This is a genomic window from Gordonibacter sp. Marseille-P4307, from assembly GCF_900604965.1.
GTDB lineage: Bacteria > Actinomycetota > Coriobacteriia > Coriobacteriales > Eggerthellaceae > Berryella.
In genome coordinates, this window is the sequence record NZ_UWPD01000001.1 from 1,672,192 (window position 1) to 1,727,668 (window position 55,477).

A 55,477-nucleotide genomic window follows, 5' to 3' on the forward strand; every position below is an offset into this window, starting at 1 on the left:
GGTGACCGACATCAGCACCCGCTTCACTTGAGGATCGCTCACTGTTCCCTCTTTCCCCTCTGTCAACCTGCTCAACCGATACAACGTGCGCCCGCATCCGCGGGCGAAAACCAATGCTTAGGGCAAACCTCTGCCTAGAGACGTCCCAGGCTGCGCTCGTGCTTGGCGCGCGCCTCTTCGCTGTAGCGCTGCCGATACCGAACGTCGATCAGCTCGGCGACGATGGCGATGGCCAGCTCGGCGGGCGTCTTGGCACCGAAACTCAACCCGATGGGGCGCTTGACCGATTCCCATTGCTCCTCGGTCACCCCGTTTGCGGTTACAAGGTCGAAAACGGCCTCGTTCTTCCCTTTGCAGCCCATCATGCCCACGTAGTGCACACCGTGGCGAAGCGCCCACACGCAGCTTTCGGGGTCGTGCATATGCCCGCGCGTCAGCACGCACACGTAGTCGGCGGCATCGGCTTTGAGGACTTCGATCTGCGAGAAGCCTTCCCCGTCCAGCACGATGCGGCGGGCATCGGGAAAGCGCTGGGCCGAGACGAACGCCGGATCGTAATCGACCACCGTCACGTCGAAACCCACCTGGCCCGCATAGCGCGCCACGTAGCTGGCAACATCGGAGGCTCCCAGCAGCCACACGCGCACGGCATCGAACAGGGGGGCACTTGCCCAGGTGAGACCATCGAACTGTTCGGTATGCATCGAAGGACCCCGGGTGACGTCCTTCATCTGAAACAAATCGCGCGGCGAGTACGCGCGCGAACAGACAACCTCTTTCGCGTCGTTGCAGAAAAACACGAGGGGCCGCCCGTCGGCCGATCCCTGCTCTCCGTATTTCCGGGTGACTTCGTTATCGACGTTCGTCACCGCCGCGTCCTCGTCGAACACCAGCTTGAACCCGAGCCAGGCAATATCGCCCTCGTCGATGGCTCGAAGGGCGCGGCGCAGCGTGGGCAGGTCGTCTTCGGTCAGCGAAGCCAGCAGTTCTTCGAGCGCCGCAGCGTCGATATGGGGACGACCTTTCGAGAACGCCGGGACGTCCTCAAGCGCCAACACGGGCGCCTCGCCCCGCTCGATCGCTTCGATGGCGGATTCGAGCGCTTCCCTACGCATCGATGCTCACCTTTCCTTCCGAGGTAACGTGCACGCGGCCCTGCGCGATCATTCCCAGCACCTCGGGATACAGCAGGTGCTCCATATCGTGGATGCGCGCGGCGAGATCGCTTACCGTATCGTCTTCGCGCACGGCAACGGGCCGCTGCGCGATGATGGGTCCGCGATCGTAATCCTCGTTGGCGAAATGCACGGTCACGCCCGTCACCTTGACGCCGGCATCGAAGGCATCCTGAATCGCATGCGCGCCCTTGAACGACGGCAGCAACGCGGGATGGAGGTTCACCACGCGATTGGGAAACGCTTCCAGCAACACGGGCGTGACCTTGCGCATGTACCCCGCCATGACCACGTACTGCGCCCCGGCAGCGACGAGCTCTCGTGCGATGAAGCGGTCGGCGGCGGCAGGATCGGCGTAGGCCTCGCGGTTCAGCCACACTACCGGAATACCCGCCGCCCGCGCGCGCTCGATGCCGTAGGCGTCAGGGCGCGACGACACCACCTTAACCACCTCGACGGGAAGACCGTCGTTCGATTCGTCCAGAATAGCCTGCAAGTTGGTTCCACTTCCCGAAACCAAAACGCCCACCTTCAGCTTCTCAGACACTGCGACTCCTTTCCGCCTCGCCGGACACCTCGGTGCGCATGCGACGCGCCCTCTTACGAGAACAGCGCCCCGCGACTTTCGTAGCGCACCTCGCCGGCGCCTTCGACAACCGATCCGACCTCGAAGCTCTCCTCGCCCGCACGCTTAAGGGCAGCCCGCACGTCGGAAACGCGCGCGGGATCGATAATGAGGATCATGCCCAGACCCATGTTGAAGGTCTTCAGGGCCTCATCCTCGCTCAGACCGGCCTGTTCGCACACATAGCGTATAACGGCAGGAACCTCCCAGGAACCCAGAGCCACCGATGCATCGGTGCGCTGGTTCAACGCGCGGTTGAGGTTCTCGGTGATGCCGCCGCCCGTAATGTGGGCCAACGCTCGAACGGCGCCCGGACACGCATCCAAAACGGCCTTCACGGCCTTCACGTATATGCGCGTGGGGGTCAACAGGGCCTCGAGTACGCTCGCGCCTCCCAGACGCTCCAGCGGAACGTTCAGCTCTGCGTCGCTTTTCCCCTCGATGCACACCTTGCGCGCAAGCGAGTACCCGTTGGAGTGGATGCCCGTCGAAGGGATGCCCACCAAAGCGTCGCCCGCCGCAACCGATTCGGGATCGAGCATCGAGGGCCGATCGACGACGCCGACGCAGAACCCCGACAGATCGTAGTCGTCCGGATCCATCACGCCGGGATGCTCGGCCATCTCGCCGCCGATAAGCGCGCAGCCCGCCTGCTTGCATCCTTCCGCGATTCCCGAGACGATCTGCGCCATCTCATTCGAATCGAGCTTGCCCACCGCGACGTAGTCCAAGAAGAACAGCGGTTCGGCTCCGGTTGCCAGGATATCGTTGGCGCACATGGCGACCAGATCGATGCCCACCGTGTCGTGTCTTCCCAGACGCTGGGCAACCTTCAGCTTGGTTCCCACGCCGTCGGTGCCTGAAACCAGCACCGGATCGATCATATCCTTGGCAGCGGCTATAGAGAACAGGCCGCCGAACCCGCCCAAATCGCCTATCACCTCGGGTCGATAGGTGTCGCGCACGCATCCTTTGATGGCGTCGACCGCGCGGGCCCCCTCTTCGATATCGACGCCGGCATCGGCGTACGTGGTCGAAGACGCTGTGGGATTCGTTTCGGTCATATGATCTCCTCGTCGCTGTAATGGACTGTTGCCTGTGGCTTTCCGCAAGGTGCGCCCGATCGCCTGATCGCAAAAAGCGGGTGGGCCGCGCTACGCAAGCGCGATCGAGCTGTCGGCGCTCTCCTTCTCGAAATCCCGTGCGAAGTCGGCCTTGGTCTTGAACGAATCGCGCACGGTGGAAGCCGGAATCTCAACGGGGTAGTTCCCGGTAAAGCACGCCTCGCAGAAGCCGGGCGTCTTGACATCGGGAATGGAGGCCCGAAGGCCTTCTACAGAGATGAACGCCACAGAGTCGCATCCGATGAACGAACGCATCTCCTCGTGGGACATATTCGCCGCGATAAGCTGCTCGCGCGTATCGGTATCGATGCCGTAGAAGCAGGGCCACAAAACCTCGGGGGAGACGATTCGCAGGTGCACCTCGGCGGCGCCAGCATCGCGCAGCATCGCCACCAGTTTCTTCGACGTGTTGCCCCTCACGATGCTGTCATCGATAACCACCAGGCGCTTACCGGCGATAACCGAGGGCAGCGGATTGAGCTTCAGTCGGATACCCAGTTGACGGAGTTCTTGGGTGGGCGCGATGAAGGTTCGGCCCACGTAGCGGTTCTTGATGATGCCGTCGGCGTACTCGATGCCGCTTTCGGCTGCATAACCCATAGCCGAAGGCGTGCCCGAGTCGGGTACCCCCAAAACGAGATCCGCCTCGACGGGCGCCTCTCGCGCCAAGATGCGGCCCATATTGCGTCGAGCCTGGTAGACGCTCTGCCCGTCCAAAACCGAGTCGGGGCGGGCGAAGTACACGTATTCGAAGATGCAGGCGGCGTATGCGCGCGGCTCGACGCCGCGCTCGCTGAAGACGCCCTGGTCGTTAATGCGCACGATCTCGCCGGGTTCGATATCGCGCACGTAACGAGCGCCCACGATGTCCAGACCGCAGGTCTCGCTTGCAACCACCCAGCCGCGCCCGTTCGGCAGCTCGCCCAGGCACAAGGGGCGGATTCCGCTGGGATCGCGCCATGCGTACAGGGTGTCGGGGCTGGCAAGCACCATAGCGTAGGCGCCTTCGATCATTTCCATCGTCTTGCGGATGCCCTCGCGCAGGTGGTGGGTTTCCTGCGTGAACTTGCCGATGAGCTTGGCGGCGGCCTCGCTGTCGGTACCCGCTCTGAGCTGTATTCCCGCATCCACGATCTGAGCGCGCAAACGCTTGGTGTTCACCAGCGTGCCGTTGTGTGCCATCGCGATGAGGACGTCGTCGATAGCCGAAATGTGGGGCTGCGCCGCCTCCCAGTTCGTTCCGCCGCTGGTGGAGTAACGCACATGGCCCACTGCGACCTTGCCCTGAAGGGCCGCGAGGCTCGACTCGCTGAACACCTGGGTCACCAGGCCCAGATCCTTTTCGACCGTGATGGTCTCGCCGTCGCCCACAGCGATGCCGGCGCTTTCCTGCCCGCGATGCTGCAGGGCCTGAAGGCCGAAGCACGTCATGCGCGCCACGTCGTCGCGAGGAGCGTACACGCCGAAAACCGCGCACTCTTCCTCAAGACGATCGGGGCGCTCCCCGGGAAACATCGCTGTGCCCATGTTGCCGTTCCTCTCCCCTCGATCCCACATCGCCTACGCGGCGTCGGCTTGCCGATCGACCGCCGTCGAAGCTGCGGCGGCGGCCTCGTCGAACGCCTCTTCCCTCACGTCGCCGTCTCCGACGCTCACGCCGGCCACCGTCGACTTCTCAACGTAGGCGTACAGGACGTAGCGCCCGTTTTGCGGAAGGTTGTCGCACGTCGAGAACGCGAACACTTTGCGCATATCGCCGGGAGCCGCAACGTCGTGCAGCGAGAACAGCGAACGGTTCATCTTGTCCTGAATATAATCGGCGAAAAACTGCGGCGATTCGAAGGTCGTCTGCACGAGCGGATCGTCGGCATCCACATGCAGAAGGGCGAATGTGCGCAGAAGGTAGTTGCCCTGCGGGGTGAGGATGTAGACGGTGCGCGAGGCATCGAACTTCTCCCGGTCCTTCATCGCATCGATCGCCGAGAACATCGACCCGTCGTTAAGGTGGTGCCCGAACATGAAATTGGCGTCGTCGGTGAAGTTCTTCGCGTTGCGGTACTCCTGGAAAATAGTACCGAACTGGGCAAGCCACCCGTTCTTTCCCTCGAAGTCGTGATGCAGCCAGAAATCGTTGTCCTTGCCTTGGACCACCGGGTAGTTCACATTGGTTCCCGGGATGTAGATCCAGGCGACGGTGTCGGGGTTGATGGCCCGCAGCCGATCCCAGTCGATCGCGATCCTGTCGATCTCGGTATGCTCGGTTATGTCGCCGACCGCAAGGCCCGAAGTTTCGGCGACGCCGCGATAGAGCTGCTGGCCCTGCCAGTAGCTGAACACGAGCGCCCCCAGCGCGATAGCGGAGATAAGGAACACCGCCAAAGCGATATAGAACACGACGTTCCATACGTTGCGCTTCTTCTTGACGACGATCCTCGCATGGGAGGGCGCACCGGAAGACGGGCGTGCGGCCGAATACGCGCGGTTCACGCGCGGATCGGGGATTCCGCGGAATCGATCTTCGGGATTCGGTCCATTGAAAGGCATGCTACCTCGTTCGACATCGGTTGGCGGACCGTGCGTCCGCCTTGAAACATTACCTGGATTTTACCCGCCGCACGCAACTTGAACGAAGTGAAACGCCTTCTCCATCAGAAGCGAACGCCCCCAGAATCGAGGGCGTTCGGCGCACATGCGATAGTCAGGGGACGGACGGGCTAGCGCTTCATCTCCTCGATGAACCCCTTGATGATGAAGAGAACGATCAGCAGCACGACCGCGAACGAGATCACCCAGAGCACCGTCATCGGAACCTCGAACCAAAAGATCGTTACCACCGCTCCTCCTTTCCCTTCGAAACGCTCCTTTCCAGACTACCGCGTCTACAGCTCGCGTTCAACCACCGCAGCGATGCGGCGGGCCGCTTCATCGGCGACCTGGGCGTCTGAGGCCTCGACCATCACGCGCACCAAAGGTTCGGTGCCGCTCGTGCGAACCAGCACCCGACCGGTATTGCCCAGCTCGGTTTCGACTGCGGCGATCTCACTGCGCACCGCTTCGTTTCCCGCAAGCGCATGCTTATCGCGCACGCGCACGTTCACCAAAGCCTGGGGGTAGCGCTCCATAACCTTAACCGCTTCGGACACCGACGCTCCCGACCTGATAACCGCGGCTATGAACTGGCATGCCGTCATCAGACCGTCGCCGGTGGTGTTATGGTCGAGCAGGATCATATGACCTGACTGCTCCCCACCGATGCTGTAACCCTGCGCGCGCATCTCCTCAAGCACGTAACGGTCTCCCACCGCGGTTTGAACCACGTCGATGCCGTTGGCCTCCATGGCACGGACGAACCCGAGGTTGCACATCACCGTGGACACCACAGTGTCGCGGCGCAGGACCCCCCGGTTGCGCATGTCGAGCGCGCATACCGCTTCGACGAAGTCTCCATCGATCTCGAAACCGTCGGGAGTCATGAGCATGACGCGGTCGGCGTCCCCGTCGTGGGCCACGCCGATATCGGCGCCCGATTCCTCGAGAAGAGCGCGCAGGGGCTCGAGATGGGTCGAACCGCATCCCACGTTTATATCGACGCCGTTGAAATCGTCGTTGATCACCGACACGCGCGCACCCAAACGCTGGAAAGCAGCAGCGCTTGTCAAGGCCGAGGCCCCGTGACCCGCATCGAGTGCGATGTGCATCCCGGAAAAATCGATCCCCTGGCTGCGCACGCTATCGACCGCGTGGTTCACGTAGATCTCGATCGCCTCGTCCACGCTCACCGCAACGCCCACGTGGTCTCCCGCGGGAAGCGCGATGTCGTCGGACGAGGTTTCGGACGCGATCCCCCCGGCGGCAACGAAGGCCTCGATACGGTCCTCCACCTCGTCGGGAAGCTTGTACCCCTGCGCGTCGAAAAGCTTGATACCGTTGTACTCGGGCGGATTGTGCGACGCCGATATCACGATGCCGCCGTCGGCATGCAGTTCGCGCACGAGCAGCGCCACTCCCGGCGTGGGAATGACGCCGGCAAGCAGGGCCGTGCCCCCCGCGCTCATGATTCCGGCGGCGGCGGAGGCCTCCAGCATGTCGCCCGACAGCCGGGTGTCCTTGCCGATCACGATGCTGCCGCCCAGAAAAACCGCGGCCGCCTGACCCAGCTTGAAGGCCAGATCGCAGGTAAGCTCGGTGTTAGCGACGCCGCGCACGCCGTCGGTTCCAAACAAACGCGCCATTACTTCCCCCTTTTAACATGGTCGGGCACGATCAGGGCAGCGCCGCGCGGACGCTCCGATTCGGTCATGCGACTGTTCAGCTCGGCCGCGAACTCGTCCAGATCGATGCCGAAACGCTCGAGCACGACCAAAAGATGATACACGACGTCGGCCGCCTCGTAGCGCAGGTGATCGCAGGCGGCGTCCGAAGCGTCGGCAAGAGCGGCCTTCGCGGCGTCCGACATCGACGATGCGCCCTCGTGCGCACGCACGGCCGCAGCAGAGGCCTCGGCGTCTTTGGCCGCAAGCGCAACCTCGCCCGCTTCCTCCATCACCTTCTTCAGTACCCCGTCGATCCGTCCCGTCAGCAATCGGTAGGTGTAGCTTCGCTCGTCGCCGTCCCGATGGCGGGCGGCTATGACCGACCAGAGCGCTTCGAGCGTCGCTCCTATCTGAAGCGGTGCCGGTTGCCCTCCTTGGGGAACGTAGGTTTTCGCAGACATCGTCGCTCCTCGCTTTCCTCGGTGCCCGCATCCCGTAAAACAGCGGGGGCGCCCTTGCGGACACCCCCGTACGCTATACCGTCAAGCGCCTTAGTCTTCGTCAGAAGGGGCAGCCTGCGACTGCTCGGCGTTCGACGCCTCCTCTTCCTCGCGGCTAGTAACGCCGAAACCGTAGGAATCCATCGAACCCAGAAGCGCATCGAGCTCTTCGAGGTTGCGCGTGTAGGAGCGCGGCGGCAGCGCCTCGCCAAGCATGTCCTCGCCTTCGGTCGAGAACGTCGCGGGCGAATCCCCGCCGATAAGGATGTTGTCGTCGGGCGAGAACACCATGTCGAGCAACTGGCTCATGTCGTCGCTCGTGGCGGCAAGCTCTTCTTCGATCACGCTGGAAAGGTCGTGCTGGGCAAGGCCCTCCTTCAGCTCCTCGATCGCCTTGGCACCGATGCCCTCGATGCGCAGCAGATCGTCTTCGGTACGGCCCACCAGGTCGGCCACGGTCTCGATGCCCGCCTCGGAGAACTTGTTCGCCCAACGCTGGGACACGCCCAGATCGTCGTAGATGTACAGGCGCGCTTCCTCGTCGGTGAGCTGGACCCCGCGATGGCCGTTGAGGCCGCCGTAGTAACCGCCGTAGCCGCCTCCCATAAGATAACCCTCGCTGTCAAGCGACCAGTCCTGAGGCTGGGGCAGCATCTCCTCGATATCGCGCAGGGCGTCGGGAGCGTACTCGGGCAGCGCATCGCCCGAAGGCGCGCCCACGGGACGGCCCTTGTACGTGAGCGAAGAGTTGCGGTAGCGCTTCAGGCCGGTGCCCGCGGGGATGGGCTTTCCGATAATGACGTTTTCCTTCAAGCCGCGCAGGTTGTCCACCTTGCCCTCGATGGCGGCGTCGGTGAGCACCTTGGTGGTCTCCTGGAACGACGCGGCCGACATCCACGAGTCGGTGGCCAGCGATGCCTTGGTGATACCCAGCAGCAGAGGTTGTCCCACCGGGGGCTCTTTGCCCTCGGCGATAAGGTGGTTGGCCGCATCCTGGAACTCGTAGCGGTTCACCTGGCGCCCGGGCAGGTAGTCGGAATCACCCGAGTCGAGCACCGTGAGCTTGCGCAGCATCTGGCGCGCGATGACTTCGATGTGCTTGTCGTTGATATCGACGCCCTGGGACACGTAGACGCCCTGGACCTGGCTGACGATGTAGCGCAGCGTGGTGTTCGGATCGGTGAGGCGCAACAGGTCGTGCGGGTTCACCGAACCGCGCGTGAGCTGCTGGCCCACCTTGACCTCGCACCCATCGACCACTCCGGGCTGCATCTGAGCGCGGGCGGAAACCTCGTACTCGCGGAAATTGCCCTCCTGGTCGTGGATGGTGAGGATCTTCTGGTTCTTGTCGCCCGAGATCTGCAGCGTACCGGCGATCTCGGCGAGAACCGCAAGACCCTTGGGCTTGCGCGCCTCGAACAGCTCCTGGACGCGGGGCAGGCCGTGGGTGATGTCGTCGCCCGCGACGCCGCCGGTGTGGAAGGTGCGCATCGTGAGCTGCGTTCCGGGTTCGCCGATGGATTGAGCGGCGATGATGCCGACCGCCGTGCCAATGTTGACCGGACGGGCCGTGGCCAGATCCCAGCCGTAGCACTTCTGGCAGACGCCGTCGTGCGCATGGCAGGTCATGACCGTGCGAATGACGACCTCGTCGAGACCCGCGTCAGCCAGGCGCTTGAGCTCCTTTATGGAGGAGATGTAGGCGCCCGCTTCCAGCAGGACCTCGCCTTCGGGAGACACGGCGGCCTCCAGCAGGCAGCGCCCGATGAGGTTTTCGTCAAGCGAGCCCTTCTCGGTGACGATCCGGTAGGGCACGCCGTCCACGGTACCGCAGTCGATCTCGCGGATGATGACGTCTTGCGCAACATCGACCAGGCGGCGGGTAAGGTAGCCCGAGTCGGCGGTGCGCAGCGCGGTGTCGGCCAGGCCCTTGCGTGCGCCGTGGGTGGAGATGAAGTATTCGAGAACCGTCAGGCCTTCACGGAAGTTCGCCTTGATAGGACGGTCGATGATCTCGCCTTTCGGGTCGGACATAAGGCCGCGCATACCGGCCAGCTGGCGGATCTGCTTGATGTTTCCTCGCGCACCGGAGAACGCCATCATGTAGATGGGGTTGAACTTGTCGAAGTTCTCGGCCATCGCATCGCCGACCTCTTCGTTCGCCTCGTTCCAGATGTCGACGATCTGACGATGACGCTCGTCATGGGACATGAGGCCCATCTCGTACTCGTCGTCGATCACGGCGACCTTCTCGTCGGCAGCGGCCAGGATGTCGGCCTTCGACGGCGGGATAGTGGCGTCGTATACCGACACGGTCACGCCCGCGCGGGTCGCGTAATGGAAGCCGGCGCTTTTCAGGCCGTCGAGAATCGGCGGGACCTGAGAGTCGGGATAAGCGTTGCACACGTCTTCGACCAGGCGGCTGATCTCGCCCTTGTTCATCTCGTAGTTGAGGAACGGATAGTCGGCGGGCAGTACGTCGTTGAACGTCACGCGACCGATGGTGGTCTCGATGCGCTCGCCGGCACGGCACAGCTTAACGTCGTTGAACGCAGTGGCCACGCGGGTGTCCTCGGCCAGGCGGACGAACACCTTGGCCTGCAAATCGACATCGGCGCGGGCGTCGTAGGCGGCGCGGGCGTCGGCGAAGTCGATGAAGGCGCGACCCTCTCCCGGGAACCCGTCGCGGGCGGCCGTGAGGTAGTACAGGCCGATGATCATGTCCTGCGTGGGAACGGTCAGCGGGCGGCCGTGGGCGGGCGACTTGATGTTGTTGGTGGACAGCATGAGGATGCGGGCCTCGGCCTGGGCGGCGGCGGACAGCGGCACGTGAACGGCCATCTGGTCGCCGTCGAAGTCGGCGTTGAAGGCGGTGCAGACCAGCGGATGCAGCTTGATGGCCTTGCCCTCGACCAGGATGGGCTCGAAGGCCTGGATGCCCAGACGATGCAGGGTGGGTGCACGGTTCAGCAGCACGGGGTGTTCGCGGATAACCTCTTCGAGAACGTCCCACACGTAGCTCGCGCCGCGATCGACCGCGCGCTTGGCAGCCTTGATGTTGTTGGAGTACTCGAGCTCGACCAGGCGCTTCATCACGAAGGGCTTGAACAGCTCGAGCGCCATCTTGGAAGGCAGGCCGCACTGGTGCATCTGCAGCTCGGGGCCGACGACGATGACCGAACGACCGGAGTAGTCGACGCGCTTGCCCAGAAGGTTCTGACGGAAGCGGCCCTGCTTGCCCTTCAGCATGTCGGACAGCGACTTCAGGGGGCGGTTGCCCGGTCCGGTGACGGGACGCCCGCGACGGCCGTTGTCGAACAGCGAATCGACGGCCTCCTGAAGCATGCGCTTCTCGTTGTTGATGATGATCTCGGGAGCGCCGAGGTCGAGCAGGCGCTTGAGGCGGTTGTTGCGGTTGATGACGCGACGGTACAGATCGTTCAGGTCCGACGTCGCGAAGCGGCCGCCGTCCAGCTGCACCATGGGGCGCAGATCGGGCGGAATGACCGGGATCACGTCGAGGATCATGTCGGAGGGCTTGTTGGCCGACTTCATGAAGGCGTCAACGACCTTGAGGCGCTTGATGGCCTTGGCGCGCTTCTGCCCCTTGCCGTTGGCGATGATGTCGGCAAGCTCGACCGAGGTTTCATCGAGGTCGATGGCGTCCAAAAGGTCGCGCACGGCCTCGGCTCCCATGCCGCCGTTGAAATAATCGCGGTAGTTGGCGCGCATTTCACGGTAGAGCGCCTCGTCGCTGAGAAGCTGCTTGGGTTCGATCTTCTGGAAGACCTCGAAGGCCTCCTGGCGCAGGGCCTTGCGATCGTTGAACTCCTCGTAGATGTCGGCGATCTCTTCCTCGACCTCTTCGGGGGTCATGCGCTCGTCGTCGTCGATGTCGTCGACGAACTCGTCTTCCTCGGGCACGTAGGCCGTGGAGAGACGGCGCGTGGACGCGATCAGGCGATCGCGCTCGGCGTCGAGCTCTTCGAGATCGGCGGCCAGCTCGTCGCGCAGCTCGTCGAGGTCCTCCTCGCGAGCTTCCTTATCCACCGACGTGATGATGGAGCTTGCGAAGTACAGCACCTTCTCGAGGTCTTTGGGAGAGATGTCCAAAAGATAGCCCAGACGGCTGGGAGAGCCCTTGAAGTACCAGATATGGCTTACGGGAGCCGCAAGCTCGATGTGGCCCATGCGCTCGCGGCGGACCTTCGAGCGCGTGACCTCGACGCCGCAGCGCTCGCAGACGATGCCCTTGAAGCGAACGCGCTTGTACTTACCGCAGGCGCACTCCCAATCCTTGGTGGGACCGAAGATCTTCTCGCAGTACAAACCGTCCTTCTCGGGCTTAAGGGTACGGTAGTTGATGGTCTCGGGCTTCTTCACCTCGCCGCGCGACCACGCACGGATATCCTCGGCGCTGGCGAGCGAAATGCGGATTGCGTCGAAATTAGTGACGTCGAATTCGGTGGCCATTTATCGCTCCTCCCCTTCACCGAGAAGTTCGTTGGTTTCAGTGGAACCAAGGTCGTTCATCAAATCATCCATTCCTGCGGCGATACTGTCGAGCGCGCTGGCCTCGTCTGCCTCGGTTTGGGCAGCCGCCTGGGTCAGCTGGTCGAACATCGCCTGGTCTTCGTCTTCCTGCGCGGGCGCGCCGGCAACCTCGTTGCCTTCAAGCTCGACGTTGAGGCACAAAGAGCGCATCTCTTTGACCAGAACCTTGAAGGACTCGGGAACCTCGGCCGCCGGGATGTTCTCGCCCTTGACGATGGCCTCGTAGGACTGAACGCGTCCCGCCGTATCGTCGGACTTGACGGTAAGGATCTCTTGGAGCACGTTCGAGGCGCCGTAGGCGTAGAGCGCCCACACCTCCATCTCGCCGAAGCGCTGGCCGCCGAATTGCGCCTTGCCGCCCAAAGGCTGCTGGGTGATCAGGCTGTAAGGGCCGGTCGAGCGGGCGTGGATCTTGTCGTCGACCATATGTCCCAGCTTGAGGATGTAGGTCTGACCGCAGGTGACGGGTTCGCGGAACTTCTCGCCCGTGCGCCCGTCGTACAGCCAGGTCTTGCCCGTGCGGGACAGCTGGGGCACGAACTCGTCGCGCGCCAGGTCGCCGTAGAGGGCGTGGTTGCGGTTGATGAGGTTGCGGTTGGCGCGCTCGATCGCATCGGAGATCTCGTCTTCGTGGGCGCCGTCGAACACCGGGGTGGAGACGAACATGGGGCCCTCGACGACCTCGTCGGTTTCCGCAGCGTCGGACCAACCCCATTTCGCCGCCCAGCCGAGGTGGTTCTCCAGCAGCTGGCCGACGTTCATGCGGGAGGGAACGCCCAGCGGGTTGAGGATGACGTCGATCGGCGTGCCGTCGGTCATGTAGGGCATGTCCTCGACCGGAAGAACGCGAGAGATGACGCCCTTGTTTCCGTGACGGCCCGAAAGCTTGTCGCCCTGCTGGACCTTGCGCTTCTGGGCGATGTAGATGCGCACCAGCTCGTTCACGCCGGGAGCAAGCTCGTCGCCGCTTTCGCGGGTGAAGCGGCTGACGCCGATCACGCGACCGCCGGAACCGTGGGGCACCTTCAGCGACGTGTCGCGCACCTCGCGGGCCTTCTCGCCGAAGATGGCGCGTAGCAGGCGCTCCTCAGCCGTGAGCTCGGTTTCGCCCTTAGGCGTGACCTTGCCCACCAGCACGTCGCCCGGCACGACCTCGGCGCCGATGCGAATGATACCGTCGGCATCCAGATCGGCGGTCAGATCGTCGGAGATGTTGGGGATCTCGCGGGTGATCTCCTCGGGGCCGAGCTTGGTGTCGCGCGCATCCACCTCGTATTCGGAGATATGGATGGACGTGAGCAGGTCTTCGGACACGACACGCTCGGACACGATGATGGCGTCCTCGTAGTTGTAGCCCTCCCAGGGCATGTAGGCCACCATGAGGTTCTGGCCCAAAGCCAGCTCGCCACAGTCGCATGACGGGCCGTCGGCCAGAACGTCGCCCGCGCACACCTCGTCGCCCTTGCGGACGAGCGGCCGATGGTTGATGCAGCCGCTCTGGTTGGAGCGCTGGAACTTCGGAACCAGGTACTCGTCGTACTCGCCGTCGTTATTCAGGATGATGATGGTCTGGCCGTCCACGTAATCGACCACACCCGAGTTCTGGGCAACGAGGATTTCGCCGGAATCGACCGCGATGCGGTGCTCGATGCCGGTTCCGACCAAAGGAGCGGTGGGACGCAGCAGGGGCACGGCCTGACGCTGCATGTTCGATCCCATGAGCGCGCGGTTCGCGTCATCGTGCTCGAGGAACGGAATGAGCGAGGTTGCAACCGAGGTCATCTGGCGGGGCGAGACGTCCATGTAGTTCACGTTCTCGGGAAGCACTTCGCCCGGCTCGCCGAAGGTTCCGGCGGCATCCTTCATACGGCACAGCACGCGCTTTGCGGCAACAAAGTTGCCCTGGGCGTCGGTGCGGCCGAACACGCGGGTCTCGGCGTTGAACGACTCGTTGGCCTGGGCGATGACGTAGTTCTCCTCCTCGTCGGCCGTGAGGTAGTCGATCTCGTCGGTCACCTTGCCGTCGACGACGCGACGGTATGGGGTCTCGATGAATCCGTAGGGGTTGACGCGGGCATACGTGGCCAGCGAGCCGATAAGGCCGATGTTGGGGCCTTCGGGCGTCTCGATGGGGCACATGCGCCCGTAATGAGAGTTGTGAACGTCTCGAACCTCGAAGCCCGCGCGCTCGCGCGACAGGCCGCCGGGGCCCAGAGCCGACAGACGGCGCTTGTGCGTGATACCGGCTGCGGGGTTGGTCTGGTCCATGAACTGGGACAGCTGCGAGGATCCGAAGAACTCCTTGATGGAGGCCACGATCGGGCGGATGTTCACCAGCGACTGCGGCGTGATGTCGTCGGGCTCCTGCATGCCCATGCGCTCGCGCACGACGCGCTCCATGCGCGAAAGGCCGATGCGGAACTGGTTTTGGATAAGCTCGCCCACCGTGCGGATGCGGCGGTTGCCGAAGTGGTCGATATCGTCGACGCCGAAGCCCTCCTGCTCGTTGTTGAGCGCGAGGATGTACTGCATCGTGCGCGTGATGTCCTCTTCAGTAAGCGTAGGGGAATCCTCGGACGCATCGATGCCGAGCTTCTTGTTGATCTTGTAGCGGCCAACCGCTGCCAGATCGTAGCGCTGCGGATTGAAGAACAGGCCGTCGAGCAGCGTGCGGGCGGAATCGAGCGTGGGCGGCTCGCCGGGACGGAAGCGCTTGTACAGCTCGATAAGCGACTCTTCACGGGTGGTGGCGGGGTCGCGGTCGAGCGTGCGCAGAACCATCTCGGAAGAACCCAGCAGCTCGATGATCTCCTCGCGGGTCTCGGCCAAGCCCAGCGCGCGCACGAGCAGCGTGGCGGGCTGCTTGCGCTTGCGATCGATGCGGACGTGCAGAACGTCACGCTTGTCGGTTTCGAACTCCAGCCAGGCACCGCGGCTGGGAATGACCTTCGCGTTGTAGATGGTGCGCGCAGAGGTCTTGTCGGCTTCGGCGGAGAAGTACACGCCGGGAGAGCGCACGAGCTGGGAAACGACCACGCGCTCGGTGCCGTTGATGATGAAGGTGCCGCGCGGCGTCATGAGCGGGAAATCGCCCATGAACACTTCCTGCTCTTTGATCTCGCCGGTCTCCTTGTTGATGAAGCGGATGTTGACGAAGAGCGGTGCCTGGTACGAGACGTCCTTCTCCTTGCACTCGTCGACCGAGTACTTCGGATCTCCGAAGCTGTGCCCGCCGAACTCCACGCACATATCCTTGGTGGAGTTCTCGATGGGGCTGATGCTTGCAAACGCCTTGTCGAGACCTTCAGTCATGAACCAGTCGAAACTGTCGGTCTGGATGGCGATAAGATTGGGGACGTCCATGACGCCCGGAATCCTAGCGAAGCTTCGGCGGTCCCTGTAACGGCTGGTGGAAGTAGGATTTTGTCCTTGAGCCACGAGGTTGTTCCTCCTTAGGTCACACCTGTAAAACTGCAAAAAAGTACAGTTTTACAGAATATTCCGTACTTAAAGGGAGGTCAAGGATTATTTTTAGCAACTATGTAAGTTTGCTGTGTTTTTATACCTTTTATCAGGCTTTTCAATGAATAAAACTCATCGGATCCCGATGCTTTCCAACGGTTCCAAAGCGCAAGCGGCGCGAAAACGGCTTGGATCGGCGAAATTCGCTTCACCTGGGCCTGCAACCGTCGGTTGCACCGAATCGTCCGATTTTGACACGTCTGGTTGGTAGCCTCGACGCCCGCGCAACCGCATGATCGCCTTGTCCTGATGCGATACAATGCCCACCATGAAAGGCGAACTTATGAAATTCAGACAAAACCTGCTCCACCTCCGCCAACAGCGCAACATGACGCAAGAGCAGCTGGCCATGCTGCTTGGCGTCTCGCGCCAATCGGTTGCCAAATGGGAGGCGGGTCAGTCCACCCCCGAAGTAGATAAGCTCATGCGCATGGCCGAGCTGTTCGAATGTTCGCTTGACGAACTGGTGAACGGGGATCTGTCGGGTCGCACCGTTCGGGCGGCCGAGGTTCTGCCGCCCGACGCAGCACCCCAGGACACGTGCGGATACGATCGGCATTTCCGCTTGTTTTCCCTCTCGATCGCAACCGGGGTCGCCATCATCATCGCCGCCACGGCCTTGGTCAGCCTGTGCGACGCCCTGCTCCCCTGGAACCAGAACCTGTCCGGCGCTCTTCTTCTCGTGTGCGTCGCCATCGGTATCATCGTGATCATCCCTGCCGGAATCGAGCACGCCGCCTTTACCCGCAACCATCCCTTCGTCGAAGACTTCTACACCGAGGAGGAGAAAGGCGCCGTGCGCCGCTCTTTCACGCGCGGGCTGGCGGGCGGCATCGGATTCATCTTGCTGGGCTGCGCGATTGCGAGCGCTTTCGACAACACGCCCCTGGAAAACGTCGCGGGTTCCGGCTTTCTAGCGACCATCGCCGCGGGCGTGTGGCTTATCGTGCGTTTCGGAATCCTGTACGGGGCGTCGAGGGTGGAAAACTACAACAAGGAGCGCACCGACGAAATCGAGGAGCGCACCGACCCCCTTGTGGGGCCCGTCTGCGGAATCATCATGCTCGCAGCCACCATCGTCGGCCTGACCATGCTGTGGGTGGGCGGGTACCCTGATCAGGATGCAATGGCAAGGGGCCCCTTCGCCGACATCTTCTGGGTAGCCTGGCCCATCGGGGGCATACTGTGCGCCATCGCCGCTCTCGTGCTGAAAATCAGAAGGAACGCGAAGCGCTAGGCGCACCGATGCGGCAAAACCGGCCGCATCGCCGAAAGGCCCTTGCCGCGCCGCGACGGGCGCTTGCCCTCTTAGCGTCCGTCGCGCAGGGCCTTCAGCTTGGCTAAAGTCCCGGCGTCGATGCGGCCGGCCACCGTGTTCTTCCCGGCGATGCGGGGCGCCTCGTCCAAACGAGCCTCCTCGAAATAGCGCCCCACGTCGCGGCAGAAACCCTCGGCGCTCATGCGGTCGACCCCCAAGCCGAACACCGTATCCTGGATGGTGGCATCGCTTGTGACCACCATCACTTCGCAACCGTTTTCACGGCCCTCGCGTGCGATCTTCTCGATGATCCGATCGGCCGAAGAGCCCGATGGCGAGAACACCACGCGCACCCCGCCCACGAAGTCGGGCTCGCCCTTCGAGAAGCGGTTTCCACCGCCGTCGAACACGATGGTGGCGCGATACTCGCGCCCCGCGAAATGAACCACGTCGTTGATCAGAGACTCGCGCGCCCGGTTAAACGCGTCGTCGGTATAGTCGGGATAGGGCGCACGCCGGTAGCGACTGCCCGAGCGCAGCACGTTGTACCCGTCAACCACAAGGATGCGCTTACGGTCGCGCGGCATGCGACACACCCCCCTGGAATGCACGAAGCGATGCGGCATGTGCGGATGAAGCGGTAAAGCTCATGCGAATCGAACCTATTCTGCCGCGCTTGCCGCAGAAACCTCCTGGTCGGAGGGGCGGTTCTGGCGCAGCCACTCGTACATGAAGGCGGTCGAGGCCTGGGCGACGTTGAGCGAGGACACCTTCCCCATCATGGGAAGCTTTCCCAAAAGATCGCACTTCTCAAGCACAAGGCGCGACACGCCCTCGGCTTCGTTTCCCATAACCAAACCGATCTTGCCCTTCAGGTTCACATCCCATACCTGGTCGCGCGCATGCTCGCTTGCCGCAGCGATCCAGAAGCCGTTTTCCTGAAGACGCTTGATGGCCTGGGCGATGTTGGAGGTCTGGGCGATGCCCAGGTGCGCCACCGCACCGGCCGAGCTTTTGTACGTCGAGGCATCCACATGAGCGCTGCGCTTGTTGGGAATGATGATACCGACCGCACCCACGCTCTCGGCGCTGCGGATGACCGCGCCAAGGTTTCCGGCATCGGTGATGTGATCGAGCAGCACGATGAGCGCGCGACCCCCATGCCGGTCGGCGTACGTTGCGGCCGCATCGATGAGATCGCCCACGCCCATGTACTCGAACCGACGAGCCTGCGCGATAACGCCCTGATGACTGCCGCGCACCGAGATCTCGTCAAGCTTGGCCTGGGGGACCATCTTCACGTTCACTTCGCGCCGGCGCGCTTTGCGCATAATGTCCTCGATCAGAGGATCGCGCTTCGCATTGTCGGCCATGAAGATGCAGCGCAGCGGCACTTCGGTGCGCAGCGCCTCGATGATCGGACGTTTTCCCTCGATGTAGTCGGCCATAGGGTGCGGTGCCTTTCGTTCGTTCGGGCGCCTGCAAGGCGCACTGCCTATCCGGGCAAGTCTAGCACGACGACTCCCGTCGCGCGTTCGCGGGAACCCATCAGCGCGAGATGCGCATCCCCCCGAAAAGCCGCGTCGGCGATGCGGGCGCTAAGCCGTGGCCGACACGAGGTCTTCCATCGCCCGCGGCGTCATGGCGGCCTCTCCCCCGAACACGTATCCGAAATCGATGTCGGCCGCATGGCGGGCCACGAACGCATCGATGCAGCGCGCATCGTAGGCCCAACCGTCCCGATCCGTAGCGACGAGGATGAGCGGGGCGCGGCGAAGTCCCAACAGAGGGCCTGCCGAAAGCGCATCGTGCCATCCCTGGGCCACCGCAGCCCCCATGCCGTTGGCGCCCATGCCGCATTCGGCAACCGCCCATTCGGCGATCCGCAAAGACGTCTCGACCGCAACCTCGCCGGCTATCCTGCGCACGGACCCCACGCCGCATTCGGCCAAGACCCGCTCGGCCGAAGGGCCCACCGCCGCCGTACCGCCCATGATGAACGCCCTATCCGGCTTCGCCTGCGCGATGAACTCGATTATCTCGGCCCGCAGGTCGAGCCCGCCGTTGCGGTTGGCCAGCAGAATGGGCGTCTTGGTCGCGCTGGCCACCGGTGATGACGCCAAAGCGTCGTAAAACGACCCGCCTGTTGCGATGATCAGGTCCTTCGACCACGAACCCGACGACACGACCCGTTTAGCCGATTCGAGCGACGTCATGGCAGCGTCTTCTCCCGCCACGCGCTCGACCGAGGCGCCCAGGCGCGCCACCGCCCGCTCGACCGCCGGGTGAATAGCCGCCTCCCCTCCCATGATCAGCACCTTGGAGGGCTTGAGGCGCGAAAGTGACGCGCGCGCGGCGTCGGAGAGCCCGTCGTGGGACGTGGTCACGATGGGAGCCCGGTACGCGCCCGCCAGAGCCGCCGCCGACAGCGCATCGTAGAAGCCGTCGTTCGAACTGAGCAGCACCACATCGGAGGTCTGCCAACCCTCGGACACCACCAGGTAGTTCGTCTCCAGCGCATCGATCCCGCCCAGACGTACCCATGTGCACGGTTCGATGGAGAAGCGCTGGCTGTCGGCACTCGTCAGATCAGACGCCCCGGCTCCCGAAGGGCTCCACGCATCGCACGTCACCGAACCGTCGTCCTGCACGGTAAGAAACAGGCTGGTCTTCTTGTTGGAAATCGAGCCGTCGTCGTACAGGAGCCACTGCGCGCTCCCGTCAGCGACGGAATCGGCGGGGCAAAGCGCCACGCCCCCCTTCGACTGGGGAGACGGCGCGTACACGTCCATTCCCTGTCGGTTGCGGATGCGATACGACCCATCGGAGCAGCCGATCAGGGAAAACGTAGCGAACGAAGAATCTTCGAGGCGCGCTCCCTTCGAGGATACAGAGAGGATCGCCCGCCCGTTTTTCAAGTTCACCAGGGATTTCGGAGCCGAAGCCGCACGAAGCGAGCACCACTTGGACATGAAGCGTGCGCGAGCGGAGACCCAGGACGCAAGCGACCCGACCGCAGCATCGAACTCGTCGCGCCGGGCACCGCCCGCCCTGCGCCATGGCTCCGACCATATGCGCGCATCCTTCAGCGCATCGGCCCGCACCCGCATCGCCTCGTCGGTAATGAAGCCGTTCGCTCGGGAAAGGACGGGCGCGAGAACGTCGTGGTACGTCGCGCACAGCAGCTCCCAGAACTGCGGGATATCGCACAATCGCGCGAAAAGCCGGCAGATCACGACGTCTCTCTCGCCAGGAGCCTCATCGTAGACGAGTTCGCGCTGGTTGGTGCGCGCCCACGAGCGGAACGGAGACGTCGTCTCGGAATCCGATGCCACGATGCCCGCACCGTTGCCGAACGCCAGATCGAGATCCCATACGCAGGCGGCGTGCAGCCGGTCGTTTTCTCCGTCCTGGTAAAGGTACACGTTCGACACGCATGCATCGACGTCAGCCGCGAACTCGCGCACCAGCCAGTACCGGGCGATGGAGTCGACGTCGGCGAGGCTGCAAACGCCCTCCCAGTCGCCGCGACCGCAGGCGTCGAGCAGCTGATCGTATGCATCGACGAGGCGGCGGCGCGCCAACTGCGTCAGGACGGGGTCATCGTCGCTGGAAGCGTCCTTCACCAGGAAGCGGCAGTCGTCGCTTGCCACCAGCACGTCGTCTTGCTCCGAATGGATATTGGAGATCTCGCACATGATGCCGTCCCCGCTCCTCAGAGCGAGGGAGCCCTTGGAGTTCTCCACTTTATGCGCGATGAGGTACAGCCCCAGATCGCTTCCGTTGCCGACCAGCCACGCGAACGCGGTATCGCACTGGTTTCCCGGCACTCCCATCTCGCGGGCGATCCACAGACCCAAGCGGTTGCGAAGGTGCGACGGATCGAACAGGTTCGCCAGCGCCACCCACTTCTTGGTGGGCGATCCGATGCCGAGGAGGTCCGTCTTCTTGGAAAAGCCGATCTGGTAGGGCTTTTTCAGGGAAGCGCCGACGTTCCAGGTCGAATTGCCCCTGCCCTTGATGGAGGCGCCCTCGAACGTTTTCCCGTCGACCGTCACCTCCGCCGCGAATTTCACGTCTTTGGGCCCGCTTACCAGATCGAACCAGGACCGCTGATCGCTCAGCCGAACGTCGATGAGATGCCCCGCCTCGTCGGCCCAAGCGGGGAGAGCGGCCTGCGTTCCGACCGAAAGCAGCGCAAGCGCCGAGGCGGCCAGGGCACCGCGACGGGAAAGCGAGAGATCGAGACCGAGTTTTCCCCTATAGCCACTGTACCCCACCTGTATCTTCCACCCCTCTCGTTGCGCCGCTCGAAAAGCGACGGCCCGCACGTCATCCTCCTACGGACGCATAAGTCATCCCCCGCGGATGCATAAGGATTCTACCATCTGACCCGAATCCCGCCGATTCCCCCTTGCGTGAACCGATTTGTGGGATTATGATGCCCAACCATAACCTGTGACGTGGAAGTAACGTCGAAAATCGGGCGCACAGAGATTCCGGGATGCTGAGAACCGGATCGCAGCGAATCGGCAAATGGGCCACTGAGGGCGCAGTCAAATGCTGCGACGCGAGAACGGCGTAACGGTTCTGGGGCGTGTTGGCGCCCCGAAAAGAGCACGGGTCAAACCGTGAATCAAGGTGGCACCGCGGGTATACAGCTCGTCCTTGACGTATCCATCGTTAGGGGCGTTTTTTTATGCCCCGGAAAGGCAGGTCACCTATGGAAAACGGTCGGTTCGGAACCCACGGGGGGCAATACGTCCCCGAAGCGATCGTAAACGCGCTGCACGAATTCGCCGACGCATACGATCGCTGCGCGCACGACCCGGAATTCAAGTCAGAGCTGGAATACCTGTTCAACCAGTACACGGGGCGTCCCAGTCGTCTGTACTTCGCCGAAAACATGACGCGCGATCTGGGCGGTGCGAAGATCTACCTCAAGCGAGAAGACCTCAACCACACCGGGGCGCACAAGATCAACAACGCCATCGGACAGGCCCTCGTCGCCAAGCGCATGGGAAAAACGCGCCTCATCGCCGAAACGGGCGCCGGGCAGCACGGCGTGGCCACAGCCACCGTCGCCGCCCTACTGGGTATGGAATGCGCCATCTACATGGGCAGAGAGGATACCGAGCGCCAAGCGCTCAACGTGTACCGCATGCGCCTGCTGGGAGCCGAAGTGGTGCCCGTAACCGAAGGGACGGCCACGCTGAAAGATGCCGTGAACGTTGCATTCGGCGAATGGGTCAAACGCATCGAGGATACCCATTACCTGGTGGGATCGGCGGTCGGCCCGCACCCCTTCCCCCTTGTGGTCCGCGACTTCCAATCGGTCATCTCGCGCGAAGTGAAAGACGAGCTGATGCGCCGGGAAGGGCGCCTACCCGACGCGGTGATGGCCTGCCTGGGCGGCGGAAGCAACGCCATCGGGTCGTTCTACCACTTCATCGACGATCCGTCCGTGCGCCTCATCGGCTGCGAGGGCGCAGGGCACGGCGTTGACTCCCCCGACACCGCGGCCACTTTGACCACCGGAAAAACCGGAATCTTCCACGGGATGAAAAGCTATTTCTGCCAGGATGAAAACGGCCAGATCGCGCCCGTGTACTCCATTAGCGCGGGGCTTGACTACCCTGGCATCGGGCCCGAGCACTCGATGCTGAAGGATTCGGGACGCGCCGAGTACTTCGCCATCACCGACGAGGAGGCCGTAAGCGCCTTCGAGTACCTGAGCCGCACCGAAGGCATCATCCCCGCCATCGAAAGCTCGCACGCCATAGCCGGCGCACTGAAGATCGCGCCGACCATGCAGCCAGACCAGATTCTTGTCGTAACCGTTTCAGGGCGCGGCGATAAAGACGTCGCCGCAATCGCCCGCTACCGTGGGGAGGCCATCCATGACTAAGAGCGAAACCACCCGTCCCGCCGCCGGAACCGACCGCTGTCTGAACGCAACCGAAGCGCGCATCGCGCAAGCTTTCCGCGCGCGCGGCAGGGCGTTCATCCCCTACATAGTGGCGGGGGAACCGTCTTTGGAACAGACAGCCCGCCTGGTAACGACCGCCATTGAAAATGGAGCCGACCTTATCGAGGTGGGCATACCCTTCTCCGATCCCACCGCGGAGGGCGAAGCCACCAAACAGGCGGGCCTGCGCGCCCTGAAGCGCAAGACCGCGCCCGACGACGTGTTCCGCATCGTGCGATCGGTTCGCTCGGCGGGTGCAACCTGCCCCATCGCGCTGGTATCGTACGCCAACGTGGTATTCGCCTACGGCACTGATCACTTCATGAAAGCATGCGCCGAAGCGGGCGCCGATGCGGTGATGCTTCTGGACGTCCCGCTGGAAGAGCGCGAGGAGTTCTCCCGACCTGCAGCATCCCACGGAATCTGCATTCCCAGCGTGGTGTATCCTGCCCCGGAACAACGCCTGGCGGAAATCGCACGGGCCGCCGAAGGGTTTATCCAGTTCACATGCCCTCCGGGACTGCCCGAACAGCACATGCGTTCCTTGGTCGAAACCGTTCGCGCACACGCGTCGGTGCCCGTGGCCGTGGCTTGTGAAAACGCCGACGCCCTCGAAGCGGGCGCGCTTGCCGACTGCGCCGACGGATTGACCGTGAACGCCGAAATTACCGAGCGCATGCTGAAAGGCGGACTGGAATCGGCCGCCGCCTACGTGCGAGAGACGGCCGCGTCCGTGCACGGCGTGATACACTCGAACCGACCCCGGAACCGATCGTAGCAACAGATTCTTCGAAGAGGGAAGATATGACGAAACTTGAGAACCACGTTCTGTACTGGCGACCCACCTGCCCGTTTTGCATGCGCGTCGTGGACTACCTGAACGAGCACGGCATCGAATGCGCTATGCGCAACGTGCTGGAGGATGCGGCTGCCTACGACGACCTCGTCGCCGTCGGCGGCAAGCGGCAGATTCCCTGCCTGGTGATCGAAGGCGAAGCGCTGTACGAATCATCCGATATCATCCAGTACTGCTCGCAGCGGATCTAAGTGCAGCGCATCGGCGCACAGGATAACTCTGCTATACTGGTTCGGCTGAATTCGTCGGGATGTGGCGCAGTCTGGTAGCGCGCCTGCTTTGGGAGCAGGATGTCGCAGGTTCGAATCCTGTCATCCCGACCATCCGGCAATTTTGCATTTCGGGTAATTGTCCTTGTTCGAATCGGCATTTAAGGTACAATGACCTACGCTTTGCAACGCGGGTGTAGTTCAATGGTAGAACTCCAGCCTTCCAAGCTGATAACGCGGGTTCGATTCCCGTCACCCGCTCCACGATCTCTCGAAGGCCAACCGCTCGGTTGGCCTTCTGTCGTTTACGGGGAAAGGACATGCTATGAAAACCGTCGTCATCGCCACGAACAACGCCCACAAAGCCTCCGAGATCGCCGCCGCCCTTCCCTTCCCTTCCTGGGAGTTTAAAACCTTGGACGATATGGGTATCAAGTCCGATCCCGACGAAACCGAAACCACCTTCGAAGGCAATGCGCGCATCAAAGCGTGCGCGGCGCGGCGCGCAAGCGGAGGGCTTGCCGTGCTGGCAGACGACTCCGGGCTGGAGGTGGACGCCCTCGACGGCGCCCCGGGCGTGTTTTCCGCCCGTTATGCGGGCGAACACGCTTCCGACCGGCACAACAACGAAAAGCTGCTGGCCGAGCTGTCCGAAGTGCCCGACGAGAACCGCACCGCGCGCTTCGTGTGCACGCTGGTGTTCATCGACGAGGACGGCAGCGAGCACATCGCCCGCGGAACCGTGGAAGGACACATCGGGCGCGCGCCCCGAGGAGAAGGAGGGTTCGGGTACGATCCTTTGTTCTGGCCCGACGTTTTCGATGGAAAGAAAACCCTTGCGGAAGTATCCCAAGATGAAAAGGCCGCGGTGTCGCATCGCGGCAACGCTCTAAGAGACCTGAGAAGCCAGCTCGAAGGGTTCTGCCGATAAGGGGATCCAACATGGGAAAGCGAGTGAACGATAAGAAGACCAACGCCCAACGCGAGGTGGAGGCAAGCGGATGCGAATTCGCCTTCCACACCTACGATCCCGAACAGGCGGTGTCGGGAACGGATGTAGCCGCAACGCTGGGTCAGAACCCCGATCAGGTGTTTAAGACGCTGGTCACCCGAGCGAAGTCGGGTAGCCATTACGTGTTCATGGTACCCGTCGAATGCGAGCTGGACCTGAAGAAGGCCGCAAGCGCAGTTGGAGAGAAAGCCGTCCAGATGATACGGGAGCGCGAGCTTCTTCCCCTTACCGGATACGTGCACGGGGGCTGCTCTCCCCTGGGCATGAAGAAGACGTTTCCCGCAGTTGCCGACGAAACCGCCCGGCTGTTCGACCGCATCGTCTTCTCGGGGGGACGTCGCGGAGCTCAGATCGAAATGGCAGCCGACGACCTCGCACGGCTGATCGATCTCTCCTTCGCAGATATAACCGGATAAGATCGCGCGTCATTATCCATATGTAGAGACGAATAACCAGGTCGTTGACGCAGACGCAAATGGGCCGCACTCCTGAATACAGGGTGCGGCCCAGCATAGTGCAAAAAGGTTTGAGCCTGTCAGATCGATACGCTACTCCTCCTCTTCTCGGCGCCTGCGTGCCAGGATTCCCACAGCCAAGGCTGTTCCACTTACCTTTGCAACCGATGAGCCCGGCGTGGTAGGAATCGTGTAGTTCGAATCGGCCATCTCAAGCCTGACCCCGTCCTTCTCGCTTTGGAGCATATCGGCCCGAAGCTGCACCTTGGAAGTGATGTCGTTAATAGAGGTGGGGTCGGTGACAGAGCCACCCGTCATGGCCTGAATGTTGACCAGAATATGATCGAAGCTGTCCATAAGGGTGGTGTCGAACATCTCGGGCTTCAGAGCCTGGCCGTTCACCTTGATGTCTTTGCGATCCGACGTGCTTCCCAGAATACTGCACATCCGTAGGTTCTTCGACGATGTCCGGAAGGGCGATAGACGAGTTGGAAGCGCGATAATCGCCGGGTTTGTTGATAGTGACGGTCCAGTCTAGCAGGCCCAGCCAATCAGGCACGAGACCAATCCCACCGACAGCTTGCGCCGCGCGTAGCGCGGCACCTTGCGACCAAGCTGTTTGCGCAGGGCGATAACACGCTTAAAGCTCTCCTGTGATGTTGTATCCATGAAGCCCCCGCAATATGCGGAGGTTAGTAGTGCACCACAACGCAATCGCCAGACTGAAGGATATCGTAGAGTTCCGAGGCTTTAGAGGGCGCGAGGTTGATGCACCCGTGGCTTCCAAACCCGTCTTTGTACCGCGTTCCCCCGAATTCCGCCTGCCACGGCGCATCGTGGAATCCGATGGCATTGCCCTCGAACGGCATCCAATACTGGACCTTCGTGGTGTAGATCTTTTTCTTGCCCTCGTACCCCTCAAGCGTCGAAGGGCTTTGCTTGGCATTCACCCACCACACTCCCGGAGGCGTGGCGTACTTGTCGTCGGGTTTGCCCGAAACGATGTCGGCTTCCCAGACGATCGAATCCCCATCGTAGAACCGCGCATGCTGCTCGGACAGGTCGACATCAACGTAGCGCGCGCCCCAATCGGGGCCGCCGTTAACCGACGCCTGGCTTCCCTTGCTGGCAAACGAGATCTCGATATCTTTCCGAGCGCCTTCCTTGACGCCTTCGATGATCTGATCGTGCAGATCGTCGGTATCCACGCGCCATCCGTACACGCCGCCTGAAACGGTTACCTCTTTGCCGTCGGGACGGGTGTAGCGTCGCTCGGAGCCAACCGTGTTGTAGGATGCCAGCACCTCGTTGATGCTCTGGTTCAGATCGTCCTCGCTGAACGTCACCTCGTAATCGTCGGAAACCGAGATCGACTTCGATATCGACTGGGAATCGATGCGCAGAAGCTCCTTACCCTCGGTTGTCAGGCGCAGGTTGGCAGATGACATTGTGGACGCCTCTTCAAGGGCCTTGGCAACACGCGGATCGTCCGCGCGCACAGTGGGCTGCTCAAGCTGCGCCTCTCCGATCGAGGCCGTATCGCTCATCGACACGATGGCTTTGCCCACCGCTTCCATAACCGCATCGATATCAAGTCTGGTACCCGTCTTTTCGGACTGGATCGCGAAGGACTTTTTACCCGTATCGTAGATCACCTGGGCGTTGGTCGGAGCAGTTGCGGTTTCGTTGAACGCATCGACGGCGGCCTGCACCGACTGCCTCAGGTCCGTCGAGTTGTACGAGGCCACCAACAGATCGCTGAGGTCGTGATTGCGCTTGAACACCGCAACCGGCCACATGAACGGGTTGAGGTTCGCGTGCATGCTCTTGACGACGGCATTCGCGTCGATGTTCACACCCACTTCGGAAGAATCGACCTCGTAGGAAAAGCCGCCGCCCGCCACGCGCACCTTGTACGAAGACAGGCTGGTGTCGATGGCGGACGACACCTGATCGGACGTCTTCAGAGATGCATCGATCGCGCCTATCGAGGTGCCCGGGTAAAACCAGTATGAAAACACCGCCGCCCCGGCCAGATACGCAAACAGAATCAGCCCGAACAGGGAACCGAGCACGATAGCCGCGATGCGCTTAGGCGAGGTGCGCTTCTTGTTTCTGCCCAGCGCGCCCCCTTTTGCCGCGGGGCTGTACAGGGGAATAACCGTTTCCGCAGACGTGCGATCCTCTTCGGAAGCGCCGTTGCAAAACACGCCGCCATCGCTTTCGGGTCCAGCGGATTCGGGGGCGTCGACGGCAGCGTCAGGTTGCGAAGGGGCGGGTGAGGCGGAAGCGCCTCCGGACGAGGGCGCAACGACGCCATCCTCTGCCGAGTGATTCAACGGTGCACTGGAAGGCGTTTTCGCGTGCTTCCCGTGCTTTGGATGCTTGCTGCGGCCTTTCAAAGAAATCCAAGCTCCTCGATCGCATTCAGGTAGTCAGAATATTGTATCAAGCGTTCGTTACACCGTTATGGCACATTGGGAACCTGACAGTAAAATCGTCCTCCGAACACAGCTTCGATAGAAGCGGCTTGAAGGAACGGGGGGAATGGGAATACGTGCGTATCCGCAGCCCAATGGACGCAGCGCCGTTTCCCGACCATCGTGCTATCATGCCCTTACGTTTTTGCGCGATGAAGGACACCATGGCAACGTATCTTGCACATTACCAATCGCCGGCAGCCTCGGATTCCCGAGCCACCGGTTTCTTCGAGTTCGAAAGCGACGCCCGCTGCGGCTCGCGCGAGAATGCGAACCACGCGCGCCTGCGCATGCTCGAGCTGTACGGCAAAGAGGCCGTTTCGTGGAGCATCGATAAAATCGAGAAGAAAAAGGCGACGAACGAAGCGCTTGATGGCCAACTTGAGCTGGATTTTCGTCCCGAAAAGAAGAAGCCCAGGAAGACCAAGAAGGAGTACTGGTAGGAATGAAGCGAGAACGCAAGCTTATCGCGCGCAACCGACGCGCATTCCACGAGTACGAAATTCTCGAGCGCTTCGAGGCGGGAATCGAACTCACGGGAACCGAGGTGCGGTCGCTGCGCGAAAACAACTGCCAGCTTACCGACTGCTTCGCCCTTATCCGCAAGGGAGAGGTGTGGCTGAACAACGTGCACATCCCCCCGTATAAGAACGGCAATCTGGCCAATCCCGACCCCGATAGGCGGCGAAAGCTACTGCTGCACCGCAACCAGATCCGCACGCTGGAGCACAAGATCAGCGAGAAGGGGCTGGCGCTTGTGCCCACCCAGATGTACTTCAAGGAAAACTCGCTGGTGAAGGTTGAGCTTGCGCTTGCACGCGGAAAGAAGCTGTACGACAAGCGAAAGAGCATGGCCGAACGCGACAGCAAGCGCGAGATCGATCGCGCCCTCAAAGAGCGCAGCCGCTAGCAGCGAGCAAGCCCTGCGGTGAAGCCGCCCCACCGATTCAAGCGACGGCGCGCAGAAGGCGCGTGCGCTTATGCGCGCTCGATCCGAACGATTCAAAACCCGAAACCAGGAGATTCGCTATGGCTGAACAGACCGAAGCGGAAAAGCCCCGGGAAACCGACCAGGATGCTTTTCAGGACGAGCACGAGCACGAGCACACCTGCGAGGTGTTCGAACTCGAATACGACGAAAAGGACATCCTCTATTACCTGGTGGACGAGGAGGGACGCGACGTAGGATTCGTCCTTCCCGGCGAAAACGGCGAGGAGCTGGAGTACTACTACGCCTCCGAAGAAGAGGCCGCCGAGCTGGAAAGCGAGAAGGCCGCCGGAAAGCCGAAGGCCGACGCGGACGCCCTGTTCTCGAAAGACGAGGTTAAAGCCGCAACCGAAGGCATCAACGGCATCTACCGAGAAGGTCGGGAGACGGTCGGCGAGCTGAAAGAGGTCTACGACGACATCAAGGGCATGCTGGACTTCAAAAGCTTCTTCAAGTAGGGTCGCCCAGGGGCGGGCGCAGGGTATTCGCGCATGAGCCGGCATGCATGGGTCGGTGCTTGTGGGTGCGATGAGAAGCGCCCAAGCCCCCGCTCGATCGCCGATGTTGACAGCCTGTTCGCAGCGCCTATAATGAGCAGTCTGCATCGGGCTTCCTTCCGATGGCACTTTGACAAGGTGGGGCTATCACCCTCGACGGCCTTCAGGCCGACGCGACGGGGGCGACTGGTTTCGACATGGTAGGTCTGACGTGAGGAGCAGGTCGTGGTCTCCTCGCCACGTTAAACAGGGGTACAGTCAAATTAATTGGCGAAAAGAACTACACTGGGCGTTACGCCCTCGCTGCTTAATTAACTAGCGGCCGTCAACCTCGGATCTTCCCCGCTCCGAGCGCGACGTCATTTCAGGGGAATGCTCTTGCGCATGTAGCCGGTATGGCGCAGGCTAAGATCAAACCGACTCGAATCGGCAACGTTGGTCGGCAAACCGAGCCGTTTCTAAATTCGATTGCTGAATAAGCTTGTAGAGCCTGACCGAGGATCTAGTATGGACCGGAGTTCGATTCTCCGCGCCTCCACCAATCGATTCAGCCCGTCCGAACGGTATATCGCCTGTTCGGGCGGGCTTTTTAGTTTCATCTTACTTCCTTTGTATTTCGGCTGATTTCGGCTGTTTTAGGCTGTTTTTAGTCTAGTTTGTCTACTTTTCGTCTAGCTTTCAACGCCATCCGGCCCCGGTTCTAAAAGCGAAGACTCCTTACCGGCCTCGGCAAGATTTTCGGAAAATTCCGAAAATTACCCTTGCATTGTGTCTCACTGTGTGACACAATATAGACACCGGAAAGGCAAGGGGCCTTCCGAGAGCCGAAGAGAAAGGGCTTTGATATGAAGAGGTTCATGGTCGAGATGTTTCACGAGGACGAGAGCGGATGCTGCTTCGAGCAGACCGACGAGCGGCTGTTCGAGAGCGAGGGGGCCGCGCGGGCGTTCTTCGAGTGGATCGACCCCCAGCGCGTCTGGGAAACCGAGTACAGGACTTCGGGGTTCACGAACAGGAAGACGGTCGCGGCGACGATTCAGGCCGTCGAGGTTGACGAAGACGGCGAGATCGAGAACTACGGCGAGATCATCGGCCGGAAGAGCTACGGCTGGGAAGACCGCAAGGCGGCCGATCAGGACAGCATCGACGTCTGGAACGACTAGGAAGACGGGGCGGCTATCTGCCGCCCCTTTCGCATGGAAGGAGACCGCATGGATAGGACGAAGGCCGACCTTAGGGCGCTTCGGGAGACTGCAGGGATAACACAGTCCGACCTGGCAAATATGATGGGCGTGGCCCGGCGCTCGGTCGTGCGCTGGGAGGCCGATGGCAACGCCTGGAGCGCCCCCGACGAGGCGTGGGAGATCATCGGGCGGGCGCTCGACGCCCAGGCCGAAGCCGTGGCCCATGCGGTCGGGATCGTTGAGGAGGCGCGCGGGGCGGCCGGCGCCGGAGCCCGGACGATCGACCTGCTGTACCGCTACGAGCGCACGGCCGAAGACCGCATGGCCAACGCCAGCGCTCGGGCTGCGGCCACGGTGCTGCGGCACCTCGGGCACCGCGTCCGCTTCTGCTACGAGGGCGAGAGCGCCGCTGCTGACGCCGCCGCCGAGGCGCGGCTGCGGGGATAGGGGAAGGCCCCGCCCGCCGGAGCGGAACGGGGCCGTATACGGCGCTCGCGCTCCCGCAGCAAGGGAATTCTCGGCCATCGGCCTACTCCCATCCGGGAACCCAGCTGCGTTACGGGCGCTACCCTCGCGCGATTACACGACGTCTCGAGGCCGTGTTCGTATTCTACCGTATCTGCGCGCCGCCCGCGTCCCGCAAGCGGATTTGCGGGACATGAAACGCGAAACCCGTCCCGCAAAATTTAACTGGAACCGCCGAAATCGGCCTTTGAGTTAAAAAAAGCACTCCTTTTTAAACGGAAGCGCCAACGATTAGCCTTTGAGTTAAAAAAGCGCCCCTTTTTTAGCATCAAAGGGAAAAAGCCCCCGCGACCCGAAGGTCGCAGGGGCTTTTCCGTGCGCGGCGACGGCGATCGTCCGTCCGTCAAATACCCCGTCGGATCGTCGTCCTCGCTTTCCCGGAGGGGACGCTTTGCGACGGGGTTGATGGGTTCGATCTTACACTAACTCTGGCCTACTCCGCCATGCGCCGCGCGGCGTCGTCGTTGACGGCCTTCGCCAGCTTCTCGTAATCGATATCCACCTTCAGGCCGCCGTGCTCCATAAGCGCCCTGGCGACGGCCTCGGGCGACACGGGGGTCGCCGAGCGTTTGGCGATCTCCTCGACCTGGCCGCTCATCTCGTCGAGGTACTCCTTGGCGCATTTCGCATAGTAGTAGCCCCAGGCCACCGCCTGGTCGGCGGGGACGGTTCCGCCGCCGGGCTTGTTCAGGTTCTCGTCTCTGAGCATGTCGTCTCCTCCCGGGGCGCTCCCCGCCCCTGCCATGTAGTCGTACCATTCGCCGCACAGCCTCATCAGCTCGGCGTTCTGCGACCCGGCCAGCTCGCCCGGGCACTGGGTGGGCGACCAGTGCCGGTGCGGGAACACGTTCGCCATCCACCGCGGGCGGCCAAGGCCGTAGCAGCGGCACAGCGCCGCGACGAGGTGCGCCCCCGCGTCGAGGGCCTTTGCGCCCACCGTCCACGGGCCGAAGCGGTCGTTGGCGAACTCGACCGAGATCGTTTCCAGGTTCGCGTCCCAGTTGCCGCACGCCCAGGCCGTGTCCGCGTCGTCGACCATCTGGCCGATGCGCCCGTCTGCCTGGACGGCGTAGTGGGCGCTGGTGGGGCTGCCCTCCCAGACGCTACGGCACTGGTCGATGGTGAGGTTCCCGGCCATGTGGTGCACGGTGACGCCTCTGATGCGGCGGCCCTGCCTGCCGGGCGTGAAGTGCTCGGTTAGGGGGGCGTGCACGTCGGCTCGGACGTTGTCCCAGTCCACGCTAGCCCTCCACCTCGGGAAGGCCCGCGACGCTCGTGAGCAGCGACACGATAGCCGCCGTGATGGACACGCCGACGATGGCGGGCCAGTCCAGCGCCGTCACGCTCACGGTGTTGGCCCCGATGAGGGCCACGGCGGTCTGCGCCGCGGTCTTCAGGCAGCGCACCGCTGCGGCCCGGCCCCATTTGCTGATGTAGTCGTTCATCATGACAATGTTCCCTTCCTAGATCCTGTCTTCCAGCTTCTCGACGCGCTTCTCTACGCTCGTGACTCGCTCGTCGAGCCTGTCGCTGTCGCGAGCGAGCGCATCGACGCGCCCGTCCAGCCTGTCCAGGCCCGTCTTGACCTCGCGAACGTCGCGGGCGACCACGTCCAGCTTGACGTCGGTCTTGGCCCTCGCTTCCACGTCCTCCTCGCGCTCCCGCGCCCGCGTCCTGTTGTCGCGGACGAGCGTGGCCATGAGGCCGACTATCGCGGTTATGGCCGTCGCCATCGCCAGCAGCGACTCGACCGGCACCGTCATGTGTTCCATATGCACCACCTCTCCTACACGAAACCGATGACGGCGGTGATGCCGATGCAGTTGTCGTACACCGTGCCGCCCGAATGAGGGCCGATCGACGACTCTCCCGCCCGGCCGGTGTTGTAGATCCTGCTGCCGTTCACGGTCACCTGCTTCGACTTGGCCCATCCCATGCCCCCGTCGGCGGTGACGGTGGTGGTGGACAGGCACACCTTCTTGCCGTTGGGCCTCCAGACGCTCGTGCTGGCGAATTCGCCGTCGTTGTTTGAGTAGTGGATCTCCATGCGCGTGAAGTTCGCCGCGCTCTCCTTGAGCGTGACCGCGCCGGTGGCCCTGGACCCGTCGTAGAGCACCTTGCGGCGCTCGACGGGGTTGCCGTCGATCCACACGCCGTTGTTCGTGACGGCCAGCGTCGTCTTCCTCCCGCCGTGCTCCACGACCGCCTTGACGACGTTCAGGTCTCCGTCGTGCAGCAGCTTCGCGCCGCCGCCCTGCGGCAGGGACGACGAGTCGATCCGCCAGCCGCCGTACTTCCCGAATCTGATTTGCGAGTTCCTGCCCGTTCCGAACAGCGCTACCTCCGGGGCCTCGAAGTCGAGGATTGTGGCGCGCACCTTGGCGATCGTCCCCGCTCCGAAGTCGCCCGCGTCGTAGGGTTCGGCGGATATCGACATGCGGCCGCCGATCAGCTCGAGAACGTCCTTGGCGAGTCTGGCTATGGCGGAGCCGTCCGGCCCCAGCACCTCGAACGCCTCGCCGGACTGGCGCGTCGAGCCGCCGGGGAACGAACCCGAGCCGTCGTCCTTGCCGACCACCACGCCCTGCGGGGTCTCGCGCACGAGCATGGACAGCCTGCCCGCATCGCGTCTCGCGTCGTCGGCCGCCGACTTGGCCGAGACCGCGTCCGATGCGGCGATCGCGGCGGTCTCCTTGGCGGACTCCGCGACCGATGCGGCGCCGTCGGCCGCCCGCTTCGCGTCTGCGGCGGCGTCCCGCGCGGCCGTTGCCGCAGCGCCCGCGCCGGACGCCGTCTGCGCCGCAGCCGCCGCTTCGGACGCCGCGCCGGCTGCGGCCTCCCTCGCCTCGACGGCCGTCGCCAGCGCCCCCGCCGCGTCGGCCTTGGCCGCCCCGGCTGCGGACGACGCCGTCGATGCGGCGCTCTCCGCCGAGGTCGCGACGGCCTTCGCCCGGTTCGCCGTGGCCGCCGCCGCAGCCGCAGCCCCGCTCGCCGCCTCCGCCGTCTCGGCCGCCGCCTTCGCGGCCTCCGACAGGGCGGGCACGGCCTCGACGGCGGGCATCACGGCGGCGCGGATGTAGCGCTCGGTGCGCGCCTGCCCGCCCGTGAGCGTGGCCTTGGACGATCCGAGCACGTAGCGCGTCTTGGACGGGTCGAGGGCGTTCAGCCTCCGCTCGACGCACAGCATCGACGCCGAGAATCCGTGCGGGCGGCTCGAAACCGTCACCCAGTCCAGGTACCCGATCGGCGGCACGGACGGGTCCACGAGCGAGAGGTCGAACGCCGTAACCTCGACCGTCGAGACGGCTAACCTGGCCCTGTCGAGGTCGTCCATGGCCAGCTCGAGCAGGCGGCCCCGATCCTCGCACTGGTACTCGCGCCGTGCGCAGACCGCCCCCTGCGACGAGGCCGCCGCCTGGTCGATCACCATGCCGTCTATCACCGCGTAGTCGCCGCGCGTCGGCGCGTCCCAGCCGCGCAGGTCGAACGGATCGCCCTCCTTCGGCCTGCCGACGGCGACGACGGCGTTCACGGCCCCCGCTGCGGACTCGGTTCGCGCGAAACCGAGCAGGTTGCGCCCGAACTCGATGCGCTGCCCGCCCTCCCCCGCGCCGTCGGCGAGCCATTCGAGCGCCTTGCCCCCCTCGCCGTAGCGCACGGCGAGTATCCCGCCCGTGTCCACGAGCTTCGACTTGATCTCGGATGCGGTCGTGGGCCACTGGGACGACGAGCGCAGCAGCTCCCTGCCGGACACTCGCCGCCCGACCGAGAAGCGCTTGGATTGCAGGAACGCCGCCTCGTTGTGACGCCCCACGAGCCATTCGAGCAGCTCCCCGCAGTCCCTGGGCGCGTTCGGCTCGCCGTCGAAGTCCGGCGCCGCGTAGTTCGCGTAGGGGGGCTGCACGGTGTCGTTGAGGTAGGCCAGAGCGTCCTCGCCCTCGACGGAAACGGTGCCGTCGAAGGCCCGCTCCACCGAGGTGAGCCGCCCCGCCCACGTCGTGCGGCCGCCCTCGTCCAGAACCACCTCGTTCGAGGCGTCCATGGCGCGCAGGCGGCCTGCGAGCGGGTGGCCGGGCGGCAGCTTCGCGGAGAACCGCCCCGCCTGCCCCGCCTTCCAGTGGAACTCCGCCTCGATGAGGTCGGCCCCCGAGCGCGGGTCGAGCAGCGCGTCGGGGCCGTACATGATCCTGATCACGCCGTCCGCCTCCACATGTGGACGGCCAGGTACGGGGGCATGTTGTTGTGCGCCTGCCCGCCGCCCGCCTTGTCGATGTAGCCGCCCGCGAAGTAGCCGCCCGACGCCCCGGACGCCGAGAAGCTGATCCCGCCGGAGCTGCCGCCCTGGCCTTCGAGAAGGGGCGAGTGCGTGTGGCTCGGCATCTCGGAGGCGGTGAGGGCGTGCTTGGCCTCGCCGCCGGTGCTCCCGGCGGGGTAGGCCGACGACGCGCCGAGGGGGAACCTCCCCTCTATCTTCGTCCACTCGCCGAACGACGGCGGCTTGTTGACGGCCGACATGTAGATGCATCCGACCGGATAGAGCAGATCGGCCAGCCTGTCCCAGTTCGCCCCCATGTCCTTGATGCTCTGGGATACGAGGTCGGTCGCGTCGGGCTTGACGAAGCCCGGGCCGCTGGTTTTCGTTGACACGTCACAGATCCTTCCATTCGTAGGTAAAGAAAACGTCTCGCTTCGGCGGGGTCGAATCGACCTCGAACGCGTTCTCGAGCCACGTGCCCGAAACGGCCTCCCATGCGCCGTCGAACGGCGGCGAGGTCCAGGGCTTCGACTTCGCCTCGGGTTTGCCCGCCGACATGAGGTAGGCGACGGTCAGTCCGTCGAAGTCCCCCCATGCCGCGCCGGCGTAGCCCGCCCACGTCGCGGTTCCGTTCTCCGGCGTCGCGTTCACGGTCAGCACGGCCTCCGGTCCGCGCAGGACGAGGTCGGGGTCGGTCGAGGTGCCCGGCTCGAAGGCGAACGTGCGCCCCCTGTAGTTGACCAGGCACGGATGCTCGCAGGTCACCTTCGGGACGACGGGCGCGCCGAGGCGCAGCAGGACGGTCTTGCCGCCCGACGCCTCGACGCGGTAGGTTCTCTCCCCCCTCGTCTTCCAGGGGGAGCACTCTATGCCGAGCTTCGCCTCGGCTATCCCGTCGTGCGCGGCGTTCTCCTCGACGGAGAACCGCCCCTCGTAGGTATAGCCCGGATCCCACTGCACCTCGAAGCGGAAGCGCCTGTTGTGGAGCCACCTGCGCAGCTCGGTGAGCCAACCGGTGGACTGCGGGCGGCCGCCGGGGACGATGCGCAGCAGCTCGACCTCGAGCCGCCTGCGCCCGTACTCGGGGGATCCCGTCGCGACTTCGGACACGTCGAGCGGGCCGTCCCGCCTGCCCGGCACGTCGAGCCACCTGGTCACCGGCTCCGGCGGGCGCTCCGTCCAGCCGGCGGCCACCGCGCCCGTGCGCTCCCGCAGGCTCTCCCCGCCGATGGTCATGTCGTACAGCGTCACCTCGCCATCGCCTCCTTCTCGGCTCCCAGCCGCTCGTCGACGATGGGCGCGATGATGCGGCCCGCCGCCTTCCCGTCTATGAGGACCTCCGCGCTTCCGATCTGCTCAGAGATCGCGTCCAGCCTGCGCTCGATCCCCGACGTGTCGACCGGAGCCGCCTGCGGCATCTCGTCGGCCACGGCCCGCGCGAACGGGCGCACGTACGTCCTGTTCGTGAGCGGCACTATCGCGCTGCCGCTCGGGCCGTGCAGCAGCGCCTCGGCGCCGTCCTCGCCGACGATCCCGGCGCTCGTCATCGTCGCGCGCGTGACGATCCCGCCGTCGGCGTGCATCGGGATCATGCTGATCCTGGACGGCGACACGCCGCCCGCCGCGTGCGCGCCGATGTTGACCGACGCGCCCGACAGCGAGGCGAGCCTGCTCCTGATGCCCTCGATGGCGCTCGTCGCGCGGTCGAGCACGCTGATGGCGAACTGCTTGTTGCCGATCTTGCGCGCGTGCACGTCGGCGACCTTCGCGGCCGCCTTGCCCGCCGTGCCGTTGTCGGTGACGGCGAACGGCTTTTCTGCGACCTGCTTGGCGTCCAGGTGGTCGATGTCGGTTCCCTCGACGCTGATGGTTCCGTCGTCGTTGACGGTGAAGTGCTTGCCGTCGATCGTCTTGGCGTCGAGGTCCCAGACGCGGCCCAGGGCGTCGGCGATGGTGCCGTCGTCGCCCACCGTGAACGTCTTGGGATCGATCTTGAGGGCGTCCATCTCCTTGATCTGATTCGCGAGGCCGACCATCTGCTCCGTGGACAGCTTCCCGGCCTGCTCCGCCGATACGCCCATAGCCGAGAGCCCGTTGGACAGCGATGCTGCCGACAGCTCGGCGTCGGCGAGCTTGGCGGAAAGATCGGAGTTTGCGTTGATGACCGCGAGCGTGTTCTGGCTCGCCACCGACGCCATGGCCGAATACGTCTTGATCGATCCGGTTATGCCGTCGTAGGACCCCTTAGCCTCGTCGAGCGCCTTCTTTGAGCTTCTAAGGGTGTTCTCCTGGGCGACGGTCCTGTCGCCGGGGGCCGTCTTCCAGTACGAATCGTAGGCAGCGTTGTACTCCTGCTGAGCCTTGGTCATGGCGTCCTGTGCCTTAACCTGCTCCTTCATAAGGTCGGAGACCTGCGACTGGTACGCCTGGGCGCGGGCGTTCTCGTACCACGCGTCGGCGTTCTTCTTAATCGCGTCGGTGCTCTTGATCGCGTTTCCCTCGGAGTCGGCGAGCTTGCCGTTTGCCGCGTCGGTGATCGAGATCGAGTCGCCCGTGATCTTGTTGTAGCCCTCGACGGCCTGCTTGAGCCTGTTCTGCTCGACCTCGGTGAGCGACGACTGCCCCTGCAGCTCGCCCAGCGTCGCGACGTAGCTGTCCAGTTCGGTCTTCGTCCCGAGCAGGTCCGTCCACGCGTCCTTCCATCCGCGCGCCATATCGAGCATGGAGCTGCGGAGGTCGTCTACGGCCTCCCTCGCGGCCCCCATCCTGGGCGCCACGTCGTCGGCTGACCCTGCGGTTTCCGACAGGGCCGAAGCGGCCGCGCCCTCGGCGTTGGACAGGCCCTCCGTTATCTCGGCCGCCTCCTTTACGGCGCGATTGTAATTCTGCCACTCGCTGTACGCCACGGCCAGGACAGCCACGACGGCGGCGACGCCGAGGCCCGCGAGACCGGCCTTGAACCCCAGCGTCGCCTTCTCCGCGCCGGACACGACGTTGCCGAACGTCTTCACGGCCGCGCCGAACTTCCCGACCTTCCCGACGCCGTCTCCGACGACCTTCAGCGTCGGCCCGAGGGCCGCCGCGAGGGCGAGGGTCTGCAGCACGGCGCGCTGCTCGTCACCGCTCATCTCCGAGAACGCCCGCGCGCCAGCCTCGATCTGCTTGATCAGCGGCGCGGCCTGCTCCACGACGTCGAGCAGGGCGTCCGCCAGCGGCGCGCCGAACTCGTCCGCCATCGCGACGAGCCTGTTCTTCAGCATCTCGAGCTTCGCGGCGAGCGAATCGTTCCTGTTCGCGACCTCGGCGGAGAGCGCCTTGCCCTCCCTCCATCCGTCGTTCGCGTGGCCGAGGGCCTTGGATACGAGGTCGGTGTTCCCGGCGAGGCGCTTCAGCACGTCGGACTGCCTGACGCCCTCGACGCCCATGCCCTGCAGGGCGAGCGTCATGTTGTCGGCCCCGGAAAGCCCCTTCAGAAGGGCCTGCAGGGTGTCGCTGCTGGACTGTCTCCACGACGCCGCGAACTGGTCCGAGCTCATCCCGGCGACCTTCGCGAACGCCTCGAGCGACTCCCCGCCCGACGAGACGCTCGCGTCGATCGAGGACACGAAGTTCGAGAACGCCGTGCCGCCCGCCTCGGCCTCGATGCCGAGCGACGCCATAGCCGCCGACCAACCCAGGATCTGCGGCTGCGACAGCCCGATCTGCTTTCCCGCCGCCGCCGTGCGCATCGACATGTCCGAGATCCTGCCCTCGGTCGTCGCCATGTTGTTGCCGAGCTCCACGATCGACGAGGCGTAGTTCTCTATCTGGTCGTGCGCCATGCCCGTGATGTTCGCGAACTGGGCCATGTTCGTCGCGGCGGTCTCGGCGTCCATGTCGGTCGCTATGTCCAGGCCGCTCGCGACGCGGGCGAATCCGTCCAGCTCGTCGATGGCGAACCCCAGCTGCGCTCCGAGCGCCTGGATGTCGAGCACCTGGTCGGCGGAGACCGCGTTGACCTTCGAGAACTCGACCGCCGACGCTTTGAGCGCCCGGTACTGACCCTCGGTTCCGTTCACCGTCTTGCGCACGCCCGTGAGGGCCGTGTCGATCTTCACGGCGGCGGCGACCGACGCGCCCCCCGCGCCGACGATGGCGGGCGTGAGCGTGCGCGTGAGGGCCGAGCCGACCGACGATATCCTCTTTCCCGCCGCCTCGAACTGCTCCGATCGGGCCTCGATGGCCTCGCCCGCCCGCGAGAAGACGTTGCGCTCGGGCGCGTCGGCCAGGGCGGCCTTCGTCTCCTGGATCTTCGAGTTGAGCTGCGCGATGCGCTGCTCGGTGAGCACTATGTCCGCCTGCAGGTGCGTCCACTGCTCCCCGCTCATGTTCGCCTCGCCGATCTCGCTCTCGGCCTGCTTGAGGAGCTTCAGCTTGTCGGTGGACGCCTGCAGCTGCTTCTGCAGCGACTTCTGCTGCTCGGCGAGCAGCTTGGCGTTGCCGGGATCGAGCTTGAGGGCCCTCTGCAGGTTCCTCAGCTCGGCCCCCGTGCCCTTCGCCTGCCGCTTCGCGTCGGAGAGGGCCGCCGACAGCGCGGAGCCGTCGGCGGCCAGCTTGATGGTCAATCCTTTGTAAACGTCTGACATCGCTATCCCATCAGCCTGTCTATGTCTTCCTGGGTCGCCTTCCTGACGGTCGGCCCCTCCCTGCGGGCCTCCGCGAACGACTCCGCGAGGACATCCCCGTAGACCACGTAGTCCGCCCAGCTCATGCGGCGCACCTCCTCGATCGAGAAGCCCAGCCGCCTAAGCGCCATGACGGCGCGGTGGCCGTCGAAGCCGTCCGAGCGCCGCGCCGATGCGCCTGCGGGCGCGCCGCAGCGCGCCGCCTCGGGCCTGCGAGCCGGGAAAGAACTCCGCGACGATCGCGGACGAGATCACGGACGCCACGTCCCCCGCTCCCTGTTTCCCAAGGTCGAAGTCCGGCCAGCCTTCGGCGCACCATTCCTCGAACGGAGGCGCGCCGCCGTCCGCCGCCGCGCACATCGCCCAGGCGAACTCCAGGTAGTCGGAAACGTCGATGCGCTCCTTGGACTGGGCCGCCGCCACGGCGGAGAGGAAGTCCCCGCCGTGCGACCTCGACCAGACCACGAGCGTGTAGGGGCCGCCGACCATGGCAAGCTCGCGGCCCCATATCCGTTCGCGCCGCACCCTACGACTCTGATGCGGTCTTGGCCTTGGGGGCGGGCACCTTCGTGAAGAAGGTCGTCCAGTCGGCGTCCTCCTTGTGGACGACCATCTTCGGCGTGGTCACGCCCGTGTCGGCGAAGCGCTTGTTGAGCATGGAGATGTCCGCGCTCTCGGTCTGGACTTCGACGTCGCCCTCTGCCGTCTTGTTCTCCGACTTGGGGCGGGCGGCCACCACGTCGAAGTAGCAGATGCCCCGCTCGGACACGTCGCCTTCGACCTGCGCGAGCAGCGCGAAGTGCTCGGGCTTGCCGTTTGCGTCCTCAACGTAGTGCCCGCTCGCGTCGATGTAGTCGCCGAGCATCCGCGCGCGCACCGCCTCGGGGAACAGAGCCAGCTCGAGCGAGCCCTTGTATCCGTCCTTCTTGTTGACGACGTAGTAAGTCGTGTTATCGGCGTAGAACACCTTCTCGCCGCCCTCGGGGTCTGCGGTGAGCTGCACCGCGCCCGGGACGTGGATCGGGGCGTCGTAGCCGTCGCCCTTCGCGAACGCGACGTGCACGTTGGAAAGGCCGTACTGGACCTTGTTCTGGTTCGCTGCCATCCTGTCTTCTCCTTCTGAAAATGGGAGGGCCGCCCCGTGCGGGCGGCCCTCGGCTGCATTGGTTTCTTCGCTGCGTCTCGCCGCTAGACCGACATGCGGCGGGCGAGCTCGGCCATGCCGCGCTCGGCGGCGGGCTCGATGTGCGGATGGGCCGGTGCGGGGGCGGGGCCCCCGTGGCCCTTCTCGAGCAGGTGCGTGAGGCCCGGCTTCTTGCGGTTCTTGACGACGGCGACCGTCGATCCGCTGTGCGGCCTCTTCACCTGGACGCCCCACCCGGCTGCGTACTCGCCGGTTTTCTTCGGCGAGGTCTGCTTTAATTCGTCGGCGGTTAGCTTCGCCGCCGCTCTGACGTCCCTCTCGGTCGCCTTCCGGACGTCGTCCATGTATTCGGAGAACACGATCTCGAGAGCGTCGCCGAGGTCGCTGATCCCGATCTCCCTCTCACTCATCCGCCAGCCTTATCTCGTAGACCGTCTGGACGAACGCGCCGTCCCGCGCCTCGTATTCGAGCGCGCGGAACCGGATTCCGGCGTCGTCCAATAGCCGTTCGACGGCGCGGTTGGCCGTCGTCTGCTTGCCCTTCGTGTAGAGGTCGACATCGTATCGGCGGTACCGCTTCAGCGCGCGGTTGTCCGCGCTGAAGTCCATCGTCATGACCTCGCGGTAGGTTAGGTACGGCATTTTGTGCTCGCCCGTGAAATGGCCGTAGTAGACGCCCATCCCGGTGGCTTCGAGCAGCTTCTTCAGCCCTTTAGCGTCCATCAGCCAAGCTCCCTGATCCCGGTTACCGTCGCCCAGCCCTTCGCCACGCTCACGGCGGAAACGTCGAACGCCTGCCCGCCGCGCTCGAACCTGCGCTGGTCGCCGTAGTCGATCGCGCGCAGCTTGACCGTGACGGACTTCGGCGTCCTGCGCTGGCCAGCTTCGACGCCCTTTGAACGGGCGGCCTTCGAATCGTCGCGCGCGAACACGGGCGTTCGCTTCGGTTTGTCGATGAGGTTCCCTATTTCGTCGTATTCCTTAACATCTTCGAGCAGGACGACCTTCCCGGCGGTGCGCAGCTGCTCCAAAAACAGGTACGCGAACCCCTCGCGGTCGCGGTCGATGTATCCGACCTCGTAAACCCCGTCACCGATGGCGACGAGCCGGACGTCGATCAGCCCGGTCGCGTTCCTCACCTTGATCTTGCGCTCGAAGGCGAACCCCTCGCCCGAAGCGAACGCCTGGTCTTGCTGGCGGCTCGATGCGTGGGCGAAGGCGAGAGTCAAGCCGCCCGAACCGGCGACGGCCGGATCCGAGAAGTCCGCGCCGACGGTCGCCCAGTCGCCGTCGGCATCGACGGAACGGGCGACCCCGTCCACCAGCCGGGGGAACACGGGCCGCCTGCTAAGCATCGTGAGCCTCGTGCTTCATGCGCAGGCGCAGGACGTCGGGCGCGTAGTTCCGCGCGAACTCGTCCGATGCGTCGTTGAAGGCGTAGAAAACGGCCTCCATCAAAAGCCCCAGCTCCTCGCCGCTCTCCAGAACCCCGCTCTCCGCGTCCACGCCGATGAGGTGGGCGAGTCGGGGGCGGGCGGCTTCGATGGCGTCCTTGACGCGCGCGTCGGTGGTTTCATCGCTCCACGTGATGTTCAGCTTGCGCTTGGCTTTCGCCAACAGCTCTTCGTCGGTCATTCCGCCCCCCTTCCTCGATTAAGCCGATGCCTTGGTGGACACGGTGCCCTTGACCTTCACGGGCACGGCGGCCTCGGCGACGTTGGCGAGGTTGAGCACGGTTGCGGTGGTGTTGTCATACGCCATGCCGGCCGCATAGGTCACGACCTTGAACGCGCGCTGGTCTTCCAGGAACTTGGCATCGTCGCTGAACTCGATCCCGCGATCCGCGCCGACGAACATCTCGTATTCGTCGAGCAGGGCCAAGATGCCCTCGCCATCGGCAACGGCCACGGAGGGGATGACCTCGGTTGCGACCGGGAAGCTGTCGCGGTACACGCCGTCCAATCCCTGGGCGCGGACGCCGGGCATGACCTTCGTCAGATAGGTGTTGTTGTTCACGATGAGCGCGAGCGACGTTCCGTTGACGATATCGACGGCCTTGTCCTTGCCGCTTTCGTCCTTCATCAGCGTGGCGACGGCGGCGCCGTATGCTTTTGCGCCGAAGTCGGCGAGCGCGACGGCCTGCTTCTTGGGATATCCGGTCGAAGAGCTGATGGATACGCCGTTGTGGATATCGCGGTCGAGGCCGACGGGCTGGCCCTTGATGCCGTTGCCGGAGATCAGGCCGGTCTCGAGGCCGATGGCGATGGCCTCTGAAAGCACGGTGGTCACGTAGCCGTCGAGCCACACGGGGCCGAGCTTCAGCATGTCCTGGGAAACCAGCGCGAAGCAGGAGAGCTTGCCCTGCTTGATGTCCACGACGTCGAAAGCAGAGGTGATCTCCTTGGCGATCTCGCCGTTGAGCTCGCCCCAGACTGCTGCCAGGCCCTTGTCGCGGTTGCGCACCCAGCGGGTGAGCGCGGCTGCGGGGACGGCCTTCACGCGGGCGAGAAGGGGGTGCGCCTTCGAGATGTTGCGCATAACGTCCTCGATGACGGTGATCGGCATGAGGTTGTCGCCCATGGCGGCGAACGCCTGCTTGGGTTCGACGCTGGTCAGGGCGTCGATGGCGCGCTGGTAGTACGCGGTTTCCTCGCTGGTGAGGGTGCGGAACCCGCGGGCCTGCAGCACGGCGGCGTCGTTGGCGGCCTGGGCGGCCTTGAACTGCTCGGTCACGTCGGCGGCGATTGCGGCGCCGAACTCCTCGAACGCGCCCGCGCGGTCGGCGCCCTCGGTCTCGAAGGCCTGGTAGAGCTTCGCGCCCGCCTCGCGGGCCTTGTTGAGCTGGATTGTCATGTGGTTTCCCTTCGTCTAGATTCGGCCGAAGAAATCGGCCAGTTTCCTGGTTGCGTCGGCGGATCGTCCGCCGTCGGCGGCTTGCGCGGGGTTCCCCCGCAGCGCTTCGACGGCCTGCAGGACCTCGTCAATCTTCGCGCTGGCCGCTTCGAGGGCGGCTTTCAGGTCGCTTGCGCTGTCCTTCTCCGCGCCGTGAAGCTGCTCGGTCATGTGCCGGACGAGCCTCGTCGCATCGAAGCGCGCGGACTGCGTCGCCCCGCTGGCCGCAGTCTGCTCGGTTCCCGTCGCGAATCCGTGCTCGACGCAGAACTTGGGCGTGAGCCACGTCTCGTTGTCCATCATCCGGGCGATGGTCTCCTCGTCGAGGTCGGTTTCCGCTAGGTAGATCCCCCTCGAAAGCCCGGTGATGGTCTCGAGGTCGTCAGCCGTCTTTCGCAGCGCGCTCGAATCGCCCGCCGCACGGGTCGATGCGTTGTGGATCATGAGCAGCGACGCCTCGTTCATGATGCGCTCGTCGCCCGCCATGAAGACGACCGACGCGATAGAGCAGGCGAATCCGTCGCAAACGGTTCTGATCTTCGCCTTGTGCGCTTTCAGCGCGTTGTAGATCGCCACGCCCTCGGCGACCTCGCCGCCGTAGCTGTTGATTCTCACGATGATGCTCTCAACCGTGTCCGGCAGCGCCGCGAGGCGCTGGGAGAGCCCCCAGCTCGAAACGTCGGATTCCTCCCATGGATACGAGCAGATGTCGCCGTAGATGACGATCTCCGCGCTGGTCGGCCCTTCGACCATCTGGAAGAAGCGTTTAGCCATTAGTTTTCACCCCCTTCGGCGAATCCCTCGCCCGCGGGCGAGTAGTTGCGTGTCATGTAATGCCGTTTCGACCACTCTTCGCCGAGAGGGTCGAGGCCGAGGAATGTCATGACCTGGTCGGGCGACATGAGCGAGCTGCTGATGAGCTTTTCGGCGTCCTGCGCCGCGTCGAGCAGATCGACGTGCTTCACGTGCGAGAGGTCGATAGAGAACCTGTCGCCGCGCCTCCATCCGTCGAAGCCGAACACCTTCGCGGTCAGCTCGTGCTCCATCATCGAGGCGACGGGGGCGACGGCGTAGGAGAGGAACGACTGGTGCACCTGGCCGAAGTTGTTAACGTTTCCGTAGAGCATGGAGACGGGCATCTTCATCACGGTGGCAACCGCCTCGAAGCAGTCCTTGCGGAGGGCGACGAAATCCGCGCTCGTCCGCTTGGCGGCCGTGGACTTGTCGAACTCGACGAGCTCGCGGCCCTTGAACTCCGGAAGGACGGCGTTCCGACCATCGAAGAACGCGCGGAGGTTCTTCCCCGCCCATTCTTCGTACTTTCGCCGCTCTTCCTCGCTTCCTCCCTGAGCCGTCTCGATGCGCATCTTGTATCTTCGACCGGCGTCGAACACGAACGAATCCGAAGCGGCCGCGACGAGCTGCGCGTACTGCGCCCCCATCGACTGGACGAGCCCGTGGATGTCGGGGTCGCCCATCTCGAACACGAACAGGTCGGAGGAGCCGAACGGGCCGGGGAGGTTGGCGTTTCTAACGCGCAGGTTCGTATAGACGTCGGAACCGAGGGGAACGGGCTTCGACGGCTTCGCGGGCTCGGCGCGGTACAGGCGGCCGCCTTGCGGAACGACGATGGCGGAACCGCTTGCGAACATGTCCATGACCGCGTCGGATATGAGCTTGTTCGCGGTTTCGTTCGCGTTCGGCGCGACCGTCCAAAGATACGACCACTCATCGCCGATAGATAACTTGCCGTTTCGGTAGACCCTGAAATCGGCCTTCGAGATGGCGGCGGAAACGTAGCCCACCGCGATCTTGAAAGCGACCATATGCGTCGCCGCCGTGGTCGCCTGCAGGGCGATCGCATCGGCGGGGCCGTCGCCGCCGATGCGCCTCCCCAACCAGTCGTACAGTGTTTGGCTGATGATTCCCAATGTCAGCTCCTTAGTAGGTGAGCACGTCGGCCCATTCCGTGGGCGCGTATTCCGGGATTTTGTCGTTTATTGCCATGGCGGCGACGAACGCCATGAAGCCGTCCGTCTTGCGGCCCTTCGGCTCGATCTTGCCGTACTTGAAGTTGTTGTTCGGGGCGGGTTCGAGCTTCGCGTTGTTGGTGAACCAGCGCATCGCGGGGTCGTCGCCCCACGCGATCGAGCGCGTCACGAACGCGGAGTTGACGACCGGCTGGATCCTCATCACGTCCGACGGTCGGACGAGGTAAACGGTTTTCTCCTTCGCGGAGAATCCGACGTTCTCCAATTGCCGCTGGAACATCGTGTAACGGTAATCGTCGATCGCCACGCACTGGACGTTGAACTCGAGCGACTGCCGGAAAACCCACCGCGTGACGAAATCGGGGTTGATCTCGACGTCGTCCACGATGGTGATCAGGCCGCGTTCCTCCCAATCCTCCAGCGGCGCCTTGATCGCCCCGCGATGCTTCGAGTTCGTGCAGAACCACGAATGGTGCCGCGCGTAGAACATCCCGTCTTTGCGGAACAGGATCACCGCCGAGACGAAGTCGGTCGTCCGAGCGAAGTCGATACCTACGACGCACGGCATGCCGGAAAGCTCCGGCAGCCGCCGGTTGGTCGCCAGGATGTCGTCCCAGCTGGCGACTTCCAGCTCGACGCGGCCGACCGGGAAGTTCATGCGCTTCGTCATGAAATCGGGGTTCGCAATCGGGTTGAGCTTGTAATCCTCGTACTCGCCCCGGATCTCGTCCAGCAGGTCGGGGTTGAACCGCAGATGCGGGTTGGCCTTGTGCCAGTTGCGCTCGTCGGCTATCTCGTCAGCCGAATCGATGCAGCACATGAACGGGAGCATGCCGTTGTCCGGCTGCCCGCCGTTCAGGATCGCCCGCGCCCTCTTCTTCAGGTCGTCGATAACACCGTCCCTGATGTTTCCGTCGGTCGTGCAGTACAGGATGCGCGGGTGCGGCTTCTTGCCCAAACCCGTCTTGAAAACGCCGATGTTGCGCTGGTCTGGGTAGGCGTGAACCTCGTCGAAGACAACGCAACCGGATCTAAGTCCGTCTTTGCTGTCCGGGTTCTTGGTGTAGAACGCGACCTCGGATTTCGTCGCGACGTTCTGGATGACGGTGCCCGTCCAGCGGTACGCCTTGCTCAGCTTGTTGCCGGGCTTCTCCAGAACGTCTTCCTTCAGCTCCTTGAAGCTGGTCATCGCCTGCGCCTCGGTTGTGGCGCAGATATCGACGTTGTAGCGCTCGATGCCGTTGCCCTTCGAGGTCAGACAGAAGCAGCAGAACGTGATGAACCCGTTCTTACCGGAACCGCGACCCAGGTAGCAGAACAGCTCTCTGAAGCGCGGCCGCCCATCCTCCCTGTAGGTGCATAGCCACAGCGCGACGAGGAACCTCTCCCAATCGTCCAGCTGGAACGGAAAGAACCGCTGATAGCCTAGATACGTGGCCAGCCGCTCTTTATCAACGAACAGCTTTTCGGTTCGGAACACGAGCCGAACGAACGCGGCCAGCAGCTTCTGGTCGTTGCCTGCGACGTACCTGCCCGTTTCGACGGCCCGGAGCCACGCGGTGATCTCCGGTACGTCGATTCGCTTATGGATTCGCGGCCTAAACGTCGCTGACATCGATACCGGCCTCTTCCCGCGTTCGCGGTGGAATCCTGGCTATCGTCCCGGGCGTGAGGCACAGCTCGGAGCGCAGCGCCCTCTCCTGCTTGAAGGCTCGTTCCTGGATGCGGCTCCAGCGTTCCGCGTTCTGCAGATCGCCGCGCTTCACCGCTTTCTTAGTTCGTTCGGCAGCTTGCTTCTCGGTCTCGATGACGTGCATCAATTCCGCAAGCGGGCGGGCGTATATCGTTCCCCAGATCCCCAGCTTGTCCAGCCAATCGGCGTGAAGCAGGTACCATTGCCGTTCCTTTTCCGTCTTCACGTCGTCGGGGATGATTATCTGCGTGAGCGGGGGCGGCGATTCCGCTTCCCTGCGTCTCTGGAGCTCTGTTTTTCCGAGATGGGACGAGCCCTTCTCGGCCAGCACGGATACTGGTTCCTTCCTGCGCGGCATGCGTCCACCTCCCCTGGCGAAAAAGGCCGCAAAATCGAAAAGTCGAGGCCCCTGCGCCGGTCCCCCGCCCGATTTTCCCGAAGGGGTTTGGGGATGGGGGGTGTGAACAGGGGTGATACGTTTTTATTATTCCGTAATAAAAATCCGCTACCAAAGCTCTGCGTTGGTGAACGCCTCCCGGCGAGCGGCGGCCCCCTCGGTGCGGCCGTGCCTCGCCTCGTGGCAGTCGCGGCACAGAGGAATCAGCTGCTCGCGCTCGACGCCCCTGCCGTCCGTCCACGTGTCGGACAGGCAGAGGTCTGGGCGCTTGTCGAGAAACCGATCGTGATGCACGGTGTCCGCGCGAGCGTATCGCGCGGGCGACTTGGCCTTGCAGTCGCGGCATTCCCAGTGGTTGCGGGCGAGGACTTCCGACCTCTTGCGGCGCCACGCCAGCGACTTGTAGAACTTCCTGGCGCAGCGCTCCGTCGCGAACAGATGTTCTATCCATTCGGGGAAGCCCATGCCGGGCGGCTTGGCGTAGGTCACCAGCAGCACCCGCGCCTCTGCCGCCTGGCCGCGTCCATCCCCCGGTAACGGCGGTCGGCCTGGAACCTCGCGCACCCACCGCGCCTCCCCCTGAACGGGACGCCCAGGGCGATGCGGCACGCCCTCGCGAACGCCGAATCGACGTCGGCGCAGCGCTCGGCGATATAGCATCTGAGTTCGTGCTGGCCCACGGCTCCGCTCCTAACCTAGAGATTCCTGAAGTTCGACCTCGCGATCGGACAGCTCCCACACGATCGTGGCCGCGCCCTCGGCGGCCAGCCGCGCGGCGTCAACGGCGTCGGCGGCCTCCGAATGCTCCGCCGCCTTCCCCTTCGAGAGCAGCAGCCCCCCGCCGAAGATGCCTTTCTTGGATTCGCGCTGCGCGTCGAGCCTCGAAACGTGCATGCAGTCCGCCGCGCCGACGACGAGGCGCACGCCGTGCCTTGCGTAGCGCTGGAACATCGCGGCCGTGGCGACGGCGGGCGGGTAGCCGTACCTCGGGAGGCTCCTCGCCTTCGTCACCGCCCTGTTCGCGGCTTCGACCCTGCGCGTCAGCTCGGGGTAGCTCTCCATGACCGTTCCCGGGTCCATGTTCGTGACGAACGACGTCTTCGGGTTCGCCCCGTTCTCGTAGACGACGCCGCAATCGCAGACGAGATGGTTGACCTCCATCGCCACCGACCGCGCCGAGAGGCACGTGAGCGACGGCGCGAACAGGAAGAACCTTATCCCTCGGTCGAGGTAGAAGCGCTGTATGGCGGCCAGGATCGAGAACGGCGGGTTGTCCACGACGCAGCACCCGGGCCGGTAGTCGAACGACCGGTAGTCGCCGCCGGGCCAGAACGGGCGCACCATGTCGGAACGGGGGATGCCGTAGCGCTCGGAGACGTAACCCGCCACGGCCTCGTACACCGGTTCCGGCGTATAGCAGTCGTCGGTGGTCAGCTTCGTCTCGAACTTCTCGACGAACTGCTCGTAAGTCTCGCCTTTTGCCAAAACGCCCCCAATATGACGAGGGCCGCCCGCGACGGACGGCCCATGGTGATCTGACGGCGGGGCGCTGGCCTGGCAGCCGAGCGAGAAAGGAGGATCGCCCGCCGTCCCGCGCCCCGTCGGGGCATCAAAAAGGGCCACCGGATAACCGATGGCCCAATAAGACGCACTAGCATTTTCCCTCATTTCAGGGGACATTGCAAGAGCCCGCTCCGATCGATCCACGCGAACCCCCGGTTGACGAGGCGGCGCACGTGGCGCTCGGAGCGGCCCAGCGCCTCGGCGCTGTCGGCCTCGTCGCGGGCGTCGACGTACCTCAGCTCTATCGCGGCGGCGGCGTCGGGGTCGGCCCCCCGCAGCCCGTCGAGCATCCGGAGCGCCGAGCCGACCGTGCGGGTCAGCTCTCCGATACGGCGGTTGATCCGGGCGAGGGCGACCCTGCGCACGGCGACGTTGTACATCGCGGCCCCCGCCGTCGGGTCGGGCACGCCGCACGACCCGACCGACCCGCCCGGCCCGCGCCAGTCGTCGCCGCCCTCCGACGCGACGATCAGCAGGCCGCCCAGCTCCACCACGTCGTCGCGCACCTCCTCGAAGAACTCCCGCGCCCTCATCGCACGGCCCCGTCCCGCGAGCATTCCAGGCACCGGAGGTCGCGCAGCACGCGCAGCCTGCCGCACCAGGCGCAGTAGCCGAGCCGCCCCGAGCCGTGCTCGCGCGGAGCCTTCGGCCCGGGCAGGGCGATCTCCGACATGCGCTTTTCGACGGTGTCCGGACTCACCGAAGCTCCCAGCTCGTCGGCCAGGGCGCGGGCGGCGCGGTACGGCCCGCAGCCTCTCGCCATCGCACGCCTGAGGACGTCGTCCTCGGCGGCGGTCCATTCCCTCGCCTTCATCTTCCCTCCTCGACGTCGATCACGTAGCGCTCGCCCCCGTAGTCGAGAACCAGCGCGGTCGCGCCGCCGTGTATCCGCTGCTCGACCACCACGGGCGTCGATGGCCGCGAGAACGCTGCGAACACCAGCACGGCGGACGCCATGAGGCTCAGTGCCGCCAGGGCGGCGTACATCGCCGTCTTCGCCCTGAACATCCGCCTGGCGTCCGCGACTATCCGCTCATCGTCGGTATACACCGTTACGTTGGGATTGCTCATCAGCCCACCACCCTCGCGCCGCAGTTCGGGCAGAACCGAGCCGGTATGAACTCCGTCAGCGTGCTCACGGCCTTCTTGCTGACGAGCGCGCCGCATCGGCAGCATATGGTCACGCCTACGCCGTCCTTCATGCGGCACGTTCGCTCATCCGCCCGTCTGTCCCACATCGCCTCCGTCAATCCGCGATGCGATCCGACCATCTTCGCGAAGCAGTCGGGATCGGTGCAGTGGACGCTCCAATATCCGTTTTTGGTCATCGACGTTTCGGCTTCCCCGCCGCAGAACGGGCAGGGCCTCGGCTGCGCCGACGTCATCTTCCCGCCTCCGCATCGAGCACCGCTGCGGCCCCTGAGATGTTGCCGCTGGCGAAATACGGACGGTTGCCGTCGCCGTCGCCGTAGCCGCTGCCGTATCCGCATCCGTTGCCGTCGCCGTAGCCGTCGCCGAAGCCGTAGCCGTCGCCGTTGCCGTCGCCGATGCCGTCGCCGCAGCCGCTGCCGTAGCCGCTGCCGTCGCCGTAGCCGTTGCCGCAGCCGCAGCCGTCGCCGTAGCCGCAGCCGCAGCCGTAGCCGTCGCCGTAGCCGTTCCGGGCATCCACCGCTACCACTCCAGAGCGATCTCGGCGACCACCGCGCAGACGCGCACCGTCCCGCACGGGTCGAGCGTGTAATCGCCTTTGTGCTCCGCCTTCGCCAGGCCGCCGATGCCGCGTCCGTTGTCCCATCGGCGCACCACAGACGCGGCCGCGAGCGTGACCGCCCCGCCCTCCCGGGATACCGCGTATCCCTCGAAAATCCAGCCGTTCGTGGCTATGACGCACACGTGGTCGCTCTCCACGACCCCGGGCGCGTCCTCGACCGATACGTAATCCTTGCCGTTGATGTTGATGGTTTCCATCGTCGCTTCCTTTCGTTGATTGCCCTTCCGTCTTCGCACGCCTAGCGCCAGCGAGCCCCGCGCCGCTCTTCGTCCGCGCATCTCATAGCCCCCCCTTCCCGGCGGTCGCCGCGTCCGCCGCCTCGATCCTCCGGCCGATCCACCTCATGACCGGCACGGCCATGCTGTTGCCGATCGCCCTGTAGCGCGGGCCGTCGGGGCACTCGTCGGCCGGCCTGCCGCGATAGGGTATCCTCGTCCAATCGTCGGGGAGGCCCTGCAGCCGCTCGCACTCGCGCGGCGTGAGGCGCCTCACGGTGTAGCGCCTTCCGCCGTGCGCGACAAGCGGGGCCGAACCGCCGACCTTGAGCGATCCGCACATGTCATCGTCGATCGCGGCGTTGGCGCTGGCGTCGGCCATGCACACCACGGGCGGCCGCCCGTCCTGCGGGGCCGTCTGGGTCGGTGCGCGGCCCTCCGTGACGGCGGCGGCGGGCGACGTGGCGCAGTCGAGCGTGTAGGACGTCCCGTCCGAGCAGACGTTCGATCCGTTCGCGTCCGTGTGCGATGTCTGGATGCACACGGTCGGCACCTGGTTCGTCCCGGACGCCCCTCCGCGCAGCGTCGGCGACTCGTCCTCGCGGTAGCCTATCGACCCTGCGCCCGCCGTGTTGCCCGCGCAGAAGCCCGCTACCCGAGCGCGATCGCCTCCGCGAGCGCCTCCTGCAGTATCGGCGGCAAGCTCTTGCCTCTTCGCTCGGCTCGCCGCAGAATCCCCCGACAGGCAGTCGGGCTCAAAGAGTACCCCGCAAGCCTCTCGGAACCCGTTTCCAGCACGTCCGACAAGAAAGAGACGGCGGCGCCGCTGGGCCACTCCGAAGAATTGCGCGTCAAGAACGCGCCACGCGAGCCCATAACCCCCGCCGTCGGCCAGCTCCCGCAGGAGGCATCCGAAAGCCTCCCCGCCCTCGCTCGACAGCGCTCCCGGGACGTTCTCCCAAAGAACCCATCGAGGGCGTACCTCGCGAACGCATCGAACGAACTCGAACATGAGACCTGACTCACCTTTCAGACCCTCCCTCCTGCCCGCCACGGAGAAGGACTGGCACGGGCTCCCGCCAACCACCAGATCCACCTTCCCGCGAAACATCTTCCAATCCACTTTCGTCACGTCCCCGAGGTTCGGCACTTCCGGGTACCTGTACGCCAGGACGGCGCAGGGGAACGGCTCCACCTCGCTGAACGCGACCGGCCGCCATCCCAGCGGTTCCCATGCCACGGTAGCGGCCTCGATGCCGCTGAACAGGCTGACGTACCTCACGGCTACCGCCAGTCGCATTCCGGCTGGGCGGTCGGCTCGACCGAGTCCGCCATGCCCGAAACGTCCGCGACCAGCTTCGCGTCGGCGCGGGACAGCCTCGCGAGGAGGACGTCGAACTTGGAGAGCCTTTTCAGGTCGGAGACGCGGAAACCCTCGTACCTGATCCGCCAAACGTCCTCGTTCCCGAAAGAGCTGATGGGAACGGACACCGCCAGGCCCTCGTCCTCTTCGCACGAGAACTCCAGCACGGCGCTGCGAAACAGGGAGCCGCACCGGAGCCGGTCATCGTCGATCAGCTCGACCCTCGCCGTCACGGCCTCGTACGACGGATCGTCGTCTGTGCAGATTTCCAGCTCCGACGTGTCAACATGATCCGCCACGTGCGAGCGGTACGCCTCGAACAGCTCCGTGACGGTAACGGAGCCCTTATCCGGCTCGACCATCAGCCCCTTGAAGTTATCGAGCAGAGCCGCGTTGTCTCTGAGCGCCGTCCTGTTGACGATCTCGGTCAGCGCGTCCTCGAGCTTCACGGCGTAGCCTTTGAAGTCGTGGCGCTCGATCGCCTTGGCCATCACGGCGTCGATCCTCTCGGTTATCGCCTTCCGCGACGCGCTGTTCCATCCGAGCGCGGCGTCGATGGCGTCCCTCACCGACTTTTCGACGCAGTCGACCACGATCCTCTCCATGGCCTCGTCGTTCACCGCGTCGGCGATCATCCGCTCTATCGTCTTTCCCATTGCCAGCTCCTTTCCGTCCGCACATCCGTCATGCGAACCAGATATCTCTCAGAAAACGACCGTAGTCCGACCTCCCGCGCCGCTCGAACGAGCCGACCGACGCCCTGAAGCCCGCCGGGGACGAAACCTCCCGGAGATCCCTCGCGACGGCGCGGTACGCGGCCTCCATGCTGTCGGCCTCCTCCGCGCCCAGGTCGAACAGCCGCATCAGCGCGACCTTCGCGGCCGAGTACGACATGCTCATACGGCCCTCCATTCCTCGCAGGCCGCGCTCGCCCGCTCGCACTGCATGACCTCGCCCGCCAGCAGGCACAGCCCGTCGTGGGCGAGGCGCCTGACCTCGTGGGGGTACTCGCGGAACATCGCGCACGCGCCGCACGACTCTCGCCGCCAGGCGGCGTCGGGCGCGGGGGCGGGGACCCTAGCGCGCATCGCCGCCCCCGTTCCCCTCCGCGACGAGCGCGCGGAGCTGCGACAGGCACTCGATGGCCTTATCGATGTCCTGCAGGCCGTTCTTCCTGGGCCACCGCCAGACGTACTTGAGGGCGCATCCCGCCCAGTACGCCTGCGCCCCGGCGACGGCGCCGTAGCCCGCCATCATCGACGACAGGGCGTCCTTGCACTCGACGCGGCCGTCGCCGGCGTAGTGGGCCGGCGCGGTGACCGGGTCGCGGCGCTCGTAGCCCGCGCAGTCGCCGACGGGCGCGTCGATCGCCGAGCCGGTGGCGTCGCACGCCGTCTTCGGGCCGCCCCGGTCCTTTCCCGACGCCCACTGGCCGTGCCCGCACGTCTCGCACAGGCTCCCGGCCCCGTTTCCGTTGCATTCCCCTTCCAACGCTACCTCCTTAAATCGTTCCTGATCAGATGCGCTTTCCCCGCGATCCCGGTGCGCGGGCGGTGCGCTATGCCGGTCGCCGCCCCGGCGGCTGCCGGGCGAGCCTCCTGTCGGAGCCGTCCATGTCGATCAGCTGGGACCGCTCGGACAGCCTCGACGCTATGGCCATGGCGGCCGACCTGTCCCTCTCGCCCATGCGCCGCGCTATCTGGGCGCGGTTGAAGTTCGACGTGACGACGGTCGGCCTTTCGGCGCGGTACCGCGCGTCGATCAGCTCGAACAGCGTCGCGACCGACCAGTCGGACGCCTGCTCCTTGCCGAGGTCGTCCAGCACCAGCACGTCGCACGCCCGCGCCCTGGCGAGCCTCCCGCCGCCCCCGCCGTCGAACGAGCGGCGCTCGGCGTCCAGCAGGCTCGACACGTTCTCGAAGCGGGCGCGGACGCCCATGTCCACGAGCGCCCTGACCAGCGCGGCGGCCCATGCCGACTTGCCCGAGCCGTTGCCGCCGAGCACCCAGGGCTGCTCCCCCGCCGCGACGCGCCGCGGCCAGTCGGCCACGTTCGCCCCGACGGCGGCGAACCTCGCCGGGACGCCCGCATCGGCGTAGGCGCGCTCCCTGGGGGTCGGGACCCTGCCGTCGAGCGCGCTCCGCTCGCAGCCGCAGCTGCCCCAGCAGATGACCGACGATCGGCGGCCCATGACCTCGATCTCGATCCGCTTGAGCGCCCCTCCGCAGTGCGGGCACGCGTCCGGGGGGTGGCTAAGCGTATGCGGCATAGGGATCATCAACGTCGATCGCCCCCTTCGAGGTCGCGGCCAGGTAGTCCGCCATCTTGTCGCCGAAGAGCGTCG

Annotated in this window: 62 protein-coding genes, 2 tRNA genes and 1 other RNA gene (2 of these 65 running past the window's edge); 14 read left to right on the forward strand and 51 right to left on the reverse strand. The window is 64.5% G+C overall.

Annotated elements, in window-relative coordinates:
- The 10 genes from purH to EIH26_RS07670 all read right to left on the reverse strand — a co-directional run.
- Positions 1–42, reverse strand: the 5' portion of a protein-coding gene (gene purH / locus EIH26_RS07625; RefSeq protein ID WP_124061600.1) for a bifunctional phosphoribosylaminoimidazolecarboxamide formyltransferase/IMP cyclohydrolase. It extends 1,554 nt beyond the left edge of the window; the window shows 42 of its 1,596 coding nt (coding positions 1–42); the start codon lies at positions 40–42; its stop codon lies beyond the left edge, outside the window.
- A gap of 92 nt (positions 43–134) precedes the next feature.
- Positions 135–1,115 carry an XdhC family protein gene (locus EIH26_RS07630; protein ID WP_124061601.1) on the reverse strand — a complete coding sequence of 327 codons (981 nt, stop codon included), beginning with the start codon at positions 1,113–1,115 and terminating at the stop codon, positions 135–137.
- Positions 1,108–1,722 (reverse strand): phosphoribosylglycinamide formyltransferase, encoded by a 615-nt coding sequence (gene purN, locus EIH26_RS07635; RefSeq protein ID WP_124061602.1) that lies wholly within the window; start codon positions 1,720–1,722, stop codon positions 1,108–1,110. The genes EIH26_RS07630 and purN overlap by 8 nt, the downstream gene beginning before the upstream one ends.
- A gap of 53 nt (positions 1,723–1,775) precedes the next feature.
- Positions 1,776–2,864 carry a phosphoribosylformylglycinamidine cyclo-ligase gene (gene purM, locus EIH26_RS07640; RefSeq protein ID WP_124061603.1) on the reverse strand — a complete coding sequence of 363 codons (1,089 nt, stop codon included), beginning with the start codon at positions 2,862–2,864 and terminating at the stop codon, positions 1,776–1,778.
- 90 nt (positions 2,865–2,954) lie between these two features.
- Positions 2,955–4,451, reverse strand: coding sequence for an amidophosphoribosyltransferase (purF, locus tag EIH26_RS07645; RefSeq protein WP_124061604.1), 1,497 nt, complete (start codon positions 4,449–4,451; stop codon positions 2,955–2,957).
- A gap of 33 nt (positions 4,452–4,484) precedes the next feature.
- Positions 4,485–5,468, reverse strand: coding sequence for a class B sortase (gene srtB / locus EIH26_RS07650; protein ID WP_124061605.1), 984 nt, complete (start codon positions 5,466–5,468; stop codon positions 4,485–4,487).
- 335 nt (positions 5,469–5,803) lie between these two features.
- Positions 5,804–7,156: a phosphoglucosamine mutase gene (gene glmM / locus EIH26_RS07655; RefSeq protein WP_124061606.1), complete on the reverse strand. Its 1,353-nt coding sequence runs from the start codon at positions 7,154–7,156 to the stop codon at positions 5,804–5,806.
- The gene (gene hisE, locus EIH26_RS07660) at positions 7,156–7,638 is read right to left on the reverse strand and encodes a phosphoribosyl-ATP diphosphatase (RefSeq protein WP_124061607.1); all 483 of its coding nucleotides are present in this window, start codon (positions 7,636–7,638) and stop codon (positions 7,156–7,158) included. Before hisE ends, glmM begins: the two co-directional genes overlap by 1 nt.
- A 90-nt stretch (positions 7,639–7,728) precedes the next feature.
- The gene (locus EIH26_RS07665) at positions 7,729–12,150 is read right to left on the reverse strand and encodes a DNA-directed RNA polymerase subunit beta' (RefSeq protein WP_124061608.1); all 4,422 of its coding nucleotides are present in this window, start codon (positions 12,148–12,150) and stop codon (positions 7,729–7,731) included.
- Positions 12,151–15,594 carry a DNA-directed RNA polymerase subunit beta gene (locus tag EIH26_RS07670; protein WP_370453760.1) on the reverse strand — a complete coding sequence of 1,148 codons (3,444 nt, stop codon included), beginning with the start codon at positions 15,592–15,594 and terminating at the stop codon, positions 12,151–12,153. It abuts the gene before it with no gap.
- Between the two features lie 442 nt (positions 15,595–16,036).
- Here EIH26_RS07670 and EIH26_RS07675 point away from each other — a divergent pair, with 442 nt between their 5' ends.
- The gene (locus EIH26_RS07675; RefSeq protein WP_164471027.1) at positions 16,037–16,990 is read left to right on the forward strand and encodes a helix-turn-helix transcriptional regulator; all 954 of its coding nucleotides are present in this window, start codon (positions 16,037–16,039) and stop codon (positions 16,988–16,990) included.
- 71 nt (positions 16,991–17,061) lie between these two features.
- Here the strand turns inward: EIH26_RS07675 and EIH26_RS07680 are convergent, their stop codons facing one another.
- From EIH26_RS07680 to EIH26_RS07690, 3 genes are all read right to left on the reverse strand, one after another.
- A complete protein-coding gene (locus EIH26_RS07680) occupies positions 17,062–17,598 on the reverse strand; it encodes an NYN domain-containing protein (protein WP_124061611.1) in 537 nt (178 codons plus the stop codon).
- A gap of 75 nt (positions 17,599–17,673) precedes the next feature.
- Positions 17,674–18,459 carry a 23S rRNA (guanosine(2251)-2'-O)-methyltransferase RlmB gene (gene rlmB, locus EIH26_RS07685; protein WP_124061612.1) on the reverse strand — a complete coding sequence of 262 codons (786 nt, stop codon included), beginning with the start codon at positions 18,457–18,459 and terminating at the stop codon, positions 17,674–17,676.
- A gap of 150 nt (positions 18,460–18,609) precedes the next feature.
- Positions 18,610–21,342 (reverse strand): cell wall-binding repeat-containing protein, encoded by a 2,733-nt coding sequence (locus EIH26_RS07690; protein WP_124061613.1) that lies wholly within the window; start codon positions 21,340–21,342, stop codon positions 18,610–18,612.
- 392 nt (positions 21,343–21,734) lie between these two features.
- On the opposite strand from EIH26_RS07690, the gene trpB reads away from it, so the two are divergent.
- From trpB to ybaK, 7 genes are all read left to right on the forward strand, one after another.
- Entirely contained in the window at positions 21,735–22,919 is a 1,185-nt protein-coding gene (gene trpB, locus EIH26_RS07695; RefSeq protein WP_124061614.1) for a tryptophan synthase subunit beta, read from the forward strand.
- Positions 22,912–23,757 carry a tryptophan synthase subunit alpha gene (trpA, locus tag EIH26_RS07700; protein ID WP_124061615.1) on the forward strand — a complete coding sequence of 282 codons (846 nt, stop codon included), beginning with the start codon at positions 22,912–22,914 and terminating at the stop codon, positions 23,755–23,757. Before trpB ends, trpA begins: the two co-directional genes overlap by 8 nt.
- 26 nt (positions 23,758–23,783) lie before the next feature.
- Positions 23,784–24,026, forward strand: a complete 243-nt coding sequence (locus EIH26_RS07705; protein ID WP_124061616.1) for a glutaredoxin — start codon at positions 23,784–23,786, stop codon at positions 24,024–24,026.
- Positions 24,027–24,081: 55 nt separating this feature from the next.
- Positions 24,082–24,158 (forward strand) — tRNA-Pro (locus tag EIH26_RS07710).
- A 76-nt stretch (positions 24,159–24,234) separates the two neighbouring features.
- Positions 24,235–24,308, forward strand: a tRNA-Gly gene (locus tag EIH26_RS07715).
- 61 nt (positions 24,309–24,369) lie between these two features.
- Complete coding sequence (gene rdgB / locus EIH26_RS07720) at positions 24,370–24,975, forward strand: RdgB/HAM1 family non-canonical purine NTP pyrophosphatase (protein ID WP_124061617.1); 606 nt, start codon at positions 24,370–24,372, stop codon at positions 24,973–24,975.
- A gap of 11 nt (positions 24,976–24,986) precedes the next feature.
- On the forward strand, positions 24,987–25,472 hold the full coding sequence (ybaK, locus tag EIH26_RS07725; RefSeq protein ID WP_124061618.1) for a Cys-tRNA(Pro) deacylase: 486 nt from the start codon (positions 24,987–24,989) through the stop codon (positions 25,470–25,472).
- A 132-nt stretch (positions 25,473–25,604) separates the two neighbouring features.
- Here the strand turns inward: ybaK and EIH26_RS07730 are convergent, their stop codons facing one another.
- The 3 genes from EIH26_RS07730 to EIH26_RS07740 form a co-directional block, all read right to left on the reverse strand.
- On the reverse strand, positions 25,605–25,958 hold the full coding sequence (locus EIH26_RS07730) for a hypothetical protein (protein WP_124061619.1): 354 nt from the start codon (positions 25,956–25,958) through the stop codon (positions 25,605–25,607).
- An 87-nt stretch (positions 25,959–26,045) separates the two neighbouring features.
- Positions 26,046–26,180 carry a YSIRK-type signal peptide-containing protein gene (locus EIH26_RS07735; RefSeq protein WP_124061620.1) on the reverse strand — a complete coding sequence of 45 codons (135 nt, stop codon included), beginning with the start codon at positions 26,178–26,180 and terminating at the stop codon, positions 26,046–26,048.
- A gap of 23 nt (positions 26,181–26,203) precedes the next feature.
- Positions 26,204–27,721, reverse strand: coding sequence for a L,D-transpeptidase family protein (locus EIH26_RS07740; RefSeq protein WP_124061621.1), 1,518 nt, complete (start codon positions 27,719–27,721; stop codon positions 26,204–26,206).
- 434 nt (positions 27,722–28,155) lie between these two features.
- On the opposite strand from EIH26_RS07740, the gene EIH26_RS07745 reads away from it, so the two are divergent.
- The 6 genes from EIH26_RS07745 to EIH26_RS07770 all read left to right on the forward strand — a co-directional run bounded on the left by EIH26_RS07745 (position 28,156) and on the right by EIH26_RS07770 (position 31,107).
- Positions 28,156–28,434 carry a hypothetical protein gene (locus EIH26_RS07745; RefSeq protein ID WP_124061622.1) on the forward strand — a complete coding sequence of 93 codons (279 nt, stop codon included), beginning with the start codon at positions 28,156–28,158 and terminating at the stop codon, positions 28,432–28,434.
- Between the two features lie 2 nt (positions 28,435–28,436).
- On the forward strand, positions 28,437–28,901 hold the full coding sequence (gene smpB / locus EIH26_RS07750; protein ID WP_124061623.1) for an SsrA-binding protein SmpB: 465 nt from the start codon (positions 28,437–28,439) through the stop codon (positions 28,899–28,901).
- Between the two features lie 119 nt (positions 28,902–29,020).
- A complete protein-coding gene (locus EIH26_RS07755; RefSeq protein ID WP_124061624.1) occupies positions 29,021–29,437 on the forward strand; it encodes a hypothetical protein in 417 nt (138 codons plus the stop codon).
- A 217-nt stretch (positions 29,438–29,654) separates the two neighbouring features.
- Positions 29,655–30,017, forward strand: a transfer-messenger RNA (tmRNA) gene (gene ssrA / locus EIH26_RS07760).
- Positions 30,018–30,321: 304 nt separating this feature from the next.
- Positions 30,322–30,639, forward strand: a complete 318-nt coding sequence (locus EIH26_RS07765) for a hypothetical protein (protein WP_124061625.1) — start codon at positions 30,322–30,324, stop codon at positions 30,637–30,639.
- A gap of 48 nt (positions 30,640–30,687) precedes the next feature.
- A complete protein-coding gene (locus EIH26_RS07770) occupies positions 30,688–31,107 on the forward strand; it encodes a helix-turn-helix transcriptional regulator (protein WP_164471028.1) in 420 nt (139 codons plus the stop codon).
- Positions 31,108–31,618: 511 nt separating this feature from the next.
- Here the strand turns inward: EIH26_RS07770 and EIH26_RS07775 are convergent.
- From EIH26_RS07775 to EIH26_RS07940, 35 genes are all read right to left on the reverse strand, one after another.
- Entirely contained in the window at positions 31,619–32,425 is an 807-nt protein-coding gene (locus EIH26_RS07775) for a peptidoglycan recognition family protein (protein ID WP_124061627.1), read from the reverse strand.
- A 1-nt stretch (position 32,426) separates the two neighbouring features.
- Positions 32,427–32,633, reverse strand: a complete 207-nt coding sequence (locus EIH26_RS07780) for a holin (RefSeq protein WP_241152814.1) — start codon at positions 32,631–32,633, stop codon at positions 32,427–32,429.
- Positions 32,634–32,648: 15 nt separating this feature from the next.
- Positions 32,649–32,963: a hypothetical protein gene (locus EIH26_RS07785; RefSeq protein ID WP_124061628.1), complete on the reverse strand. Its 315-nt coding sequence runs from the start codon at positions 32,961–32,963 to the stop codon at positions 32,649–32,651.
- Positions 32,964–32,971: 8 nt separating this feature from the next.
- A complete protein-coding gene (locus tag EIH26_RS08390; protein WP_164471029.1) occupies positions 32,972–34,999 on the reverse strand; it encodes a hypothetical protein in 2,028 nt (675 codons plus the stop codon).
- Positions 35,000–35,376: 377 nt separating this feature from the next.
- Positions 35,377–35,832, reverse strand: a complete 456-nt coding sequence (locus tag EIH26_RS07795; RefSeq protein ID WP_124061629.1) for a hypothetical protein — start codon at positions 35,830–35,832, stop codon at positions 35,377–35,379.
- 1 nt (position 35,833) lies between these two features.
- Entirely contained in the window at positions 35,834–36,598 is a 765-nt protein-coding gene (locus EIH26_RS07800; protein WP_124061630.1) for a hypothetical protein, read from the reverse strand.
- An 89-nt stretch (positions 36,599–36,687) separates the two neighbouring features.
- Complete coding sequence (locus tag EIH26_RS07805) at positions 36,688–40,065, reverse strand: phage tail tape measure protein (protein ID WP_124061631.1); 3,378 nt, start codon at positions 40,063–40,065, stop codon at positions 36,688–36,690.
- A 2-nt stretch (positions 40,066–40,067) separates the two neighbouring features.
- On the reverse strand, positions 40,068–40,235 hold the full coding sequence (locus EIH26_RS08395) for a hypothetical protein (RefSeq protein ID WP_164471030.1): 168 nt from the start codon (positions 40,233–40,235) through the stop codon (positions 40,068–40,070).
- Positions 40,225–40,593, reverse strand: coding sequence for a hypothetical protein (locus EIH26_RS07810; protein ID WP_124061632.1), 369 nt, complete (start codon positions 40,591–40,593; stop codon positions 40,225–40,227). Before EIH26_RS07810 ends, EIH26_RS08395 begins: the two co-directional genes overlap by 11 nt.
- A 37-nt stretch (positions 40,594–40,630) precedes the next feature.
- Positions 40,631–41,209: a major tail protein gene (locus tag EIH26_RS07815; protein ID WP_124061633.1), complete on the reverse strand. Its 579-nt coding sequence runs from the start codon at positions 41,207–41,209 to the stop codon at positions 40,631–40,633.
- A gap of 83 nt (positions 41,210–41,292) precedes the next feature.
- A complete protein-coding gene (locus EIH26_RS07820; RefSeq protein WP_206424705.1) occupies positions 41,293–41,658 on the reverse strand; it encodes an HK97 gp10 family phage protein in 366 nt (121 codons plus the stop codon).
- A complete protein-coding gene (locus tag EIH26_RS07825; protein WP_124061634.1) occupies positions 41,651–41,971 on the reverse strand; it encodes a hypothetical protein in 321 nt (106 codons plus the stop codon). Before EIH26_RS07825 ends, EIH26_RS07820 begins: the two co-directional genes overlap by 8 nt.
- A complete protein-coding gene (locus EIH26_RS07830; RefSeq protein WP_124061635.1) occupies positions 41,971–42,603 on the reverse strand; it encodes a hypothetical protein in 633 nt (210 codons plus the stop codon). The genes EIH26_RS07825 and EIH26_RS07830 overlap by 1 nt, the downstream gene beginning before the upstream one ends.
- The gene (locus tag EIH26_RS07835) at positions 42,596–42,883 is read right to left on the reverse strand and encodes a hypothetical protein (RefSeq protein ID WP_124061636.1); all 288 of its coding nucleotides are present in this window, start codon (positions 42,881–42,883) and stop codon (positions 42,596–42,598) included. Before EIH26_RS07835 ends, EIH26_RS07830 begins: the two co-directional genes overlap by 8 nt.
- 18 nt (positions 42,884–42,901) lie before the next feature.
- The gene (locus EIH26_RS07840; protein WP_124061637.1) at positions 42,902–44,101 is read right to left on the reverse strand and encodes a phage major capsid protein; all 1,200 of its coding nucleotides are present in this window, start codon (positions 44,099–44,101) and stop codon (positions 42,902–42,904) included.
- 15 nt (positions 44,102–44,116) lie between these two features.
- A complete protein-coding gene (locus tag EIH26_RS07845) occupies positions 44,117–44,914 on the reverse strand; it encodes a head maturation protease, ClpP-related (protein ID WP_124061638.1) in 798 nt (265 codons plus the stop codon).
- Positions 44,914–46,071, reverse strand: a complete 1,158-nt coding sequence (locus EIH26_RS07850; protein WP_124061639.1) for a phage portal protein — start codon at positions 46,069–46,071, stop codon at positions 44,914–44,916. Before EIH26_RS07850 ends, EIH26_RS07845 begins: the two co-directional genes overlap by 1 nt.
- A 10-nt stretch (positions 46,072–46,081) precedes the next feature.
- On the reverse strand, positions 46,082–47,746 hold the full coding sequence (locus EIH26_RS07855; RefSeq protein ID WP_124061640.1) for a terminase TerL endonuclease subunit: 1,665 nt from the start codon (positions 47,744–47,746) through the stop codon (positions 46,082–46,084).
- A complete protein-coding gene (locus EIH26_RS07860; protein ID WP_124061641.1) occupies positions 47,730–48,182 on the reverse strand; it encodes a hypothetical protein in 453 nt (150 codons plus the stop codon). The genes EIH26_RS07855 and EIH26_RS07860 overlap by 17 nt, the downstream gene beginning before the upstream one ends.
- Before the next feature lie 147 nt (positions 48,183–48,329).
- Positions 48,330–48,710, reverse strand: coding sequence for an HNH endonuclease (locus EIH26_RS07865; RefSeq protein WP_124061642.1), 381 nt, complete (start codon positions 48,708–48,710; stop codon positions 48,330–48,332).
- Positions 48,707–48,901 (reverse strand): hypothetical protein, encoded by a 195-nt coding sequence (locus tag EIH26_RS07870; protein WP_124061643.1) that lies wholly within the window; start codon positions 48,899–48,901, stop codon positions 48,707–48,709. The genes EIH26_RS07865 and EIH26_RS07870 overlap by 4 nt, the downstream gene beginning before the upstream one ends.
- A 10-nt stretch (positions 48,902–48,911) precedes the next feature.
- A complete protein-coding gene (locus tag EIH26_RS07875) occupies positions 48,912–49,706 on the reverse strand; it encodes a hypothetical protein (protein WP_124061644.1) in 795 nt (264 codons plus the stop codon).
- A 179-nt stretch (positions 49,707–49,885) separates the two neighbouring features.
- Positions 49,886–50,317 carry a hypothetical protein gene (locus EIH26_RS07880; protein WP_124061645.1) on the reverse strand — a complete coding sequence of 144 codons (432 nt, stop codon included), beginning with the start codon at positions 50,315–50,317 and terminating at the stop codon, positions 49,886–49,888.
- Entirely contained in the window at positions 50,314–50,547 is a 234-nt protein-coding gene (locus EIH26_RS07885; RefSeq protein ID WP_124061646.1) for a hypothetical protein, read from the reverse strand. The genes EIH26_RS07880 and EIH26_RS07885 overlap by 4 nt, the downstream gene beginning before the upstream one ends.
- A gap of 47 nt (positions 50,548–50,594) precedes the next feature.
- A complete protein-coding gene (locus tag EIH26_RS07890; protein WP_124061647.1) occupies positions 50,595–50,855 on the reverse strand; it encodes a hypothetical protein in 261 nt (86 codons plus the stop codon).
- Positions 50,855–51,169, reverse strand: a complete 315-nt coding sequence (locus EIH26_RS07895; protein WP_124061648.1) for a hypothetical protein — start codon at positions 51,167–51,169, stop codon at positions 50,855–50,857. The genes EIH26_RS07890 and EIH26_RS07895 overlap by 1 nt, the downstream gene beginning before the upstream one ends.
- Positions 51,166–51,453 (reverse strand): hypothetical protein, encoded by a 288-nt coding sequence (locus EIH26_RS08465; protein ID WP_206424706.1) that lies wholly within the window; start codon positions 51,451–51,453, stop codon positions 51,166–51,168. Before EIH26_RS08465 ends, EIH26_RS07895 begins: the two co-directional genes overlap by 4 nt.
- A gap of 2 nt (positions 51,454–51,455) precedes the next feature.
- Complete coding sequence (locus EIH26_RS07905) at positions 51,456–51,752, reverse strand: hypothetical protein (protein ID WP_124061649.1); 297 nt, start codon at positions 51,750–51,752, stop codon at positions 51,456–51,458.
- 82 nt (positions 51,753–51,834) lie between these two features.
- Positions 51,835–53,052, reverse strand: coding sequence for a DNA cytosine methyltransferase (locus EIH26_RS07910; RefSeq protein ID WP_124061650.1), 1,218 nt, complete (start codon positions 53,050–53,052; stop codon positions 51,835–51,837).
- Between the two features lie 2 nt (positions 53,053–53,054).
- Positions 53,055–53,789: a hypothetical protein gene (locus tag EIH26_RS07915; RefSeq protein WP_124061651.1), complete on the reverse strand. Its 735-nt coding sequence runs from the start codon at positions 53,787–53,789 to the stop codon at positions 53,055–53,057.
- Between the two features lie 28 nt (positions 53,790–53,817).
- Positions 53,818–54,033, reverse strand: a complete 216-nt coding sequence (locus tag EIH26_RS07920; protein ID WP_124061652.1) for a hypothetical protein — start codon at positions 54,031–54,033, stop codon at positions 53,818–53,820.
- Entirely contained in the window at positions 54,030–54,221 is a 192-nt protein-coding gene (locus EIH26_RS07925; protein WP_124061653.1) for a hypothetical protein, read from the reverse strand. The genes EIH26_RS07920 and EIH26_RS07925 overlap by 4 nt, the downstream gene beginning before the upstream one ends.
- Positions 54,211–54,624: a DUF3310 domain-containing protein gene (locus tag EIH26_RS07930; protein WP_124061654.1), complete on the reverse strand. Its 414-nt coding sequence runs from the start codon at positions 54,622–54,624 to the stop codon at positions 54,211–54,213. Before EIH26_RS07930 ends, EIH26_RS07925 begins: the two co-directional genes overlap by 11 nt.
- A gap of 67 nt (positions 54,625–54,691) precedes the next feature.
- Positions 54,692–55,411: an ATP-binding protein gene (locus EIH26_RS07935; RefSeq protein WP_241152831.1), complete on the reverse strand. Its 720-nt coding sequence runs from the start codon at positions 55,409–55,411 to the stop codon at positions 54,692–54,694.
- Positions 55,386–55,477: the 3' portion of a conserved phage C-terminal domain-containing protein gene (locus tag EIH26_RS07940; RefSeq protein WP_124061656.1), read on the reverse strand. The gene runs 613 nt beyond the window's last position; the window shows 92 of its 705 coding nt (coding positions 614–705); its start codon lies off the right edge, out of view — the gene reads right to left on this strand; the stop codon is at positions 55,386–55,388. Before EIH26_RS07940 ends, EIH26_RS07935 begins: the two co-directional genes overlap by 26 nt.

What these genes read in the sequence shown, in the direction of transcription:
- EIH26_RS07735 (WP_124061620.1), bottom strand. Translation starts at nt 26,180, where the DNA reads ATGGATACAACATCACAGGAGAGCTTTAAGCGTGTTATCGCCCTGCGC.
- purF (WP_124061604.1), bottom strand. Translation starts at nt 4,451, where the DNA reads ATGGGCACAGCGATGTTTCCCGGGGAGCGCCCCGATCGTCTTGAGGAA.
- EIH26_RS07880 (WP_124061645.1), bottom strand. Translation starts at nt 50,317, where the DNA reads ATGAGGGCGCGGGAGTTCTTCGAGGAGGTGCGCGACGACGTGGTGGAG.
- rlmB (WP_124061612.1), bottom strand. Translation starts at nt 18,459, where the DNA reads ATGGCCGACTACATCGAGGGAAAACGTCCGATCATCGAGGCGCTGCGC.
- EIH26_RS07935 (WP_241152831.1), bottom strand. Translation starts at nt 55,411, where the DNA reads ATGATCCCTATGCCGCATACGCTTAGCCACCCCCCGGACGCGTGCCCG.
- EIH26_RS07670 (WP_370453760.1), bottom strand. Translation starts at nt 15,594, where the DNA reads ATGGACGTCCCCAATCTTATCGCCATCCAGACCGACAGTTTCGACTGG.
- EIH26_RS07830 (WP_124061635.1), bottom strand. Translation starts at nt 42,603, where the DNA reads ATGCTTAGCAGGCGGCCCGTGTTCCCCCGGCTGGTGGACGGGGTCGCC.
- EIH26_RS07885 (WP_124061646.1), bottom strand. Translation starts at nt 50,547, where the DNA reads ATGGCGAGAGGCTGCGGGCCGTACCGCGCCGCCCGCGCCCTGGCCGAC.
- trpA (WP_124061615.1), top strand. Translation starts at nt 22,912, where the DNA reads ATGACTAAGAGCGAAACCACCCGTCCCGCCGCCGGAACCGACCGCTGT.
- rdgB (WP_124061617.1), top strand. Translation starts at nt 24,370, where the DNA reads ATGAAAACCGTCGTCATCGCCACGAACAACGCCCACAAAGCCTCCGAG.
- EIH26_RS07835 (WP_124061636.1), bottom strand. Translation starts at nt 42,883, where the DNA reads ATGACCGACGAAGAGCTGTTGGCGAAAGCCAAGCGCAAGCTGAACATC.
- EIH26_RS07765 (WP_124061625.1), top strand. Translation starts at nt 30,322, where the DNA reads ATGAAGAGGTTCATGGTCGAGATGTTTCACGAGGACGAGAGCGGATGC.
- EIH26_RS07925 (WP_124061653.1), bottom strand. Translation starts at nt 54,221, where the DNA reads ATGCGCGCTAGGGTCCCCGCCCCCGCGCCCGACGCCGCCTGGCGGCGA.
- EIH26_RS07845 (WP_124061638.1), bottom strand. Translation starts at nt 44,914, where the DNA reads ATGGCTAAACGCTTCTTCCAGATGGTCGAAGGGCCGACCAGCGCGGAG.
- hisE (WP_124061607.1), bottom strand. Translation starts at nt 7,638, where the DNA reads ATGTCTGCGAAAACCTACGTTCCCCAAGGAGGGCAACCGGCACCGCTT.
- ybaK (WP_124061618.1), top strand. Translation starts at nt 24,987, where the DNA reads ATGGGAAAGCGAGTGAACGATAAGAAGACCAACGCCCAACGCGAGGTG.
- EIH26_RS07745 (WP_124061622.1), top strand. Translation starts at nt 28,156, where the DNA reads ATGGCAACGTATCTTGCACATTACCAATCGCCGGCAGCCTCGGATTCC.
- EIH26_RS07665 (WP_124061608.1), bottom strand. Translation starts at nt 12,150, where the DNA reads ATGGCCACCGAATTCGACGTCACTAATTTCGACGCAATCCGCATTTCG.
- EIH26_RS07815 (WP_124061633.1), bottom strand. Translation starts at nt 41,209, where the DNA reads ATGGCAGCGAACCAGAACAAGGTCCAGTACGGCCTTTCCAACGTGCAC.
- EIH26_RS07755 (WP_124061624.1), top strand. Translation starts at nt 29,021, where the DNA reads ATGGCTGAACAGACCGAAGCGGAAAAGCCCCGGGAAACCGACCAGGAT.
- glmM (WP_124061606.1), bottom strand. Translation starts at nt 7,156, where the DNA reads ATGGCGCGTTTGTTTGGAACCGACGGCGTGCGCGGCGTCGCTAACACC.
- srtB (WP_124061605.1), bottom strand. Translation starts at nt 5,468, where the DNA reads ATGCCTTTCAATGGACCGAATCCCGAAGATCGATTCCGCGGAATCCCC.
- trpB (WP_124061614.1), top strand. Translation starts at nt 21,735, where the DNA reads ATGGAAAACGGTCGGTTCGGAACCCACGGGGGGCAATACGTCCCCGAA.
- EIH26_RS07705 (WP_124061616.1), top strand. Translation starts at nt 23,784, where the DNA reads ATGACGAAACTTGAGAACCACGTTCTGTACTGGCGACCCACCTGCCCG.
- EIH26_RS07825 (WP_124061634.1), bottom strand. Translation starts at nt 41,971, where the DNA reads ATGGACGCTAAAGGGCTGAAGAAGCTGCTCGAAGCCACCGGGATGGGC.
- EIH26_RS07895 (WP_124061648.1), bottom strand. Translation starts at nt 51,169, where the DNA reads ATGACGTCGGCGCAGCCGAGGCCCTGCCCGTTCTGCGGCGGGGAAGCC.
- smpB (WP_124061623.1), top strand. Translation starts at nt 28,437, where the DNA reads ATGAAGCGAGAACGCAAGCTTATCGCGCGCAACCGACGCGCATTCCAC.
- EIH26_RS08395 (WP_164471030.1), bottom strand. Translation starts at nt 40,235, where the DNA reads ATGGCGCTTAGGCGGCTGGGCTTCTCGATCGAGGAGGTGCGCCGCATG.
- EIH26_RS07820 (WP_206424705.1), bottom strand. Translation starts at nt 41,658, where the DNA reads ATGAGTGAGAGGGAGATCGGGATCAGCGACCTCGGCGACGCTCTCGAG.
- EIH26_RS07855 (WP_124061640.1), bottom strand. Translation starts at nt 47,746, where the DNA reads ATGTCAGCGACGTTTAGGCCGCGAATCCATAAGCGAATCGACGTACCG.
- EIH26_RS07890 (WP_124061647.1), bottom strand. Translation starts at nt 50,855, where the DNA reads ATGAGCAATCCCAACGTAACGGTGTATACCGACGATGAGCGGATAGTC.
- EIH26_RS07805 (WP_124061631.1), bottom strand. Translation starts at nt 40,065, where the DNA reads ATGTCAGACGTTTACAAAGGATTGACCATCAAGCTGGCCGCCGACGGC.
- EIH26_RS07730 (WP_124061619.1), bottom strand. Translation starts at nt 25,958, where the DNA reads ATGTGCAGTATTCTGGGAAGCACGTCGGATCGCAAAGACATCAAGGTG.
- EIH26_RS07675 (WP_164471027.1), top strand. Translation starts at nt 16,037, where the DNA reads ATGAAATTCAGACAAAACCTGCTCCACCTCCGCCAACAGCGCAACATG.
- EIH26_RS07810 (WP_124061632.1), bottom strand. Translation starts at nt 40,593, where the DNA reads ATGGTCGGCGGCCCCTACACGCTCGTGGTCTGGTCGAGGTCGCACGGC.
- EIH26_RS07905 (WP_124061649.1), bottom strand. Translation starts at nt 51,752, where the DNA reads ATGGAAACCATCAACATCAACGGCAAGGATTACGTATCGGTCGAGGAC.
- EIH26_RS07770 (WP_164471028.1), top strand. Translation starts at nt 30,688, where the DNA reads ATGGATAGGACGAAGGCCGACCTTAGGGCGCTTCGGGAGACTGCAGGG.
- purM (WP_124061603.1), bottom strand. Translation starts at nt 2,864, where the DNA reads ATGACCGAAACGAATCCCACAGCGTCTTCGACCACGTACGCCGATGCC.
- EIH26_RS07630 (WP_124061601.1), bottom strand. Translation starts at nt 1,115, where the DNA reads ATGCGTAGGGAAGCGCTCGAATCCGCCATCGAAGCGATCGAGCGGGGC.
- EIH26_RS07680 (WP_124061611.1), bottom strand. Translation starts at nt 17,598, where the DNA reads ATGCCGCGCGACCGTAAGCGCATCCTTGTGGTTGACGGGTACAACGTG.
- EIH26_RS07915 (WP_124061651.1), bottom strand. Translation starts at nt 53,789, where the DNA reads ATGGGAAAGACGATAGAGCGGATGATCGCCGACGCGGTGAACGACGAG.
- EIH26_RS07920 (WP_124061652.1), bottom strand. Translation starts at nt 54,033, where the DNA reads ATGAGCATGTCGTACTCGGCCGCGAAGGTCGCGCTGATGCGGCTGTTC.
- EIH26_RS07840 (WP_124061637.1), bottom strand. Translation starts at nt 44,101, where the DNA reads ATGACAATCCAGCTCAACAAGGCCCGCGAGGCGGGCGCGAAGCTCTAC.
- EIH26_RS07780 (WP_241152814.1), bottom strand. Translation starts at nt 32,633, where the DNA reads ATGATGAACGACTACATCAGCAAATGGGGCCGGGCCGCAGCGGTGCGC.
- EIH26_RS07860 (WP_124061641.1), bottom strand. Translation starts at nt 48,182, where the DNA reads ATGCCGCGCAGGAAGGAACCAGTATCCGTGCTGGCCGAGAAGGGCTCG.